Genomic DNA, 53,523 nt, shown 5'->3' with positions numbered 1-53,523 from the left:
GCCGAAAAAACTTGCGTAGTCAACTCAAGTTATCGGCGGGCGCCAGCGATCTTCGATCTGCAGTCTGCGCGTTCGCCTGGGCAATAAAGGGGCATGGATCATGGGATTTTCGATGACGTTTCGCGTTTTTTTGACCGTCGCTTTGTTCGGCGCCGGCCTCGTTGCAGGCTCTGCGGCGGCGGCGGACAAGGGTAATCCGGACGCCAAGCGCATCGTCTCGATCGGCGGCACGGTCACCGAAATCCTATATGCTCTCGGTGCGGAAGATCGCATCGTGGCCCGCGACTCCACCAGTTTCTACCCGGATGCCGCCAATGCCAAGCCGGATGTCGGTTACATGCGGGCGCTTTCGGCAGAAGGCATTCTCGGCCAGAAGCCGGATCTCATCCTGATGGAAGAGGGTTCCGGTCCGCCGCCGGTGCTGGAAATCCTCAAGGCCAGCGAAGTGCCGATGGTCGTCGTGCCGACGCCGCCTGATGCCACCAAGATCGGCCAGAAGATCCGCGATGTCGGCGCGGCTGTTGGCCTTTCCGACAAGGCAGCGGCGTTGGCCGCCAAGACGGACGATGACTTGAAAAAGCTTGCGGCCGATGTGGCGAAAATTCCGGGGCCGAAGAAGAAGGTTCTGTTCGTCCTGTCGCTGTCCAACAACCGTGTCATGGCCGGCGGTGCCGGAACCGAAGCAGGCGCGGTGATCGAGATGGCGGGCGGCATCAATGCTGCGCCGACGATCAACGGTTACAAGCCACTTTCGGATGAGGCGGTGATCGCGGCACAGCCGGATGTCGTGCTGTCGATGTCGCGCGGCGATCATTCCATCACGCCGGAACAGGCCTTTGCATTGCCGTCGATGCAGACGACGCCGGCTGCTGCCAACAAGGCGCTGATTTCCATGGATGGCCTGCTGCTGCTCGGTTTTGGCCCGCGCACGCCGGAGGCTGCCCGCTCGCTCGCCGCGCAGATCTATCCTGGGGCGGTCAACTGATGATGAAGGCGCTGGCCATGCCTTTCCGCGCCTCGGACGATGGGGACCGGACGCGCCAAGGCGCGGCAACGCTCGTGCTGCTGGCAGTGCTGCTCTTCATCGCTTGCCTGATCTCGCTGGGCGTCGGGCCGACGGGCGTGGGTCTGAAGGACCTCTGGGCCTATGCGACGGGTCACAGCGCCAGCCTTACGACGCAGGAGCGGGTGATCCTCGAAGCGGTGCGGCTGCCGCGCACCGCGCTCGGCCTGCTGGTCGGTGCGGGGCTTGCCGTATCAGGCGCTATGATGCAGGGGCTTTTCCGCAATCCGCTGGCCGATCCCGGCATCGTCGGCGTGACCTCGGGCGCCAGTCTTGCCGCGGTGACCGCTATCGTTCTCGGAGGAACCGTGCTGTCGCCGATGGCGCTGTTTTTCGGGAATTATTTCCTGCCGCTGATGGCGTTTTTCGGTGGCCTGCTCAACACATGGCTGCTCTACATGATCGCCATGCGTGCCGGGCGCACATCCACCACGGCGCTGATCCTTTCCGGCATCGCCATCGGCGCGCTGACGGCCGCCATGACCGGATTGCTGATCTTCATGGCCGATGACCGGCAGCTGCGCGATATCACCTTCTGGAGCTTGGGATCACTCGGCGGCGCGACCTTCGGGCGCGTCAGCTCGATCCTGCCTTTCGTCCTGGTCGTGCTTGCCATCATGCCCTTCGTGGCGCGCGGGTTGGATGCGCTGATCCTTGGCGATGCGGCAGCCTTCCACATGGGCATTCCGGTGCAGCGCCTGAAAAAGATCGTCATCGTCGCCGTGGCTGCGGCCTGCGGCGCGTCGGTTGCTGTCGCCGGTTCGATCGGCTTTGTCGGCATCGTCGTGCCGCATCTGCTGCGGCTGACCATGGGTCCGTCGCATCGTTTCCTGTTGCCGGGCTCGGCGCTGGGAGGCGGGGCATTGCTATTGATCGCTGACAGCGTGGCCCGAACGGTGGCGGCACCGGCCGAATTGCCGATCGGCGTCATCACCGCGCTGTTCGGCGCGCCGATTTTCCTCCTCCTGCTGCTCGGCAGGAACGGAATCGGCATGAGGGATGTGCAATGAGCGATGCGATGATCTCCGCTACGCATATCACTGTCGTGCGTTCTGGCCGTAAGCTCCTCGACAATGTCGGTGTCGATCTGGAGCCCGGCAAGTTCACGGTGGTGATCGGCCCGAATGGCGCCGGCAAGTCGACGCTGATGAAGGTGCTGTCAGGCGAAATGACGGCGGATATCGGCCACGTTTCCTACTACGGCACGAGCGTCGATCTTTGCCAGCCGGTCGATCTCGCCAAGCGCCGGGCTGTTCTGCCACAGGCAACGCAGCTTGCCTTTCCCTTCACTGCGCTGGAAATCGCCCGAATGGGCGCGGTCGCACACGGCGCGCTCAATCCAACTGAGGAAGGGCGCAAGGCTTTGTCGCGTGTGGGTTTGCGCGGCTTCGAGAGCCGGCCCTATCCGTCATTGTCAGGCGGCGAACAGCAGCGGGTGCAGTTTGCCCGCGCGCTGGCGCAGGTGCCGCAGCCCGTCGCGGACGGTCTGCCGCGGGCTCTGTTCCTGGACGAGCCGACGGCAAGCCTCGATCTTGGCCATCAGATTTCTGTGCTGGAGATTGCCCGGGATTTTGCATCCGCCGGCGGCATCGTGCTCGCCATTCTGCACGACCTCAATCTCGCAGCCGAATTCGCCGACCATCTCGTCGTGCTGAACCACGGACGGGTGGTAGCGGAAGGTCCATGCGCCGATACCGTCAATGACGACATCATCTCTGCCGTCTATGGCATTGCCGGTACCGTTGGCCGCTTGCCGGCCGCGCATATCCCGTATGTTCTGCCGCAATCGCGGCATCGCTGATCAGGCGCCGGGCTCCGGCCGTGTGACAACGAAGATCGCCGGGCCGATCATCAATGCCGCAACCAGCACCGCCCTCCAGAAGGGCGGCGAGGTGCCTAACCAGAAGATCGCATAGCTGATCGACATCATCACTACCGCGGCGATCTTGGCGCGGCGCGGAATGGCGCCGTGTTTGCGCCAGTTCTGCAGCGTTGGCCCGAATTTCGGATGGTTCATCAGCCAGGATTCGAGCTTCGGCGACGAACGCGCGAAACAGGCGACGGCGAGCAACAGAAAAGGGGTTGTCGGCAGTACCGGCAAAAACGCTCCAACGATGCCGAGCGCGACGAAAAACCAGCCGAGACAAAGGAAAAGCAGACGCATGAAAGGCCCATCAAATACCTGAGCATGATAGACAGGTTCGAAGAAAACGTCTTCGAAAAATATCAGGCTGCGGCTATTAACTCCATCTGAAGCCCGGTCTTCCCATTTGCCTTTCGACGGCTATATTGCCGCCCAAGTCAACGGCCTCCAGGAGATACCGTGTCGAAGAAGAAAGTGCTTGTCGTCGGCGGGGCCGGCTATATCGGGTCCCATACATCTCTGGTGCTGGCGGAAAGGGGCTATGAGCCCATCGTCTTCGACAATCTTTCCAATGGTCATGCGGAGTTCGTTCGATGGGGCGAGCTGGAGCAGGGAGATATCCGCGATCGCGCACGGCTCGATGAAGTGTTCGCCAAGCACAAGCCGGATGCGGTTCTGCATTTCGCAGCGCTGATCGAAGTGGGTGAATCGGTCAAGAACCCGGTCAGCTTCTACGACAACAATGTCATCGGCGCGCTGACGCTGCTGTCGGCAGCGATCGATGCCGGCGTAAAGGCTTTCGTGTTTTCGTCCACCTGCGCGACCTATGGTCTGCCGGACCGGGTACCGATGGACGAGACGCATAAGCAGGCGCCGATCAATCCCTACGGCCGCACCAAGTTCATCATCGAGCAGGCGCTGAAGGATTATGGCACCTACAAAGACCTGAAGTCGGTGATGCTGCGCTATTTCAACGCCGCCGGTGCCGATTTCGAGGGCCGGATCGGTGAGTGGCATACGCCGGAAACGCACGCGATTCCGCTGGCGATCGAAGCCGCTCTCGGCCGTCGCCAGGGTTTCAAGGTTTTCGGTGACGATTACGACACCCGCGACGGCACCTGCGTGCGCGACTATATCCATGTGCTCGACTTGGCCGATGCGCATGTGCGGGCGGTCGATTATTTGCTGGCCGGCGGCGAGACGGTCGAGCTCAATCTGGGTACGGGAACCGGCACGACAGTGAAGGAATTGCTGGCGGCGATTTCCGACGTTTCGGGCAAGCCGTTTCCGGTTGAATATGTCGGCCGGCGCGAGGGCGATTCCACCTCGCTGGTCGCCAATAACGACAAGGCGCGGGAAGTGCTTGGCTGGGAGCCGCAATATTCGCTCTCCGACATTATCCGCTCGGCCTGGGACTGGCACTCGCGTTCCAACCACGTGCTGCAATAGGGAATAGATATGGCCAAGCTGGTCCATTCGATGATCCGCGTGCTGGAAGAGGCGCGCTCGGTCGAGTTCTACGACAAGGCATTTGGCCTGAAGGTGGCCGATCGCGTGCCGTTCGACGGATTCACGCTGATCTATCTTGCTAATCCGGAAACCGGTTTCGAGCTGGAATTCACGGTGAATACCAGCCGCACCGAACCTTACGATCTCGGCAACGGCTATGGCCACCTGGCAGTCACGGTCGAGGATATTGAAGCGGAATACCAGCGCTTTACCGCTCTTGGCTTTACCGTCGGCAAGCTGGTCGAGATGCCGCATGAAGGCAAGCCGTTCGCGCGGTTCTTCTTCGTGACCGACCCGGATGGTTATAAGACGGAAGTGATCCAGCGCGGCGGGCGTTTTAAGTAAAGGAAAGAAGCCATGGCGGAAGGCGATATCAAGCTCGAGGAAAGCTGGAAGTTCGCGCTCGAGGCGGAGTTTTCCGATCCTTACATGGCGGAGCTGAAGCGGTTTCTCGTCGCCGAGAAACAGGCCGGCAAGCACATCTTCCCCAAGGGTTCGGAATATTTCCGGGCGCTCGACCTGACGCCGCTCGACGAGGTGAAGGTGGTGATCCTCGGCCAGGATCCGTATCACGGTCAGGGCCAGGCGCATGGGCTTTGCTTTTCGGTCAAGCCCGGCGTGCGCATCCCGCCGTCACTGGTCAATATCTACAAGGAAATGCAGAGCGATCTCGGCATTCCGCCCGCCAATCACGGGTTTCTGGAGCATTGGGCGGAGCAGGGTGTGCTGTTGCTCAACAGCGTGCTGACGGTAGAAGAGGGCAAGGCCGCCGCACATCAAGGCAAGGGCTGGGAGCGCTTTACCGATGCGGTAATCCGCACCGTCAACGACGAATGCGACGGCGTCGTGTTCATCCTATGGGGTTCTTATGCCCAAAAGAAAGCAGCCTTCGTTGATACGGAACGGCATCTGGTCATCAAGTCGGCGCACCCGTCGCCCCTGTCTGCCCATAACGGCTTCCTGGGGTCGCGGCCGTTCTCCAAGGCCAACGAATACCTGCAGTCGATCGGCAAGGACCCGGTCGATTGGCAACTTCCGGATCGTGTCTGATCGGTGAACGATCGGTCATCGTTCGTCAACAATAAGCGAACAATGCGTTCGGATGTGATCGTCTATCCAATTCGACCCTGATCGACCAAATATCACTCCAGAACAACGGGCCGCCGGTGCGGCTCTTGAGAAGGAGTTTAAAATGCTCGACCAGATCAAAGGCCTCCACCACGTCACTTCGATGGCTGGCAATGCCGGTACCAACAACAAGTTCTTCACGGATACGCTCGGCCTGCGCCGGGTCAAGAAGACCGTCAATTTCGACGCTCCGGATGTCTACCATCTCTATTACGGCGACGAAACCGGCACGCCCGGCTCGGTGATGACCTACTTCCCTTTCCCGCACATCGCCCGTGGTCGTCCCGGCACCGGCGAAGTCGGTACGACGCTGTTTTCGGTGCCGGAAGGCACGCTCGGTTACTGGACCGACCGGCTGACCAAAGCCGGCGTTGACGGTCTGAAGGCCGACAGCGCCTTCGGTGAAAACCGTCTGCAGTTTGCGGGTCCGGATGGCGATGGTTTTGCCCTCGTCGAAGTGAAGGACGACAAGCGTGCTCCCTGGACCGGCAATGGTGTCGGCGAAAGCGAAGCGATCCGTGGTTTCCACTCCGCTTCGTTCCGTCTTCGCGATGATGGCGCCACCAGCGAGCTGTTGAAGTTCATGGGTTACGAACAGATCGATGCCAGGGATGGCGTGACCCGCTTCGGCATGCCGGGCGGTAACGGCGCAGATTTCATCGATGTCGAAACCATGCCGAATATCAGCGGTGCTCGGCTCGGCGCCGGTTCGGTCCATCACATCGCCTTTGCGGTCGACAACCGTGAAAAGCAGCTCGAAGTCCGCAAGGCGCTGATGGATACCGGCTACCAGGTCACGCCGGTCATCGACCGCGATTACTTCTGGGCGATCTATTTCCGCACGCCGGGCGGCGTGCTGTTCGAAATCGCCACCAACGAGCCCGGCTTCGACCGCGACGAGGATACCGCCCATCTCGGCGAGGCTCTGAAGCTGCCCTCGCAGCACGAGCACCTGAGAAGCGAACTTGAAAAGGATCTCGAGCCGATCGCTTAAAGGCTTCGAGTTCAAGGAGATCAAGATGAGTTACGACAGCTATGTGCACCGGGCACGGCCCGGTGCACCGGGTGCGCCGATCCTGTTCGTCTTCCACGGCACCGGCGGCGACGAGAACCAGTTCTTCGACTTCGGCTCCCGACTTCTGCCGGGCGCCACGGTGATATCGCCACGCGGCGATGTTTCAGAACACGGTGCGGCCCGCTTCTTCCGGCGCAAGGCGGAGGGCGTCTACGATTGCGACGATCTTGCCCGGGCGACCGAGCGGATGGGCGAGTTCGTGACCGCCAATCGTGAGCGCTACGAGTCCTCGACCGTGCTTGGCCTCGGTTTCTCGAATGGCGCGAATATTCTCGCCAATATTATGATCGAGAAGCCGGGCCTGTTCGAGGCAGGCGTGCTGATGCACCCGCTGATCCCGTTCCAGCCGGGCGACCGGAAGAACGAAGAAAAAGCGCATGTGCTGATCACCGCCGGCCAGCACGATCCCATCTCGCCGGTGCCGCTGACTACCGAGCTGGCCGATTACTACAAGCGGCAGGGCGACGCGGTCACGCTGGAATGGCATTCGGGCGGTCATGAAATCCGGCCGAACGAGATCGAAGCGGCCAAGACGTTTTTCCGACCCTATGGTGCCTGAAACCAAAAACACCCGGCTTGACCCAAGCCGGGTGTTTTCGTCTGCCATGCGGCGGTGGATTTATTTGCGCGGCGTTGCCGTGCCAATGATATTTTTCGAGATTGTTGGCTTGGTGCTGCTCTCTTCTTCGTCACTCTCATTGCTGGCGCTTTCGCTGTTGTCGCCGCTTTCCTCCTCGCGGAAATATTTGGCGACGGTCTGCGTGTGATATTGCATCAACTCGTAGCAATAGGTGACTTCGCGTTCGTCGGCTGACCAATAGGCGTTCGGCTCGCCGCATTCGGCGGCCGTCAGCTTGATGCCGTCCTTCAGCACGTAGAGGCTGGAAAGCAGCTCGCTGAGAAGATCGAGCACCTTCGCTTCCTTGACGAGGTCTACATAGTCCTTGAGATCCTTGGTCTTGGCGGGCTTGTAGGTGATCGTGAACTTGCTCTTCTTGTCGCCGGTGCGCAGATGCGGCTTCAACACGCCGAACCAGCTGTCATGCGCTTTCTGGAATTCGCCGGCGCATTCCTGGCGGCGGTTCTGCGGCATCTCGACATCGTCGGCGGACTGCTTGAACTTCTTCGGGTCCTTGCCGACCATCAGGCAGACCATGTTGAAGGCGCGTTGGCGGTCGAGCCCATGGGCGTCCCACAGCGCCTGTTCCTCTTCGGCCGCTTCGCTGGCATCGGCGGAAAAGGTCCAGCCATCGACCGAGTCGATCAGGGCCGTATCGAAAACATCGTCATCAGCTTCGAGAAGCAGCAGGGTGGAAAGCGTATCCACCGCATCCTCTTCACGGCCGAGAACCGGCAGGCCGAATTCCGACACCAGCAGATGGCCAGCCTCGTGGAACATGAAGAACAGCGCATTGCCGAAGGCGAATTCGACGCTGTCTTCGATCTGTTTTTCGGAAAGATCCTTCAGGTCCTGCTGAAGCGTATCGGCGTGGGCGGCGGAAGCGGACATTGCCAGCAGGCCGGCAAGAGCGCCGGCGCGGGCATAATTCAGGAAACTGCGTCGCATCGAACATTCTGCCTTTCGTGAACGTTGGCCCGCACGTGACCGCGAGCGCTGCGGGATGTTGCCTGCCGCCTTGCATTCTCTACTGACACAGAGAGCTTAATTCTCGATAAATTCTTGGTATATAAGCATAAACTGCTATTTCGAAACGCTTTTCCAAGCTTCGTTTCGATTGTCCTGCCTGCGATGGTTAGGAAATTCCTAAATCCTGTCGCCGCTCGCCGAATTGCTTCTTTAGAGTGAGGAGTTTTACTTTGGTCCAAAGCCTGGTCGCAACTTTTCGGAAAGCATGTGAAGCATAACGGATTCACGCGCTGCACGAAAGTGTGAAGGCGCTGGTAACAGGTTGTCGCAGCTGCACCGATTGTTAATGGCTCGAAGAATATATACATGCTTATCATCAGCAAGCTAGTTTTCCGCCATGCCCAACAATGCCCCGACCCTCGGCTTTCTCCTGAATGACGTTGCGCGCCTGTTTCGCAAGCGCTTCGAGCAACGGGCGAAGGATGTCGGCCTGACAAGGGCACAGTGGCAGACGATCGCCTATCTCGCCCGTTGCGAGGGCATCCATCAGAAGGCACTGGCGGAACTGCTTGAGATTTCGCCGATCTCGCTGATGCGGGTGCTCGACAATCTCGCCGAACGCGGCTTGGTCGAGCGTCGTCCGCATGAAACCGACCGGCGGATCACGCTGCTTTATACGACCGAAAGCTCGCGCGCTTTGCTCGACGACGGCCGCGCGCTCGGCGAGGCGACCCGCCAGGACGCTCTGCAAGGCATCTCGGACGCCGACCGTGCCCGACTTTACGAAATTCTAGAACAGATGAAATCCAACCTCGTCACGGCCTGCCGCATGCCGGCCGACAAAGCTTGAAGACGTTCTCCCATGACCGACAATTCCGCACGTTCGCCCGAAGCTGGTTCCGAAACCAGCAATATCACCGTCCTTGAAACCGCCAGCCAGCCGCTGCCGGAAGTGCCGAAGCCGAAGAAGCGCCGCAGCCTCAAGCGCCCGCTGCTGTTTGCGCTTCTGCCCGTTGCGCTCGTGGTGGGCGGTTATTATTACGTCGAGGGCGGGCAGATCATGTCCACAGACAACGCCTATCTGCAGGCCGATATCGTCGGCGTCTCGACGGATGTCGCTGGCACCGTCGCTTCGGTCAACGTGCATGAGAACGAAGAGGTGAAGCAGGGCCAGACCCTCTTCACCCTGAAGCCGGACAGTTTCAGGATCGCGCTTGCTGGCGCGCAGGCGAAGCTCGGTGCCGCCCGCAACCAGCTTCTGAACCTGCAGGCTTCCTACAAGGAATCTCTGACCCAGATCGCCCAGGCGCAGGCCGATATTCCCTATTACCAGACCGTGCTGGAACGCCAGCAGCGGCTGATCTCGGGTGCTGCCGCCACGCAGGGCGCCTATGACGATGCTAAGCACAATCTCGATGCAGCCAAGCAGAAAGTGGATGTCGCGCAGGCGCAGGCCCAGTCGACGCTTGCCCAGCTCGGCGGCAATGCCGATCAGCCGATCGAGCAGAATCCGATCTATCTGCAAGCCCAGTCGGCGGTTGACGATGCGCAGCGGCAGCTGGACGACACGGTTGTCAAAGCGCCGTTCGACGGCATCGTCACCAATGTCAGCGCATTGCAGATCGGCAGCTATCTGGACGCCGCGCAGCAGGGTTTTTCGCTGGTTTCGACCAGGGACATGTGGATCAACGCCAATCCGAAGGAGACCGAGCTGACCTATGTGAAGCCCGGCCAACCGGTGACGATCACCGTCGACAGCTATCCGGGCGTCGAGTGGAAGGGCCAGGTCGCCAGCGTCAGCCCGGCTTCCGGCGCAAGCTTTGCGCTGCTTCCGGCGCAAAACACCTCCGGCAACTGGGTGAAGGTCGTGCAGCGCATTCCGATGCGGGTGACGATCGATACGGCAAGCGCTGACTGCAAGCCGCCGCTGCGCGCCGGCATGAGCACGGTGGTGGACGTAGATACGGGCCACAAGCGCGGCCTGCCGGAATTTGCCCAGAAGCTGGTCGATATGTCGAAGGCCTACGCACATGAGTAACACGGCTTCACCAGCGGCATCCGCCGTGGTGGCCAATCGCGGCGCTATCACGGCCTGCGTCATTCTCGCCGTTATCATGCAGGCCCTCGACACGACCATCGCCAACGTGGCGCTGCCGTATATCCAGGGCAGCGTGGCGGCCTCCGCCGACCAGATCAACTGGGTGCTCACTTCTTATATCGTCGCCGCGGCGATCATGACGCCTCCGTCCGGCTTCCTTGCCGCCAAGTTTGGCCGCAAGCGGGTTCTGCTCGGGGCGATCACCGGTTTCGTCGCCGCTTCCATCCTATGCGGGCTTGCCCAGTCACTGCCGCAGATCGTCGGGTTCCGCCTGATGCAGGGCCTGTTCGGCGCGGCTCTCGTGCCGCTGTCGCAGGGCATCATGCTCGATATCTATTCCGTGGAAGAGCGTGGCTCGGCGATGGCGCTGTTCGGCGTCTCGGTCATGGTTGGTCCGGTGCTCGGGCCTGTGATCGGCGGCTGGCTCACCGACAATATCAGCTGGCGCTGGGTGTTCTACATCAACGTGCCGATCGGCGCGCTCGCCTTCTTCGGAATTACCGCATTCGTGACCGAAACGAAGATCGATGCGCAGGCGAAACTCGACTGGTTCGGTTTCGGCATGCTGTCGATCGCGATTGCCTCGCTGCAGCTCTTCCTCGATCGCGGCCAGCAGCTCGACTGGTTTTCGTCGAGCGAGATCATCGTCGAGGCGCTCGTCTGCGCCAGCGCCTTTTATCTGTTGCTCGTCCACACGTTCACGACGGAAAAGTCGTTCATCAATCCGCGGCTTTTCCTCGACCAGAATTTTGCCGTCAGCATGCTGTTCATCTTCGTGATCGGCGTCACCTATCTCGCCTCGCTGGCGCTGATGACGCCGTATCTGCAGTCGTTGATGGGGTATCCGGTCATCACTGCCGGCATCGTCATGGGACCACGCGGGCTCGGCACGATGGCCTGCATGTTCCTGGTCGGCCGGCTGGTCGGCAAGGTGGATACGCGCATCCTGCTGTTCCTCGGCTTCTCGATTACCGCCTGGGCGATGTACGACATGATGGGCTGGACGCCGGATGTCTCGCAATGGACGATCATCTATGTCGGCTTCATCCAGGGCGCCGGTCTTGGCTTCCTGTTCGTGCCGCTGACGACGATCGCCTTTGCGACGCTGCCCGCCCATATGCGCGGCGACGGCACCGGCCTTTACAACCTGTCGCGCAATATCGGCTCCAGCGTCGGCATTGCCGTGGTTTCGGCGCTGCTGGTCGAGAATGTGCAGCGCAATCATGCGGACATGGCGAGCTACATCACGCCGTTCAATCCGATGCTTCACACTAAGGCTGCCGCAGGGCTTGACCCGATGACGGCCACAGGTGCTGCCTCGCTCGACAATCTCATCACGCTGCAATCGACGATCATCGCCTATATGGACGATTTCAAGCTGCTGATGATCATGTCGCTTGTGGTCATGCCGCTGATCCTGGTGCTCAGGAAGCCGGCAAGGCCACCGGTGGTGGATCATAGTGCGGCGATGGAATAGTTCGTCTAACGTATCCGCACCAAAATTGCCCCTCACCCTAACCCTCTCCCCGCATGCGGGGAGAGGGGACGTGCCTAGCTCGACGTTGGAGAGGGACGGATAGGTTGCCGCGATTGTCCTTCTCCCCGTCAGAACGGGGAGAAGGTGCCGGCAGGCGGATGAGGGGCAAATGCCCTCACTTTTATACTTCCGGGCTTGCCGCGGAAATTGTGATCGCCGATAGTGCCTCACCATTTCCGCGTCGCATTCCGGGAGGTCGACCATGAGCAACCATCTGAAATTCTTCATTGACGGCGCCTGGGTCGAACCCGCTATCCCCGTGGCGCTCGATGTCATCGATCCGTCGACCGAAGAGGCCTATACGCAGATCGCCCTGGGTTCCAAGGCGGATGTCGACAAGGCGGTGGCGGCCGCCAAGGCTGCTTTTACCGCCTTTTCCCAGTGGTCGCATGCGGAACGGCTGGCGCTCCTGAAGCGCATCCTTGCCGAATATGAAAACCGCTACGAGGATATCGCCAAGGCGGTTTCGCAGGAGATGGGCGCACCACTTGCCTTCGCCCGCGATGCGCAGGCGGCTGCCGGTCACGGCCACCTCAAGGCGACGATCGAGGCCTTCGAGAAATACGAATTCACCGAACAGCGCGGCAGCACGCTGGTCGTCAAGGAGCCGATCGGCGTCTGCGCGCTAATCACGCCGTGGAACTGGCCACTCAACCAGATCACCTGCAAGGTCGGCCCGGCAATTGCCGCCGGCTGTACGATGGTGCTGAAACCTTCCGAGATCGCGCCGATCTCCGGCATCATCTTTGCCGAAGTGATGGAAGCCGCCGGCACGCCGAAGGGCGTCTTCAATCTCGTCAACGGCACCGGCCCGGATGTGGGCCAGGTAATGGCCGGCCACCCGGATGTCGACATGGTTTCCTTTACCGGCTCGACACGGGCCGGTATCATCGTCGCGAAGACCGCTGCCGATACCGTGAAACGTGTGGCGCAGGAGCTTGGAGGCAAATCGCCGAACATCGTCTTGCCGGATGCGGATTTCGAAAAGGCAGTGACGGACGGCGTGACCACTTGCTTCGGCAATTCCGGCCAATCCTGCGACGCGCCGACCCGCATGCTGGTGCCGGCCGCACGTCACGAAGAGGCGCTCGGCATCGCCAAGGCTGCGGCTGAGAAGCTGACAACCGGCGATCCGCGCACGGAGGGCGTCGATCTCGGGCCTGTCGTCAGCCAAATCCAGTTTGACAAGATTCAGCGGCTAATCGAGGCCGGCATCGCCGAAGGCGCGACACTCGTCACCGGCGGTCCGGGCCGGCCGGAAAACCTCAACCGCGGCTATTACATCCGTCCGACCGTGTTCGGTAACGTCACCAACGACATGACGATCGCGCGGGAGGAAATCTTCGGGCCGGTGCTGTCCATCCTGCCTTACGAGAGCGAGGAGCAGGCGATCGAGATCGCCAACGACACGCCCTATGGGTTGGCGGCTTATATCCAGGGTGAGCTTGGCCATGCCCGCAAGGTCGCGGCGCGGCTGCGTGCCGGCTCGGTCTATATCAACGGGCCGGACTGGGATCTGTTTGCGCCATTCGGCGGCTACAAGCAGTCCGGCAACGGGCGCGAATATGCTGATTGGGGCATTCATGACTTCCTCGAAATCAAGGGTATTGTCGGCCATGGCGCCTGATCCGAAACGGACCTTCAATCCGCCTTCTGTGCGAAAGCCGTTCGGCGGATACAATCACGGCCTGCTGGTGCCGCCCGGCGCCAGCCTGCTGGTGACCTCAGGCCAGCTTGGCATTTCGACCGAGGACAAGATCCCGCCTGGTGTCGCGGCTCAGGCCGAACTCTGCTTCCAGGCGATCGGCGCGATACTCGACGAGGCGGGCATGACCTATGCGGACGTCATCCGCATTGCCGGCTTCGTCACGACCCGTGAGGATTTCCCCGCCTATATGGCGGTGCGCGACCGCTATACGCTCGATCCGAAACCTGTCTCGACGCTGATCGTGGTCGGCGGTTTCACTCGGGCGGAATTCCTTGTCGAGGTGGAGGTTACGGCGGCGAAAGTCTTTTAGTTCGGCCGTAACAATTGACGCTATGATTATCAGCCGCATTTCAATGATTGTGAGCGAGATTCATTTTTTATTGATCACGCGATCGTTTTTACTGATTTTAAAAGTTCCATACTTGTGATTTGCCAGAAATCGGCACCTGCCCTTAAGTATTCTTTGAGCTGAAAGGGGTATCAGCTTGTTACAGGGGCAAAGAGTGGGGGTTTCAATGCGCAAGTTCTTAGGTGCAGCCGCAGCGCTTGTCTGCGCGCAGTTTCTCGCGCCTTCGGCGTTTTCCGCAAGTCTCGTCGCCAGCGTTAGTCTGGACACGCAGACGATGACGGTCAGCCAGGATGGCATCGTCACGCACGAATGGAAGGTCTCGACCGCGCGGCCGGGTTATTCGACACCGGTCGGCGTCTGGAGCGCCAAATGGCTGTCGCGCGATCATCGTTCGCGCAAGTATGACGATGCACCGATGCCGTTCGCGGTTTTCTACAATGGCGGTTATGCCGTGCATGCGACCTTCGAGACCAAACGTCTCGGCCGTCCGGCTTCGCATGGTTGCATTCGCCTGCATCCGCAAAACGCCGCCACCTTTTTCTCGCTCGCCAGCCAGTATGGCCTGTCGAACACGCGGATCGTCGTCAGCCGTTAGTTTTGACCTGTCGAGCGGTTCAGCTTGCTGCCAACGCCATGAATGGGCGTTGGCAAACCTGTGTCGCTATATCAATAACCGCAGCCTCTGAGCTGCTGTTCATATTGCCGTGCCATGTTGGCTGATTTCTGGGCGGCGCCGCGAATGCCGCTGGTGAACTGACCGCGTTCGTAACCCGCATGGCCGGCATAATAGGCGAGGTAGAGGTTATATCCGTCAGTCAGCGGAATGCCGTTCTTCTGGCTGCTGCGATGATGATACCAGCCGACAAAATGGATGGCGTCGCCGAAATCGCTGCGGCTGGCGCTCCAATGGCCGGTATCGGCCTTGTAGGTGGCCCATGTGCCGTCCAGCGCCTGCGCATAACCATAGGCCGATGAAATGCGGCCCCAGGGAATGAAGCCGAGAATGTATTTCCGCTGCGGTTTGGCATAGGGCTGGAAACCGGACTCGACGTAGATCGTCGCCATCAGGATCGGCACCGGCACGCCGAATTCGCGCTCGACACGCTTGGCCTGCCGCGACCAGTTGTTGAAAAGACCATCCCGCTGCTCAAAGATCGCGCAGGCATTGTTGATCCGGCTCGGCGCAGAGGCGCAAGCGGACAAGGTGATGGCCATGAGGGCGATGAAAAACGCAATACGCATCGCACTATCTCTCTGTGTTCCGAGAGATTAATGACAGGTAAAATTTAAAGAAAAGTTTAACGGGTTTGCGAGGGGTATAGCGAGGTGGCGAATGACGTCAATACTGGAGACGGAAAGGCTTCAGCTCAGAGAGGTCATCCAAGCTGATTTGCCGGTACTGCACCAGATTTTCAGCGACCCCGAAAGCATGCGCTACTATCCGAGTGCTAAAAGCTTCGAGGAGACCGTTACATGGTTCGAGAAGCTTGCCTTCCGTAGTTATCGCGAGCATGGGTTCGGCCTCTGGGCCATCGTGGAAAAGACAAGCGGTGAGGTGATTGGCGATTGCGGAATCACCATTCAGCCCACTTCCCGTGGCTTGGAACCGGAGATCGGCTATCATTTGCGGCGGGAATATCTCGGTCGCGGTTATGCTTACGAGGCGGCGTCTGCCTGCCTAGATCATGGTTTTGGGACATTGGCTCTTGACCGCATCGTCTCGATCGTCAGCCCGGAAAATAAGCCTTCACAGCGGGTCGCAGCGCGAGTGCATCAACGATGGGAAATATATCAGACGACTACCAAAGCAGGACTTGAGGTAGATAGGCTGTTGTTCATCAGCGAAAAGGGAAGGGACAAATCATCAGGTTCGTGCCCAAATGCTGAAACGCGCATAGCGATGGTGGAGCCCGATGTCTTAGCCTTGATGCGCCAAGGCCAAACGTAAACCTAAAATCGCTCCATTTCCCGCTTCACCTTGCCCAGAAACGCAGCTCGCGTTTCCGGCGTGCAATTGTTCATGTTGTAATGCGCCAGGAACTTCACCGCCCGAGCCGGATTGGTCTGGACCCTCAGCACCCGTTTCGCCAGTTTGCGCGGCGGGTCGCCGGCCAGGAAGGCGCGCCAGCGGGTGGCGCCGTAGGTGGTGATGACTGCGACCTTTTCGATATGGAGCTTGCGGGTCAGCACGCCGTCCTTCAGTTCGAAGGTGATGCCGGGGAGCCAGACTCGGTCGAAATAGCCTTTCAGCATGGCCGGCCAGCCGAAATTCCAGACGGGGGTGACGATGACGAGGCCTTCCGCTTTCTGCAGGCGGTCGACATAGGGTTTCACCAGCCCCAGATTGTCCGGGTAGGTGTGGTAGATCATCCGGTCATGGCGGGACATGACCGGATCGAAGTTTTCGGCATAAAGATTGCAGTCATCCACCTCATGCCCGGCCTTCTGCAGGCTTTCGCGAGCCTGCCGGTAAAGGGCATTGCTAAAACTTTCCTCGACCGGATGAGAGTGGATGAGCAGGACCCGCATCAGCCGTCTGCCACTGCGAGGCCGGGGAAGAGGTAGTTCTTGCCGGCGGAGAAATCGAAATCGGGATTGTCCCAGGCGATCATTTTGCCGGGGTTCAGCAGGCCCTTCGGATCGGTTTCCTTCTTAAAGGCGAGCTGCACGACGTCGGTCTGTTTCATGCCGCCTTCTTCCAGCGTGTAACGGTGCGGGTTGAAGATCGGGCAGCCGTGGTCGCGGTGGATCTGCATGATCTCCTCCAGCCGCTCTTTCGTCGTGTAACGGACGAGCGGCAGACCGGAGCACTGTATGCGGCCGTCGAATTTTATGAATTCCAGGTGGCCGGGCACTTCGTCGCCGAAGATTTCCGTCATCTTCTGCACCTTGGCGACATGGTCCGGACCCGGATACTGGACCTGCAGATAGGTGAAACCGGGATCGACCTTCAGGGCGCGCAGCGTCGTATGGTTCCAGGCGAGTTCATAGGCATGCGGGATGCCCTTCATGCTCTCCACCTTGTCGGAGCGGAACAGGATTTCGCCCTTCTGACGCTCGGTAAAGGCGGTAAACGCATCCATGGAATGCGGCGCGACCATCAGCACGCAGATCGACTGGCCGCGATGGCGGATGAACGGCTTGTGGCGTGGGAAATAGTCGTAGGGGATCGGAGCGGCGATCGGGGCGATTTCCTTGACGAGGATGCCGTTCTTATGGCCGATCGCATCGCCGAAGCGCACCGCGTCCATGAAATCGTCGTAACCGACCAGCACATCCACCCAATCGTAAGCCGGTGCGAGCGGCATCTCGACCTCGACGATGATGCCGTTGGTGCCGTAGGCATGGGTGACCTTCTGCAGGTCCCAGGCGGTAAGATCGAGCACGCGCGGCTCTGCTTCCATGGTGACGACGCGCAGGCGCAGGATATTGCCGAGATCGCGCAGGCCGCCCCAATGGATCGAGCCGACGCCGCCGGAGCCGCCAGCGATGAAGCCGCCGATCGTCGCCGTCTGGGCGGTCGAAGGGTGGAAGCGCAGTTCCTGGCCGGAATGGGCCTTGGTCTGGCGGTCGAGTTCGGCGATCACGATGCCCGGCTCGGCAATAACCCGGCCGGGATGAATTTCCTTGACCTTGTTCATGTTGATGAGGTTCAGCACGATGCCGCCGGAGAGCGGCATGGCCTGGCCGTAATTGCCGGTGCCGGCACCGCGCGGGGTGACGGGCACGCCATGCGCGAAGGCGACCTTCAGGACCTGGATGACCTCTTCCTCGGTCTTCGGCGACACGACGATATCAGCCGTTACGCCATCGAGTTCTTCCTTGAGCAGGGGGGAATACCAGTAGAAGTCGCGGCTCTTCTGGCGGACGAGGGCTGGGTTGTCCTCGATCGCGATGCCTGCGAGTTCCTGTTTGATCTTGGCATAATCCGGCATGTTATTTTTCCTTTTGGACCACGCGCTTGGCCGAAAACCGGCTTCCGCTTTTCGGGTGCATGGTCACTTGTCCAAAATGGGGTCCAGGTCACGATAATCCGGCAGGCGACGGTCGATGCCCTTGCCATTCCGCATCACGATGCGGTCGGCCTGCGGACGGGAAAGGAATTCGCTCCAGCGGCGGGCGCTGAAGAGGACGAGGTCGGCGGGCGAGCCTTCGGCGATGACGCCGATATCCGGCCGACCTAGGATTTCTGCCGGCGTCGAGGTGACGACACGGGCGGAGGTGTCAAGCGGGTGGTCGAGATGCAGGATGCGCACGGCCTCGCGAAAGACTTCGACCGGGTCCATGTCGCCATAGGCGTAGAAAGGATCGCGGGTATTGTCGGAGGAGACGGCGGTCTTGACGCCGGCGGCGGTCAGTTCGTGAAACAGCGTGACGCCGCGCCAGCGGGGGGTGCGGCCCGCATGGCGGTCCTGCAGGTACATGTTGCACATGGGCAGAGAGACGACGGAAAGGCCGGCTTCGGCGACCTTGTCGACGACGCGCTTGGCAACTTCATCGTCCTGCCTTGCCAGCGAACAGCAATGGCCGACGGTCACCGAGCCTTCGAAACGGTTGCGGATCTTCGCCTCGGCTACCTTTTCCAGCGCCAGAACCTGTTTGTCTTCGGTTTCGTCGACATGCAGGTCAATATCGAGGCCGTTGTCTGCAGCCGTGCGCATCAGCAGGTCGAGGCGGGCGTCGAGGTCCGGCCACATCTGCGGCACGCCCCCGAGCAGGCCGCCGTGTTCGGCGACGACCGAGACGAGATCGGCGAAGAATGCCTCGTCCCAGATATTGTCCATCGGGAAGAGGGCTACGGCCTGTAGCTCAATGCGGCCTTTCCATTCGACCCGCATTTCCGAGAAGACAGGGAAGGAAATGCGCGGCTGGGGAGGCAGGCTGTCGAGATGGGTGCGGATCAGCTTGGTGCCGTGCGCATAGGCCGTCTTCAGCGAGAATTCCATGCGGGCGCGCACGTCATCGGCCGACCAGTTCGCCTCGCGGTCGGCTCGGACATTATTGAGTGCGCCGATAAAGGAGCCGTCGGGGTTGCTGCGGCGGTCCCAGATATGGCCCTTGTCGAGATGGGTATGCATATCGGCGAAGCAGGGCCAGACCATGCCGCCCAGCATCTCGGCTTTCGGCAGATCGGCGGGGGCAGTGCCGGCGGGCAGGATCTTTTCGATCCTGCCATCGGCGATAATGATATCCGCATAGATCAAGCCTTCGCGGTCGCGGGCGGCAAAACCCTTGACCAACACCGCCGGTAAGGTTGCATCGGTCAGTACGAAACGTGGGGCATCCGGAAGTGTCATGAAACCAGTCATCAGTTTTCTCTCTTCAGGCTGCTTTCATGCCAGCGATGCAGGCTAAGCCAGGAAATGAAGGACGTGATGGCGAAGATCACCACGCCGAGCAGCGAGAGCAATACCAGGGCCGCAAAAAGCCTTGGAATATTGAGACGGTATTGCGATTCCAGCAGGCGGAAGGCGAGGCCGGAGCCTGCACCTGCAGAGCCTGCCGCAAATTCGGCGACGACGGCGGCGATCAGTGCGAGGCCGCCGCCGATCCTGAGGCCCGTCATGAAATAGGGGAGCGAGGAGGGCAGTTTCAGGTAAAGCAGCGTCTGCCAGCGCGAGGCACCGTAGAGATCGAAGAGGTTGAGCAGGTTGTGGTCGACGCTCTTCAGTCCCTGCACCATGTTGGACAGGATCGGGAAGAAGGCGACAAGGAAGGCGCAGATCAGCAGCGCGACCTGGGTGGTCGGCGCGTAGATCAGGATCAGCGGCGCGATTGCCACGATCGGGGTGACCTGCAGGATGACGGTGATCGGGTAGAAGGCCGTCTCGATCCATTTCGACTGGACAAGGAAGATGGCGATGCCGACACCGCCGATCAGCGCCAGCGTCAGCGCCTGCATGGTGATCTGCGTCGTGACCCAAAGCGCCGGCCAGAGCGTGCCCCAGTCGTTGTAGAGCGAAGTGGCGACAGCGAGTGGGCCGGGCAGGATATATTGCGGGATGCCATTGGCTGTGATGATCAGCTGCCAGAGCAGGATCAGCGCGACGACCACACAGATGGGGATGATCGTCCGCAGGATCGTTTCGCGATTGCGTCCGAAAAAGCCGGGTTTAGGCGGGGCGAGGGGCTGTGCTTCGCTCATCAATGTTCCTCCCCGCCGATCGCCTCGAGCAGCATGTTGGAGACTTTTTCGCAGGCCTGCCGATAGTCTTCCGAGGTGCGGTAATGGGCGTCGCGGCTCATGCTGGTGACGAGCGGGAAATCCGCATGCACCCGGCCGGGTCGCGCCTTCATCACCACGATGCGGTTGGAAAGATAGGCGGATTCGAAGACGGAATGGGTGACGAAAATGACGGTGATGCCGGTTTCTCGCCAGAGCCGCAGCACATCGTCGTTCAGCTTCTGGCGGGTGATTTCGTCGAGCGCCGCGAAGGGTTCGTCCATCAACAGCAGCTTCGGCTTGGTGACGAGCGCGCGGGCGATCGAGACGCGCATCTTCATGCCGCCGGAGAGTTCACGCGGATAGGCCTCGGCAAAATCCTGGAGGCCGACGGTGGCGAGTGTCTTCATGATCTCGTCGCGGGCGGCCGCTTTCGAGACGCCGCGCAGCTTCAGCGGCAGATAGACATTGCCGAACACCGTCTGCCACGGCATCAGCGTCGGCTCCTGAAATACGAAGGAAATATCGCCTTCCGGCAGACCTTTGGAGTTGATGCGCGAGCTTGGCCAGTCGATCGAGCCGGTCGAGACGTCGCCAAGCCCGGCGATGATGCGCAGCGCCGTCGACTTGCCGCAGCCGGAGGGGCCGAGCAGGCTGACGAATTCGCCACCCTCGACGGTGAGCGACATGCCGGAGAGTGCGAGCGTGCCGCTCGAAAACATCTTTGAGACGCTGCGCATCACGACCAGCGGGCGTTTGCGGGCATCTCCGGGTGCTGGCATCAGCGGGGCTTGAGGTGTGGTCATGCTTCACTCGATCAAGGGAGCGCTTCACCTTTCCCGCCAGGAAAGGTCCTCGGCGCAGGTAAGCACCTCCCCCTTGTGGGGAGGGGTTGGGGAGGGGACATCACTTGGAGTGAAAACCCCTCCCGCCTGCCGGCTACCCTCCCCACAAGGGGAGGGTTAAGTTTGCCGCACCGCCTATGCCTACTTCTTCAACGCCATTCCGACGCCCTTACAGACGAACTTGGTGGAATAAGCCTTCTTGTAATCCAGATCGGCTGGCTCGACGTTGATTGACACCATGCTATCGAAGAATTTCTTGTAGCGCTCGTCGGTCATGCAGCCGATACCCTTGGTTTCGGCATCGCCGGAAACCACGATGCCATATTCCTTCATCTTGGCGATGGAATAGGCGATCTGGCCATCTGTCATTTCCGGATTGTCCTTCTTAATCAGGTCGTTGGCGGCTTTGTTGTCGCCATAGAGATAGCTATACCAGCCCTCGATCGAGGCATCGACGAAACGCTGCACGACGTCGGGTTTCTTGTCGATCATCGGCTGCGTGGTGGTGATCATCGTCGAATAGGGGCCGTAGCCGGCATCGGCGATCAGGAAGACTTTCGGCTTCCAGCCGGCCTGTTTTTCGATCTCGTAGGGCTCCGAGGTCAGATAACCCTGCTGGGCGGATTTCTTGTCGGCGATGAAGGGGGCCGGGTTGAACGTGTAGGGCTTGAACTGCGCGTCGCTGAAGCCTTTGAAGTTCTTCTTCATCCACTCGAAATAGGTAACGTAGCCGTCCTTGCCCATGAAGATCGAGCCGGCCTTGGCGAGGTCCTCGAACTTGTCGATGCCGACATCCGGATGGGCCATCAGCACCTGCGGGTCCTTCTGGAAGATCGAGGCGACGCTGACCATCGGGATGCCCTGCTTGACGGCATCCATGTCACCCAGCGGGCCGCCCATGTAGAAATCGACCTTGCCGGCAATCAGCAATGCGCGGTTGGCCGCGTTCGGACCGCCCTGGACGATCTTCACCTTCAGGCCATGCTTCTCATAGGTGCCGTCGGCGACGGCCTGATAGAAGCCGCCATGCTCGGCCTGGGCAAGCCAGTTGGTGCCGTAGGAAACCTCATCGAGCGCGGCCGCGGGCTGAGCGGCGAATGCCGCCGCACTCAAGCCGAGCGCGGCCAGAAAACTCTTCATCGTCAATGTATTGGACATGGTGAGCTGTTCCCCTGTTAAACCGTGCGGCATCGTGAGAGCCCTTGTTTTCTTGCATTTGTACGGTTGCGTTGCTCTTTGAAAAGCATCAAATTTCGTGCGCATTGATGCCTTTATGGCATCGCTTCAATTTTGATCTGCCAAATTGTGCGGCATGATCAAAAAATATGCAACGAGGTTCGGTTCAAAATGCTGCACTCGCGAAAGCTTCAATATATCGACGAGATCGCCCGCTGCGGTTCGATCCGCAAGGCGGCAGCGCGGCTGAACGTCGCCTCCTCGGCGATCAACCGGCAGATCCTGGCTCTGGAAGAGGAGTTGGGTGCGCCGATCTTCGAGCGCATGCCGCGTGGGTTGAAGCTGACGGCGGCGGGCGAGCTCTGCATCGAGCATATCCGTGAGGTGCTGAAGGCCTATGAGCGCACCGAGGCGCGCATCCGCGGACTGAAGATGCCGCAGGCGGGCAAGGTGTCGCTGGTCGCGACGGTCGGGCTCGCGTCCGGGCCACTTCCGGAGGTCATCGCCAATTTCGTCAGGCAGCATCCACGGGTGCGGGTACATCTGCGAAATGACGGGCCGTCCAACACGCTGCAGCCGGTACTGGCCGGCGAGGTGGATCTCGGCATCGGCTTCAATATCGCAGCGACGCCCGGAATCCGGACGCTCGCCAATTTCGACATCCCCATTGGCGCGGTACTGCCGCCGGGGCATCGCTTGGCGAAGGAGGAGGGGCCGGTCGATCTGGTCGAGGTGGCGCAGGAGCCGCTGGTGCTGGCGCAGCCCGGCACCAGTCTGCGCAATATCATCGATCTCGCCTTCTCACCGCTGTCGGTGCCGGTCGAGCCTGTGGTGGAAAGCAATGCTTCGGACATGCTGAAGAAGCTCGTAAAGTCCGGCATCGGGCTGACGCTGCTCAATCCGCTCGATGTTTTGCCGGAATGCCGGCGCGGGGAGTTGGTGTTCCGGCCGCTTGCCAATTCGCATGCCCGTCATCAGCCGATGAAGCTGTTTGCCCGGTCGCGCACCGCGCTGGACACGGCCACCAGCCTGTTTCTCGAATTCCTGCTGTCGGAGCTTGGTGCAATGGTCGCGGAACTACAGGCCAAGGGGCATGTGCCGCCGCAGCCGCGCGATATTCAGCGCGAATAGAGTTCGGAGAGGTCGAATTCCTCGAATTCGCGCAGCATCTCAATGAAGCCCGCGACCTGATGGCGGCAGATGGTTGCGCCCTTTTCCGCCGTGCCCTTGGAAGCATCGCCAACAACGCCGTTCGGGTTCAGGTCATGCGCAAGCCAGGAGAGAACATGCGGCGGGGCGGGCTGCATGAATTTCGAGCGGGTTTCGGCAATCGAGACGAAGTTCTGCGTCTTCTCCATCCGCACCAGTTCTGGCCGAAAATGCAGCATCAGCGAGGTTTCGACTTCGCCGCCATGGATGCCGTATTTCTGCTCGTGGTCGCTGATCAGGCCCGGCGGATTGCCGAAGCGGCCCCATTGCGTGCCGATCACCGCCATCTGGTGGCGAACGCGTAGCTCGCGGCCGACAATGCTCATGATATCGACATTGCCGCCATGCGAGTTGACGAAGACCAGTTTGCGAATGCCGGCTTCCGCCACCTTGGCGCCGATCGCTGTCCACATGGGTATGAGCAGTTCCGGGCCGAAGGACAGCGTGCCAGGCCCGTAGACATGCTCGTTGGCCTTGCCGATTTCCTGGGTGGGCAGGACGAGGATGTCGAGCTCTTCCGGGCGCTGCGCCTTTAGCTCGGCAATCATGCCGTTGCCGATCGCCACGTCGGTTGCGATCGGCAGGTGCGGGCCGTGCTGTTCGGTTGAGGCGATCGGCAGGATGGCGATCGTCTTTTCAGGCGAAAGATGTGCGAAATCGTAGGTGGTGAGTTCGTTCCAGTAAAACGGCTTGCCCATGCTCTCCGCACCCTTCTGTCCATATCGGCACAGGGTTAGGAGATCGGCCGCGTCTCGAAAAGCATCATTTTCCGCCCAGGGCGGTGCCTTTTTGCGTGCGCCTCGATTGCCGTCTGTGCCAAGCCGGGAAAAAATTCGATTTCAATAAAATTGCACCTTTCTGCTTAAGCGGGCCGAAAACCATCCTGCGTATGTTTGGGTCATGAAGAAACGAGGCGGCGAAAAAGTCGTCCATTTTGAAGCAGGGTGCAGTTCCATGATCAAGAAGCTTGTCATTTCGGCGGTCGTCCTGGCTGCCCTGATTTCCGCCAAGGAATCCCACGCGGCCGGCGTTGCCGGTTTCGCCCGCGGCCTGTCGTCGATGATGACGGCACAGATTCACACGTCGGATGTCCCGACGGCAAAGCCGCATGACGCGGCGAACGAAGGCGTCCTGACACTCGATTTCACCAAGCGTCGCGAACTCATGAACGTCAATGCCAATGTCAACGGCACGATGGCCGAGCTTGACGGTTATCTCGACAGCATGGCCGGCGGTTTCTCGTTGGCTCAGGCCAATGGCTGCACCGATTGCGCCGATCTGAAGCGTGACCAGCTGATCTCGCTTGGCTGGTCGGACAAGGCGATGCGCGTTGCCTATGCGGTCAACGGCGAAGGCGTCGTCGAGCGCGTCCTGGTCATCAATACCGACCGCGGCGACGTGGTCCTCGGCTCCGCTATCGAAATGCCGGCCGAACGTCTTCCGGCTGCGGCTCAAAAGAGCGCGGCACCGGCCAAGCCTGCCTTTCTCGACCTTTAAATCCCTGCGCGACTGCCCTGCGCTGGACCTGCCTCCATCGGGGCAGGCTTTGACCCGCCTTCGTTAATGGAGGCGGGCTTTTTTCGCTTTCTATTTAACTGCCGGCTTGCCCCATTCGGCGATCGCGATGCCGCCGAGCGCCAGGACCAGGGCGATCACGTGGAAGAGCTGCAGTGCCTCGCCGATGATGGCGACCGAAAGCAGGGTGCCGAAGACCGGTACGAGGTTGATGAACAGGCCCGCCCGGTTGGCGCCGATCTTTTCGACGCCGACGATATAGAGGACCTGGGCCACCAGCGAGGCGAAGAGGGCGGTGTAGATCGCCACCGTCCAGCCCGTCTGGTCCGGCCAGATCAGCCGGCCGGTCGAATATTCCCAGATGACGAGTGGAATGGAGAAGATCAGTGCGACGAGAGCAGGGATGGCCATCATCGTGCGCCAGTTGATAACCGGACGCCAGCGCAGCGCCACGGTGTAGATCGCGTATCCAACGATGGCGATCATCATGATCGCGTCGCCGATATTGACGGTCAGCGTCATCAGCGTCCGGAAATCGCCATGCACGGCTGTGAGCAGCCCACCGATGAAGGTCAGCGTGAAGCCAAGGATTTGCGCCCAAGAGACCTGCATTCTGAACAGAACAAAATTCATCACGAAGATCAGCATCGGGATGAGTACCTGCTCGACCGTGACGTTGATTGCCGTCGTATAGTTCACCGCTGTATAGAGCGCGGCATTGAAGACGACATAGCCCATGACGCCGAGGAAGACGAGGATAGGCAGGTTCTTGCGGACGACCGGCCAGTCCTTTTTGATCTGCGGCAGCGAGATCGCGAAGATGATGGCGACTGCGATGAACCAGCGCCAGAAGGTCAGCATCATCGGGCTGATATGGCCGACGGCAAGCTTGCCCGCCACCGCGTTGCCACCCCAGCAGAGAGTCGCGATGATAAGGGAAAGATAGGCTTTCTGGTGCAAGGGAAGGCCTCCGGCGCCGGCTGACAAAGCGGCGCTATGAGCTGCAGGTAGGGCGGACGGCGTCGGAAATAGCCCGCTGCTCACGCTTTTGTCACGTAAAAAGCTCCGCCAAGTCACAAACAGGTCGCTTTCCTTTGCCCAAGGCATTATAGATGCGGCCGTTTGCAGTAGGGCATTCAGCGTGTGATAGGCCCCATTGCTGAAATCGGAGTAGCGTAGCGACCGTATGTCAGATCGATATACGGGCGGTGCGCGTATGGTCGCGTGGGGCATTTGCCCACAATACAGGCCCGTAAAACAGGGATTGGATATGACGAACGTAGTCGTGGTTGGTTCGCAATGGGGTGACGAAGGCAAGGGCAAGATTGTCGACTGGCTTTCCGAACGCGCCGATGTCATCGTGCGCTATCAGGGCGGACACAATGCCGGCCATACGCTCGTCATCGACGGCGTCAGCTACAAGCTGGCACTTCTGCCCTCCGGCCTGGTGCGCGGCAAGCTCAGCGTCATCGGCAACGGCGTCGTGGTTGATCCGCACCACTTCGTCGCCGAATTGGAAAAGCTGCGTGCCCAGGGTGTTACCGTAACGCCGGAAATCCTGCGCATCGCCGACAACGCGCCGTTGATCCTGTCCCTGCACCGTGATCTCGATGGCTTCCGCGAAGACGCAGCGTCCAACAGCGGTACCAAGATCGGCACGACCCGCCGCGGCATCGGCCCGGCTTATGAAGACAAGGTTGGTCGCCGCGCGATCCGCGCCATCGATCTGGCCGATCCAGAAACCCTGCCGGCCAAGGTCGACCGTCTGCTGACCCACCACAATGCGCTGCGCCGTGGCCTCGGTCTGCCGGAAATCTCGGTCGATTCGCTGGTTGAGGAACTGACCTCCGTCGCTGACCAGATCCTCCCCTATGTCGATCAGGTCTGGCGCATTCTCGACGACCAGCGCAAGGCCGGCGCCCGCATCCTGTTCGAAGGTGCGCAGGGCGCGCTTCTCGACAACGACCACGGAACCTATCCGTTCGTCACCTCGTCCAACACGGTTGCCGGTCAGGCGGCTGCCGGTTCGGGCCTCGGCCCGACGGCAATCGGTTACGTGCTCGGCATTACCAAGGCTTACACGACCCGCGTCGGCGAAGGTCCGTTCCCGTGCGAGCTGCATGACGAGATCGGCAAGCACCTTTCGACGGTCGGCCGCGAGGTCGGCGTCAACACGGGCCGCCCGCGCCGTTGCGGCTGGTTCGATTCGGTTCTCGTGCGCCAGACGGTCAAAACCTCGGGAATTACGGGAATCGCGCTCACCAAGCTCGACGTGCTCGATGGCCTCGACGAGCTGAAAATCTGCATTGGCTACAAGCTCGACGGCAAGGAGATCGATTACCTACCGGCCAGCCAGAGCGCCCAGGCCCGCATCGAGCCGATCTACATCACGCTCGAAGGCTGGAAGGAATCGACGGTCGGCGCCCGCAAATGGGCGGATCTGCCGGCCCAGGCGATCAAATACGTTCGCCAGGTCGAGGAATTGATTGGCGCGCCTGTCGCCCTACTTTCCACAAGCCCCGAGCGGGAAGACACCATACTTGTGACCGATCCGTTTGAAGATTAAGGTTCACAATTGATTACCTATCCGGCCGGCCGTAAAAAGCCGGCCATCATGAGAAAGTGCTGATGGCTGATTTTGTTGCGGTGATCCGACGCGCGGTCGATGGTTTGTCTAACAACACGCCGGAGATGCGCGCGAAGGTTTATGACAAGGCTCGGGGTGCCGTACAGCGGCAACTCGAGAACATGAAGCCGCGCCCGCCGGAAGACATGCTCCGCCGGCAGATGGAAAAGCTCGAACAGGCCATTCTGGACGTCGAAGGCGAACATGCGGAAGCATTGCCTGCCGAAGAGGATGATGCAGCCGCTGCACAGCCTGTCGCCGAAGCCCCAGTAGACGAACCTGCTGCGGCAGCAGAGCATGATGCCCAGCCTGTCGAGGCGAGCGCACCGGAGCCCGTCGAGGCTGCGGCCGAAGAACAGCCTGTCGCCCAGCCAGAACATGTCGAGCCCGAATCCGTTCCTGCCCCGGTTGCGACCGATGCGCCGCAGGCTCCGGTGTTTCGTGAGGACGATTACCAGGAGCCGGCCAAACCTGCCGAGGCGGTTGCCGAACACTATCCCGAGACCCATGACACGGCTCCCGTTGAGGAGCCGGTGGTTTCTCACGAGGAGCAACCGGTAGAGCCTGAAGCTCCCGTTGCCGAAGACGTTGACGCCGCGCCGCAGCAATATGGCGACTGGCGCGACGACGTGCCGGAGGAAGAGCCGGTATCGGAGCCCGCCGCCGAATATCGTGAGCCAGAGCCGGAGGTTCGGCCTGAAGAGACGACGTTCCAAGCGGCCGAAGATTATCAGCAGCATGTCGAGCCGGCTCCCGCTTTTGAGCCGCAGCCCGCGCCGGTCGAAGACGATTTCCCTTATCCGACACGTGGCGAACAGGTCGCCGAGCCGGCCGCACCTGCAGCGCCGGGCGGCTGGTTCGATCTGCCGACGCCGGGCGGGGCACCGCAGCCTGTCGAACCCGCCAAGCCGGTGGAAGAGCAGCTGTACGACGCACCTGCAAGGCCGATCCAGACCAGACCGGTCGAAGCAAAGCCTGTCGAAGATTGGGGCTGGGATACGCCGGCCGTAGCTCCGGCCCAACAGGCGCATGCCGCAGCCGTGTGGGACGACGTACCGGAACTGGTTCCGACCGGCCCGGTCGAACCTGTCCATCACGGCGCCAAGGCCGAAGGCATCGATGCGCATTTCGACACGGAAACCCATGTCAGCGCCGATGCGGTGCGCATGCCCGCCGTTTCCGAGCTGCCCGATCTCCCGCCAACGACCCCTGCTGCTGCCGCTGCGGTCGTTGCCGTAGACCCGTTTGCGGATCTGCTCGATCAGCACACGGTGGTATCAGCGGAGCGCAAGCAGGTTGATGATATCCTGTCGCCCGCTGCCGCTCCTGAAAAGAAGGCGCCGGCCGACGACAATCCCTGGGGTGACCTCGAGGAGCTGATCGGTTTCAACAAGGATGGTCAGGCCGCCGGTGGCGCGCGTAGCGCATTGCATACCGATGCGGATGCCGACGATCTGATGCATGCACCGGCCAAACCCTACCGGGTCACACCTGTGCGCAAGCGCAATTATGCGGGGATCATTCTGGCGGTTGTCGGCCTCGCCGTGCTTGGCGGTGGCGGTTATGCCGTTTGGCTGAACCGCGATTCGCTGAACGACATGGTCGACGGGCTGATCGAATCGAGCCTGTCCGCCGGCAGCCAGACGGCGCAGCAGGCTCCGGCGCCGGCAAATCCGCGTCCGAACACTCCGGCCCCGGCCGCCAATACGCCTTCGACGCCGGCAACGCCTACGAATCCGGCCACCCCTCCGCGCAACAATACGGCGAGCAACACGCCTGCGCCTGCCTCCGGCGGGCCACGCCCGGCAGATGGCGCGACCGCGAACACCAAGTTCACGCAGCGGCTGATGGCGGACGGCAGCGAAACCGACAGCGGCCCGGGCTCGGCCGGCAATCTGGCGCAGAACGCGGAAGGCCAGTCGGTCGCACAGCTCAATTCTCCGCCCGGAACGCCACAGGCTCAGCCGGCTGCACCTGCTACGCCCGCACCGGGCGCCACGGCCCCGGTAACGCCTGCTCCGACCACACCTGCTCCGGCAACACCCGCTCCGGGTGCGGCCAATACGCCTGCACCGTCTCAGACGCCGGCCACGACGCCTGCCGTCGCGGGCGAAAAGATGTTTCTCTACGAAGAGCGCATCGGCCAGACTGCGCCGACGGCGATCGACGGTTCAGTGTCCTGGTCGCTGCAGCGCGAGCAGGCCGCCAATGGCAAGCAGGAACCGGTCATCCAAGGCCGCATCACCATTCCGGGCCGCGGCCTGACGGCACTGGTGACGGTGAAGCGCAACAGCGATCCCTCGCTGCCGGCGAGCCATCTGATCGAGATCGTTTTCGCCGTTCCGCCGGATTTCGAAGGCGGCGCCATCGATAGCGTGCAGCGCATTGCGATGAAATCAACCGAACAGGATCGCGGCACCGCACTGATCGCCGTGCCGGCAAAGATCACCGATGATTTCCACATGATCGCGCTTAACGACTTCCCGGATGCACGCGCGACCAATCTGGATCTTTTGCGTACCCGCAGCTGGATGGATATTCCGGTTGCGTATCGCAATGGTCGCCGAGCGCTCCTGACCCTTCAAAAGGGGACTGAGGGCGAACGGGTGTTCAATGACGCGATCCGCGAATGGGGCACGCTCGGCCCGACTGCCAGCGGCCAGTAAATCTCCTGGATCTTTCCGATCTTGAAATCCGCCGTCGAATTCGCCGGCGGATTTTTTGTGTGTTTCGCGCTGTCTTCCCGGGGCCGGCCAGAATGTCGCGTTGACACTTCCCGCACCGGACGCGAATGAGGGACATGCGCTTTTTCCGGCAGATCATTGCGGACATGACGAGCGGCGGCCTGCTTGCCGCCGTGATCGCCGTCATGCTGCTTTTGCAGGGCGCGATCGGCGGTTATGCGCAGGCAGCGACGGCGGCCGACGATCCCGGTGTCATCTGCTCCTTGCATGGGACGGAGACCGGGTCGCATAAGCAGACGGATGGCAGTGAAAGGCGCGATTGCTGCCTGACCGCGTGCCGGATCGCTGCGGCATTCACGGCGACGCTGCCGGCTAAGAGCCCGGCCATCGTTTCCCGTCTGCCGGTCGTTTCTGACGTTCTCGGCATTCCGCCCGGCGACTTCGTCTCGCCGCATCGGCTGGGGCTGGCGCGAGATGCGCGTGGCCCACCACCCGTTTCCCTCTGACACGTTTTTCAGACCGGCCTCACGCCGGCTCAATCCTGTCATTGCGGAGATCTCCATGACCGTTTCCAGCGGCACGGCAAAACCGTCGCCAGTTTCCACCGACGCATCCTCATTCCGGTTGCTGATCACCAGGCTGCATTTTTATGTCGGCCTGTTCATCGGCCCCTTCATCTTTGTCGCCGCTTTGAGCGGCACGCTTTATGTGCTGACGCCGCAGATCGAAAGCTGGCTCTATCGGGAGCAGCTGCAGGCCAGGACTACGGGCGAGGCCCGGCCGCTTGCCGACCAGCTTGATGCCGCACGAGCGTTTATCGGCTCCGGTCCGAAATTCTTCGCCATCCGCCCGGCTCCCGAAGAGGGGCGTACGACGATGGTGATGTTCAGCCAGGCGGGCCTGAAGGAATCGGAGAGCCGCGCCATTTTCGTTGATCCTGCCTCACTGGCGATCCAGGGCGATCTGATTGCCTATGGCACGAGCGGTATCCTGCCGTTCCGCACGATGCTGGACTATCTGCATCGCAACCTGCTGCTCGGCAATATCGGCCGGAACTATAGCGAGCTCGCGGCCTCGTGGCTGTGGGTCGCGGTTCTGGGCGGGGTGGCCCTGTGGTTCTGGCAGCGGCGCTTGGTGCGTCCGGCAAAAACGAAGCAGGCGGCGGCGAAGCGGCTGCATAGCCTGATCGGACTGTGGATCGGGCTTGGCCTGCTCTTTCTCTCGGCAACGGGACTGACGTGGTCGCGTTTTGCCGGGGATCATATCGACCGGTTCCGCAGCGAGGTCGGCTGGGTGACGCCGTCCGTTTCATTGTCGCTTGGTCCGGCACCGGATACGGCGCCGATGGGCGAACATGCAGAGCATCAGGCAGGTGCGGAACATGGCGGCATGGTGATGCAGATGCCGGAGCCGGAGATATTCGCAAAAGCCGATGCCGTTCTTGCCAGCGCCCGCGCCGGTGGCATCGATTCCGGCATGGTCGAGGTGCGACCGCCAAAGGCAGCCGGTCAGGCCTGGACGGTGCGCGAATACGACCGGCAATGGCCGACGCAGGTGGATACGGTGGCGGTCGATCCGGGCACGATGGCAATCACCAGCCGGGCGGATTTCGAAACCTTCCCGATTATCGCCAAGCTGATCCGCTGGGGCATCGATGCGCATATGGGTATTCTGTTCGGCGTGGTGAACCAGATCGTCATGGCGGGGCTCGGCATTTCGCTGATGGCGATGATCGCCTATGGCTACCGGCTCTGGTGGCTGCGCCGCCCGGCGCCGGGCAGCGCGCCGAGATCGCTGATCCGGGCCTGGTCCTATCTTTCACCGCGCGGCAAGACGGTTTCCGTCATCATTGCCGCGGTTTTCGGGCTTTTGCTGCCGCTGATGGGCGTCAGCCTGATCGCTTTCGTGCTGGCCGATCTGGTTCGCTGGGGGCTTTCCGGCCTGATGGACAGTGGGCAGGCAAAACCCGCCCGCTGACGGTCTCAGATCAGCGTATGGCCCGCGGCGGCGAGCAGTTCGTCGGCGCGGGCCTTGTCCGCCGTCTTCACCAGCAGATAGTCGGTATCGAAGGTCGAAACCGCGAAGATGCCGATCTCGTTTTCCGATAGCGGCCGGATGACGGAAAGCAGGATGCCCGTCTCGTCGAAGGCGAAAGGCCCCTGGAATTTGTAGCAGGTCCAGCCACCGTCATGCTTGACGTCGGCGGGTATGCGTTCCGCCCGGCAAACGACCGAAAGCTCTTCGTCGCTGCGGCTGATACTGACGAAGCCTGCGCCATCCGCCCAGACGGGAATGGCGGCATCATGGGCCATTCGGGCAATGGCGTAATTGCCCTCGAGTTGCTTAATGGTGACGTGTGCTGCCATTGGCTTTCCCCTGTTCTAGCCCTGTCAGATAAAGAAAAGGGGCCGCCAAGGCAGCCCCTTTCGATCATTTCATTCGAGCCGATTATGCATCGACGACGCGCAGTGCCTTCGCCTGGGCCAGCGCTTCGTTCTGCACGGCTTCCTGCACCTTTTCGAAGGCGCGGACTTCGATCTGGCGGACGCGCTCGCGGCTGATGTCGAATTCCGACGAAAGTTCTTCCAGCGTCACCGGCTCGTCCGAGAGGCGGCGGGCTTCGAAGATGCGGCGTTCGCGCTCGTTCAAGACGCTCAGCGCCTTGGAGAGCATGCGGCGGCGGGTATCCAGTTCGTCCTGCTCGATCAGCACGTCTTCCTGGCTGTCGTGGTCGTCCACCAGCCAATCCTGCCACTGGCCGGATTCGCCTTCGGTGGCGCGGATCGGCGCGTTCAGCGAAGCGTCGCCCGACAGGCGGCGGTTCATGGAAACCACTTCCTCCTCGGAGACGTTCAGCTTGGTGGCGATTTCCGTCACCTGATCCGGCTTCAGATCACCTTCGTCGATCGCCTGGATCTTGCCCTTGAGGCGGCGCAGGTTGAAGAAGAGGCGCTTCTGGTTGGCCGTCGTGCCCATCTTCACCAGTGACCACGACCGCAGGATATATTCCTGGATCGAGGCCTTGATCCACCACATGGCGTATGTTGCCAAGCGGAAGCCGCGTTCGGCATCGAATTTCTTGACGGCCTGCATCAGGCCGACGTTACCTTCAGAGACGACTTCGCCGATCGGCAGGCCATAACCGCGATAACCCATGGCGATCTTCGCCACGAGACGCAGATGGCTCGTTACCAGCTTATGGGCAGCGTCGCGGTCACCATGCTCGGCATAACGCTTTGCGAGCATGTATTCCTGCTGCGGCTCCAGCATCGGGAACTTGCGGATCTCGTCGAGATAACGATTGAGGCCGGCTTCGCCGGCAGTAATGGAAGGCAGATTGTTGCGGGCCATAAAGCACCCCTTTCCGAACGTTGTCGGCTCCCTCTGGTATCAGCTTTTACAGGCTTAAGGCGAACCGTGCTGGCGCGGATCATTTCCGATCCCGCACCGAGCCATGTGACAGATAAGTACGGCAGAACAGTGATTCAAGGGATCACAGGTTTGTTATACCATTACGTATCTGTAATATTCGGCCTGCCTTGAAATCAACGATAGACGCGTTCCGAAAAGGCCCGCATGCCCGACCGCACCATCAGCTCATAGACCATGCGCCGGCTGATCGGATTGTGCAATCGCGCCACTTTCGAGCCAAGGAATTCGGTTTCCACATGGTCGAAAGCCATGAGGTCCGGAGCCTCGGCGATCGCCCGGTAATAGAAGTCGTGGAATTCCCGGCGGCAGACATAGGTCTTGTATTTCGTCATGCAGAAAGTGGCAAACGTATCCTTCCGTTCGCGCAGGAAATCCGAGACGCCGACGGTGACTTCCGGCCAGGCGGGATTGAACGTGTCGTCGAAGGCGATGATGCCGTGGTCGGCCAGCGTATCGGTCGCCAGCGCGCCGTCTGAGATGACGTGATGCAGCATGTGGCCGCCATCAATGCTGAAAAAGCGGGTACGGCCGATCTTGTCGGTGATCGCATTGGGCAAAAGCCTTGTGCTGTCGCCCTTGATGATCAGTTCCTCATCGACAGGCAGACCGAGGCGCCGGCCGTTCTCGAGGAAGCTCTCATACTGGTCCGGCGCATCGTCCGGCTTGTCGTCCATATCGAACAGATCGATCGCCAATACCTTGTCTTGGCCGTTGCAGACTTTCTTGAACAGGAAGTATGAGCGTCCATAGAACACTCCGATCTCAGCCACGCCTCCAGCCAATCCGTTTTCCTGCTGCGCTTGCAGAAGGGACAAAAAGACCAGCGCATCGGGCGGGTCGATATAACCTTCGACAGTCTGCAGATCTTGAAAAATGAATTTGCGGAAATTTGAATTCATATCCTGCGCTTCCTCAGTGCTTGCTTCGAAAGAAATGGGCTTCCATTCGAAATGAGTGGGCGGAACGGGATCAAGAAAAAAACGATCCCCAGCCGGTCTGAACTTCGTTCATGGGTGTTTCATTTTGCATTGCAGCAAGTAAGACAAATCGAGCAAAAGTTTGGCGGCCGCCTAAACTGTCCGATTTCACGGAAATTCTGACTTTCGATCGGATTCAACTTAACCTCGTCTCGGTGGGTTGGTTCCCGAATTTGTCAGAGGCATTTCCGTTCAAGACCATGCGAGGCGTTAAGGCGATGCTGGCTGTGATCTGCGTAAGCCTGGCTTCGCGAAACGCCGATGTCCTTCAACTGATCGTCGCTAAGCTCCAGCAGCGCATTGCGGTTGCTGCGCTGGCGCAGTTTTCTCAGCAACAATAGGGCGATGCGGCCGAAGATAGAGCGTGGCACGACCGGCACCAAGACCTTGTTTTCACGAGCCTTGATGGTCGGGGCAAGCGGCAGCTCGATGGCAAAGTCGCAGCGTTCCGAAGTACGGTCGAAGACCGCCCGGTTCTCATTCTTCATTGGAATATCTCCTTGGATGATGCCTGCCGATCAACATGTCGGCGGCTGAGGGCAGGGCGGGCGGCGATGCGCCCGCCCTGCTGGTGTCACTCGATTACCGAGCGCTCAATTGCCGATGGGCTGGGAGCGGGTGGCCGATTCGGCCTCACGCAGCTTCTCGGCGCATTCCTCGCAGCAGACTTCGACGGTCTTGCCGCCGATCGTTACTTCGATGCGGTTTTCGTCGAGTTCGTAATCGCAGGCGGCGCAGGTATTCTCTTTCATGATGTCATCTCCCGTGTTGAGGTTACGAGGAGAGAGAACCACGGAGGCGGCCTGCACCGCTGTCAGAATCTTTAGCGACTTTCGAGGGGAGCTATCTCAAACCCGCAAAACGCTGAAATTCCGCCGGCGTGCGGCCATAGGCCTGCCGGAAGGCGGAGGAGAAATGGCTGTGGCTGGAAAAGCCGAGTTCGAGGCCAAGCTGGGTGAGGTCGTCATAGCTGCCGAGCAAATCGAGCGCGCGGGCGAGGCGCAGGCGCAGCTGGTAACGATAAAGCGGCGTGCCTTCGACCTGCTGGAAGACCTGGGTGAGATAGACCGGCGAAACGCCGGCCTCCTTGGCGATCTCCGCAAGCGTCCAGCGGCGGGCGAGATCGGAAGACAGCGCGAGCTTGGCGCGATCGACAAGCTTCTGACGACCGGCGCTGGCGGTCGCGGCGCGCGCCGTCCTTATGCCGACGGAACGGCGGACCAGCATCATCGCCAGCGTCTCGGCTTCCAGGGGTTCTGCCGCTCCACGCATCAGGCCATGGCGGATGAGCGCGACAAGTGCCTGAGCGCGGGCGTCGATCAAAAGCCGCTGTTTGTTGAAGACGAAGCGCGAGCCTTTCGGGTTGCGGTGTTCATTTGGAACGAGCTCTTCCAGCATGGCATCGGGCACATCGATGCTGAGGCAGGAATCGCCGCCTTCGACGGGGTGGCTGATCTGGTAGCCCTGGTCGCTGTTGAAGAAGACGACCTGATTGGCTTCGGCCACCGTGTCGTCGCTGCCGACATGACGCATGAACACGCCGCGATAGGGAAAGACGAGGCTCGTTGCATGCGAACATTCCTCGCCGCTGCGATGCCGGCAGGCGCCGTCGCAGACGACGTCACGCACCTGGATCAGGTCGGTGTCGAGCAATGTCTGGCAGGTGAACTGGCTCATGCGGGCCTCGTCGGTTGCGATCCTCTATAGCCCATAGGACGATCGTTCACTAGATGTTCCGACATGCCGGAATCGATTTCTTCAATGCGAAGTCGCAAAGCGCGGGTCGTCGAAGAGGGCGCGGGATACCCGCCAGGATTTGCGCAACGGAGCGCTCTCGCCCTTGAACGTGCTGTCGAGCGGTTCGCAGGCTTCTATACGGTCATGACGGAAATGGCGAAAGTCCTGGCGCAATTCGCAGAAGGTCGCCAGCAGGACGCCTTCGATATAATAGATAACCGCGATCGGCCGGACGATGCGCGTAGTGCTGATGCCTTCTCCGTTGCGATAGGAGAGTTTCAGCTTGCGCTCCTCGCGGATGGCGCGGCGGAGCACGCGAAGGTCGACGGTCGCGTCCGGGATCGCGTGCCACGGCGAGACGAGGAGGTGGGTTTCGTCGATCGGCGGCTCATGGGCGGGGCGGATCGCACCGATCTTGGCCATGACGGTGCCGCCTGCCTCTCGCAAACTTGTGTCTCCAGTCCGGGCAATCAGCGACAGGCCGACGGTGATGGCTTCGATCTCTTCTGGCGTGAACATCAGTGGTGGCAGGTCAAAGCCGCTGCGCATCACATAACCGATGCCGGCTGCGCCTTCGATCGGTACGCGGGCGGACTGAAGCGCGGCTATATCCCGGTAGACGGTGCGCTTCGTCACCTCCAGCCGGGCGGCGATATGGTCGGCCGTCAGCGGTGCGTGGGCGGCGCGCAAAAGCTGGACGATTTCGAACATTCGGCCGGAATTCGGCATGTCGCAGGCCTCCAATTGCGCCCCAACTCAACACTGTTGACAGGATGTTGTCAGCAGCAATCTGATAGGTCCTGTTTCTAAACATCCTGTTCCGCGAGAATCCCATGAAGCTGTCGCCCTATGTCACCGGCCTCGCGCTGGTCCTTGTCTCCACGATCATTCTCAGCACGGCCGGGCTGATGGCGCGCATGGTTTCACTCGACAGCGCAACGATCGTCGTATGGCGCGGGCTGGCGGGCGGTGTGGCACTGTTTTTCGTGCTGTTTGCATCCTCGTCCCGGCGCAGCCTGACGGCGCTTGCCAATCTTGGTCTGCCGGGACTGGCTGTGGCGGTCCTGACCGCGATCGGTATGACCTTCTTCATCATCGCCTTGCAGACGACGAGCGTGGCGCATGTCTCGATCATCTTCGCCACCTGTCCGTTCGTCGCGGCGGGGCTGGGGTTGCTGATGCTGGGAGAGCGGCCGCATCGCGGCGCCGTCATCACCAGCATCGTTGCTCTGGCCGGCGTAGTGGTCATGGTTGGCATCGGCGAGGCCGGCGGTCTGTTCGGTGATCTGATGGCGCTGCTGATGACATTCTGCATCGCGCTGACCACCGTGTTGGTGCGGCGTTATCCGGAACAGCCGGTGCTGATTTCCGCCGGGCTGGCGGCGTTTCTCAGTGCGATGGTTGCGCTGCCCTTTGCCTCGCCCTTCACCGCCTCCGGGCATGATATCGCTATCGTCACCTCTTTCGGGGTGGCGGGCTTTGCGCTCGGCATCGGCCTGCTGCTGCATGGGGCAAAGCTTTTGCCGCCCGTGGAGACGGCATTGATCGGCGCGCTCGATGCGCCGCTCGCACCCCTCTGGGTCTGGCTGCTCCTCGGCGAACGGCTGGACAGGGCAACGGTGATCGGCGGCACGGTCGTCATGGCCGCTGTGGTCTTCCACGTGCTGGCGGATCTCAGGCGGCGCGATGCCGTCGCGAGGGCTGCGCGAAGTTAAGCGCGCAGCGCCTCGATCAGCTTTTCCAGATCTTCCGGCATTTCGGCTTCGAACTCCATCACCTCACCGGTGCGGGGATGTTCGAAGGCGAGGAGGAAGGCATGCAGCGCCTGCCTTGAGAAGCGGTTGACGACCCTTTTTGCCTCTTCGGGCAGGCGGTTGGCCTTGGTCTTGAAGCCCGCCGAATAATCCGGATCGCCGATCAGAGGATTGCCGACATGAGCCATGTGGACGCGGATCTGGTGCGTGCGGCCGGTTTCCAGGCGGCATTCGATCAGCGAGGCGAGTGACGTGGCATCGGGCGCCTCGTGGAAACGCTCCAGCACCTCGTAATGGGTGATGGCCTCGCGGGCATCTTCGCTGTTCTCACGCTTCACGGTGCGCTTGGTGCGATCGGCGCCGGAGCGGCCGAGCGGTGCGTCGATCGTGCCGCGCAGCGTGCTCGGGCGGCCCCAGACGACGGCCTGGTAGGCGCGTTCCAGCGGGCCGGTGCGGCCATGGTCGGCGAACTGGTCGGCGAGGTGGCGGTGAGCGATGTCGTTCTTGGCGACGACCATCACACCGCTCGTTTCCTTGTCGAGCCGATGGACGATGCCCGGTCGCTTGACGCCGCCGATGCCGGAGAGGCTGTCACCGCAATGGTAGATCAGAGCGTTGACCAGTGTGCCGTGCCAGTTGCCGGCGGCCGGATGCACGACGAGGCCCGCAGGCTTGGCGACGACGATGAGATCGCTGTCTTCGTAAAGCACTTCGAGCGGGATGTTTTCACCCTTCGGCTGCGGGTCTTCCGGTTCGGGAAGGTCGAGCTCGATCCTGTCGCCGACATTAACCTTTTTCTTCGGCTCGATCATCACCTTGCCGTTCAGCGTCAGGGCACCCTGTTCGATAAGCGCCTTGATGCGACTGCGCGAAAATTCGCCGTCGAAAACCGAGGTGATCCACGCGTCGATCCGGCCTTCGGCGTCTTCGCCGGCGGTCAGGACTTTCCTCTCGCGCTCGTTCTCGTTAAAGGGTTCGTTCATTCAATCATTCCGATAGCAATCCGAAAAACCAAGGACGCCCCCATGCCCCAACCCGAAGTCGAGGAAAAGGAAGAGCCGCTTGATCCGGCAATGGAGAGAATCCGCCGGAAAATGGTGCTTCTGCAGCTCGTTTCGGGCGGTATCTTGTTCGTCTGCTTTATGGCTGTCCTCGCAGCGGTTGTCTACAAGGTCTCGCTGCGGCCTTCCGAACCGGCCGCGACGATTGCCACGAATGGCGGCTTTGCCGTCCCGTCCGGCCAGCCGCTTGCGGTAACGGCCCAGCTGCCGGCCGGCTTTACCGTGCAGTTCGTTTCCACTTCGGGCGGCCAGATCACCTTCTTCGGCCAGCTGAACGGCGGTCAAAAAGTGCTGGTATTCGATATCGCCGCCGGCCGCATCGTTGCCGACGTCACGGTCGCGATCCCGAAATAATGGCACCGGTCCGCATCAACGACGCGGACGACCCGCGGATCGCCGAGTTCCGGTCGATCCGCGAGCGCGACCTGACCGGCCGGGAAGGCCGGTTCATCGCCGAAGGAACCGTGGTGCTGCGCATGCTCGCCGCAGCACATCGGCGGGGCGGGGGTTTCGTGGCGGAAAAGCTGCTGCTGCTCGAGAACCGGGTGGCGGGGCTTTCCGAAATCCTTTCAGAATTCTCCGAAGATATCCCGGTCTATGTCGCTTCCAGTTCTGTTCTCGACGAGATCGCCGGCTTCCATTTGCATCGCGGCGTATTGGCCGTTGGCCAGCGCCGTCGGGAGCGGACGGCGGTCGAGCTTATTGCTGATCTGCCGCTTAAGGCGCTGGTGGTCGCTGCCTTCGGCATTTCCAACCACGACAATATAGGCTCGATCTTTCGCAATGCTGCGGCCTTCGGTGCCGATGCCGTGCTGCTCGACCAGTCCTGTTGCGATCCACTCTACCGCAAAGCACTGCGCGTCTCCGTCGGATCGGTGCTTTCCGTTCCCTATGTGCGAAACGGATCGACTGCGGAGATCCTTTCGGGGCTGACGGAAGCAGGTTTTTCGATCTGGGGGCTGTCTCCGGCAGGGGCGGTGGAAATCCGCAACGTGCCGGCGTCCGACCGCATGGTCCTGATCACCGGAACGGAAGGCGAGGGATTGCCGGCGGATATCCTTGCCCGGATCCAGACCGCACGCATTGCGCAGGCGCCCGGTCTCGACAGCCTTAATGCGGCGACTGCGACGGGGATCGCGCTTTATGAGATAGCGATGGCGCAGGGACGTCTTTAGACGCCCGTCGGATTTAAGCGCTGTAGTTTATCGGACGCTTTCCTGCGCTTCAGCCAACGTTTTCTTGGATTTCGCAGCGAGGCTTTCGCGCTTGCCGCTTGCCGATTTGCCGGAGAGAATTTTGTGGATCGGTGAGGACTTGCCTTCGAGAGACGCCGTCATCGCCACCATGTTGGCCGCAATTGCCGCCATTTCCTGGCGGATGGCGTCGTCGTTGCCGCTTTCGCCGGCAAGCAGTTGCTCGGACAGGGCAGCCGCGCGGGCATGCGCATCGTCGGCAAGCATAGTGACCTGCGGCCCTGCATCCGGGAGACCGGCAAGACGTGGCGGCGGTGACGCTTCCGGCTGAATTGGCAGTTCGCGCAGGTTGATATCCTCGGGCGTGATCTTCTTGCGGGAGATACTCTTCATGCCAGGCCGGGCAAGCGTCGTATCCCGCAGCACCCGGCTTGCATCCCGCGCTTCGGCATTGGCAGTTTTCAGCTTGTCGCGCAAGCGGGCGATTTCCTGCAGACGGCGCTCCAGGGTGGTCTCGCGGTCCGCCCGGTCGGCGATTTCACGCGACAGCTTGTCTTCCAGACGATGCAGGCGGTTTTCTTCCTGCTGCAGGCGAACCTCGGCATCCTTGGCGCGGGCGGTCAGCAACCGCACGTCGTTACGCAGCGTGTCACGCTCATCGCGCAAGGCCGAAATGCGGAATTTCAGGTTCTCGGCCTCGGTGCCGTGGGTGGAGAGGTCGATGCGGAAATTGTCCGCTTCCGACATCATCAGCATCTGCCGTTTCTGCAGGCCGTCGATCTCCATTTCCTTGGAGGCGATGTTCTCTTCCGTCTGTTCCAGCGCTGCCTTGAGCTGCTGGATGTATCCGTCTTCCTGCCTGAGACGCGAGCGGGATTCAGCCGCCTCGGTATCCATCGTGTCGATCTGCGCCTGCAGATCGGTGTTTTCGCTCTGCAGCCGCCGCGCTTCTTCGGCGAGCGCGTCGTTCTTGAGCTGAAGGGAGACGGCCTTGTCCTTCTCCTGCACCAGCTCCTGTTTGGTGCGGGCGTTCTCGGCGGCATAGACGGCGCGGGCCATGTCGCGCTGGGCGCGTACTTCCTGCGGGCTGATCGGCAGCGTCGCTTTGATGCGGTTTTCGGTATAACGAACGACGCGATGATGGATCGCCGGCGCGACGAGCATCGCGAACAGAGCGGCGCTCAGGAAACCCAGGCCGAACAGGAGAGCAAATTCGATCACGACGACGCCGTTTCACTGGGATGGGAATATGTCTGCTTTTTAAGCATGAGCGCATGCAAGCGGCAAGCGCCGCATGGCGAAATGACAGTTAAGTCGCGCGATATGGTAAAATGCATCGGGTCCCCTCCGTTGCCCGGAGAGGATAATGTCCGATCTCAGAAAGGGTTCCAGGTGGGTGACTGGGTGAGCTTCAGGTAGCCCACATTGATGCCGAGGCGCGCACCGAGGCCGGTGCGGATCGGCACAAGGATGACGTTGTTGTTGCGCAGCACGGTCATGCCGACGCCGGCGACCACGAAAGCCGAGCCCGAGACGCCGCCGAAACGGGCATAGAGGCTGTTTACCGAGGGGAGGTCGTAGACCAGCATCATGGCGCGGGTGCCCTGGCCGCCGTAATCGATGCCGAGCGAAGGACCCTGCCAGAAGACCGGATGCTGGCCGGCATTCTTCGTATAAAGCTCGCCCTCGCCATAGGTGAGGCCGGCGATGAATGCGCCCGAACCCTCCTGTCCCAGGATATAACCGTTCGGCAGGCCGTATTTCGAAAATGCGTTCTCGACGACCTTGGCGAGCCCACCGCTGGTCGAGCCGAAGAATCCGTGACCGGCATCGACGATTTCCTGCGCCGAATACTGGTTCGCACCCTGTTGGGCTGCGGCAGGAGCGGCGAAGAAGGTCGCGGTTGCGATCACTGCAAACATCGTCGCGCAGAAGCGTGCGAAGGCGGAATACGTGTGGATGCGCATAGTCAGACCCATCGATTGTATCATCCAGAACCATGCCTTTCGCATCATGCTTAAGGCTCCCTCATTTTGCGGGTATGGTCTTAACAATCGGTTTACCAAATATGGTGTCATTATGGCCGCGGATGTTCCACCATCTCCACGCAATGTTAGCGTGGTATGCGAAATCAGGCGCTATTCGCGAAACAGGAGACATGAATGCCGAAGAACCCGAACCTTACCCTTGCCGGGCCGGATCTCGCGGCGCTTCTGTGCAGCAGGGTCTGCCATGACGTGATCTCCCCGGTCGGTGCGATCAACAACGGTCTCGAGCTCCTCGACGAGGGCGCTGCCGACAGCGATGCACTCGACCTGATTCGCACTTCGGCGCTCAATGCTTCGGTCCGCCTCAAGTTCGCCCGGCTTGCTTTCGGGGCCTCCGGCTCGGTCGGCGCCTCAATCGATACCGGCGAGGCCGAAAAAGCCGCCATGGACTTTGCCGCTGCGGAGAAGAAGACCGAAGTGACCTGGAGCGGTCCGCGGGCGATCATCCCGAAAAACCGCGTCAAGCTGCTGCTCAATCTCTTCCTCGTCGCTTATGCCGGCATTCCGCGTGGCGGCTCCGTCGAAGTGGTGCTGGAAAATCCGGAATACGACGCGAAGTTCACGCTTACCGTGAAGGGCCGGATGATGCGCGTACCGGCCAAGTTCGTCGAGATCGCCAACGGCACGCTGGAAGAGCCGATCGATGCCCATTCGATCCAGCCCTACTATACGGTTCTCCTGGCCGAAGAATGCGGCATGGACCTGAAACATGTTGTGTCCGAAGACAAGATCGTCTTCATTGCGGAAACGGTCGCCGCCTGATCTTTGGTGATATCTTGAAGTTGGCCTCGGAACACCGAGGCCTGCTTTGTTTAGGTAACCATTCATTAGCGCACTCCCCCTAATGTGAAATTCCTGGTCCCGAGAGGGGCGGCTGGCATCAAGGGGGAACGCGATGCAGCGGTTGATGATCGCCGACGGTTCGGATGTCGTTCGAAAAGTGGGCAAGCGTATTCTGTCGGAACTGGGTTTCGTGGTCGTGGAGGCCGCAAGCGCGCAGGAAGCTGTATCACGCTGCCGCGCCGAAATTCCCGGACTGCTGATCGTCGACGCCGCTCTCGAGGGTGCTCTCGACCTGATCGCCCAGGTGCGCGCCATGCCGAACGGCAAGGGCGTGCGGATTTTCTACTGCGTGATCGAGGCCGATCTGAAGAAGATGATGGTCGGTAAGCGCGCCGGTGCCGACGATTTTCTGCTGAAGCCGTTCGACCGCAAGATCCTGACTTCCGTTTTTGCCGGACTTGCACAGGCGGCTTGAACCCCAATCACCGGACGGATTGACTGCGGCAGCATCGGCTGCCGTTTTTTATTGAGCCCTATATTTTGCGCAAAACAAAACGCCCGCCGGGATGACCAGACGGGCGTTTTTGATAAGGGGAGGGCGGCAGATCAGGCGGTTTCGGCGAGCTCGGCGCCATCCGGCTCGCGCAGCACGTAGCCACGGCCCCAGACGGTTTCGATGTAGTTGGCGCCGCCGGCAGCATTTGCGAGCTTCTTGCGCAGCTTGCAGATGAAAACGTCGATAATCTTCAGTTCTGGCTCGTCCATGCCACCGTAAAGGTGGTTCAGGAACATCTCCTTGGTAAGGGTCGTACCCTTGCGGAGCGAGAGGAGCTCCAGCATCTGGTATTCCTTGCCCGTCAGGTGGACCCGCTGGCCGCCGACTTCGACGGTCTTGGCGTCGAGGTTAACGATCAGTTCGCCGGTGACGATGATCGACTGGGCATGGCCCTTCGAACGACGCACGATGGCGTGGATACGGGCAACCAGTTCGTCCTTGTGGAACGGCTTGGTCATGTAGTCGTCGGCGCCAAAGCCGAGACCACGGACCTTGTCTTCGATGCCGGCCATACCCGAGAGGATAAGGATCGGCGTCTTGACCTTCGAAAGTCTCAGAGTGCGGAGCACTTCATAACCCGACATGTCGGGGAGATTGAGGTCGAGAAGAATGATATCGTAGTCGTACAGTTTACCAAGATCGACGCCTTCCTCACCGAGATCGGTGGTGTAGACGTTGAAGCTTTCCGATTTCAGCATCAGCTCGATGGACTGGGCCGTCGCGCTGTCATCTTCGATGAGTAGAACCCGCATATTTTTCCCCTTTACCGCCGCGTAAGGTTTTTTTGCCCCCTTACTCGATACGGATCCAGACTGTGCCTGATTTGGAAGCTGCCACTAAATGGTTAACAAATTATGAGCAAGCCTGACAAGGTGCATCATTTCGTTAAGCAAAATTAGTATCAACCTGTTTTCTTTTGAGGATTGGCCATCACCAAGAATGAATCAGCAGATGAGGAAAACCTGCTAAGTGATTCATTCGACTCAGACATTGTCGAGGCCAAATCGGCCCTGGCATTTACCTACCCTTAAACGATCGGGCTTATCATTAATGATGCCCGTAAACGAAAGGTTAACGCGGAGGCCAAATTATTAACGCCGCGGAAATATTTTCGGTCCAGAGTGTAACAATCTGGATACAGGGCCATGGGTCTCGCTATCCACGGAGTATTGCGTATGAAGTCGCGTGACAGCCTGGTTCGCCTGAAATCATTTCAGGTTAACGAAAAGCGTCGTCAGCTGCAGCAATTGCAGATGATGATGGCCGAATTCGAGCGAATGGCTAAAGAGCTCGAGCACCAGATCACTCTGGAAGAGAAAAAGTCCGGCATTACGGACCCGAATCACTTTGCTTATCCGACCTTTGCAAAGGCGGCACGCCAGCGCGCGGACAATTTGCAGGTGTCGATTCGCGAATTGAGAGTTCAGCAGGAAGCCGCCGAGCTTTCTCTGGAGGAAGCCGAAGCGGAATTCGCTAAAGCCTCTGCTCTCGAAGAACGTGATGGCGGAATGCGCGCCCGCGCTTAAAAACGGAGCGGGCCGCACGATACGGAAGAAAAATGCGGGGCGGCGCCTAGGCGCCTGCGCCCCATTTCCGTTTTTAATTTTCCCGTTAACGTTTCCCGGCTGATTGCCGGGCCGAACGGGTCGTCATTTCAGGATATCCTGCCATTCCGGATGGCGCTGCACCTGTGCCTTGAAGAACGGGCAGAGCGGAATGACCTTCCATCCACCTTTTCGAGCTTCCTGCACGGCGTGTTCGGCGAGCGCCTGGCCGACACCCTTGCCGCGAAGAGCATCCGGGACGCCTGTGTGATCGATGATGATCAGTTCCGGAGAGGCGCGCGAATAGGTCATTTCACCGACATGACCATCGACTTCCGCCACATAACGTCCGCCCGATTTGGTTTCTTCATCCGTGATGTTCATTCCAGCCTCGCTTTCATCTCTTTATCGATGATGTAATACGGGACGGGCCGAACGGAAATAGTCGCGGGCGAAGGTACGGGGTGACGGAGCGTCAATGAAGAGAATGAAGATCTGGCTTGGGCCGGTGCTTTTCCTGACCGCCGCGGTCTGCCTCGTTCTCGGGCTTTTCCTGCCGATCATCCGGTTCGACACGCTCTATTTCTTTGAAGAAACGCCGTCGCTGATCGAACTCGTGGATGCACTCTTCCGGGATGGCGACATTGCCCTGTCGCTGGTGGTCGGTTTGTTCTCTATCGCTTTCCCGGTCGTCAAGCTGGCCGGAATCGGTCTTCAGCTTTGGGGGCGAGGAGGGGAGAATGGGTTTCTCCGCCGCGTGATGCCGCATCTTTCCAAGTGGTCTATGATGGATGTGATGCTGGTGGCGATCGTGGTCTTCGCGGCGAAAAGCAGTGGTCTGGCAAGCGCGGTTTCGCAGCCCGGGCTTTGGTTTTATGCGGCTTCCACCCTGATCGCAGGCCTGTTGCCTGCGCTGGTTTCCGCCCCTGCCGAAGAACCTCCGGCTGCATAATACCACAGGCAAACTGAAAAGTGCCGTTGCATCTCTCTGCAGCGGCACTTTTGAATTTCCCCGGGCATTCCGGACGGGGAGATCTCTCCCCGCGAATTCGACGCTAATGGCGATATTGCTGGATGCGTGTGGTGCGCAAGCCAGCAAGGCCATGATCGTTGATGGAGGCCTGCCAGGACAGGAATTCTTCGACGGTGAGCGTATAACGCTCGCAGGCTTCTTCCAAGCTCAACAGGCCACCTCGAACCGCGGCTACCACTTCTGCCTTCCGGCGGATAACCCAGCGGCGCGTATTGGCCGGCGGAAGATCCGCAATCGTCAGCGGGCTGCCATCGGGGCCGATGACATATTTAACTCGGGGACGTATCATTTCGGTCATTGGACTCTCTACACAACACAAGACCACGTCGTAGAGCCTAGCGTCCCAGTTTTAACATTTGACTAAACAGGTCGCGGCATTTGTCGAGACTGTGACGATAATCGCATTGCGTGTCCCAGCTTGGGGCAATACGGCCTGGATTTCAGGCCCTGAAACGCAAGCGGGCCGCACGAAGGCGGCCCGGTCAAAACGGAAAAATGCAGTGATCAGAAGCCCTTGCCACCGCGAACTTCGGCAAGGACGGTGCCGAACATGATGCGCAGGTCGAGCAGGACCGAAAAGTTGTCGATGTAGTGGAGGTCGGAGGCTATGCGGGCGCGCGCCTTGCCGGGACGGTCGGTCGGGCCGCGCAGGCCGCGCATCTGTGCCAAACCGGTCATGCCCGGCTTCACCGAATGGCGGCGATGATAGTTCGGAACGAGATCCTCGTAGGGAATTCCGGCGGCGAGCATGCCGATCGCATGGCAACGGGGGCCGACGAGCGACATGTCGCCCTTCAGGACGTTCAGGAGCTGCGGCAGTTCGTCGATATTGGTCTTGCGGATGATCGCGCCGATGCGGGTGATGCGCGGATCGTTCTTCACCGTCTGGGCGACACCTGTGGAATCGCCAAGGTCGGTGCGCATGGAGCGGAACTTATAAACGCGGATTTTGCGGCAGTCCTTGCCCCAGCGCACCTGGGTGAACAGGGCAGGGCCGGGGCTGTCGAACCGGATCAGAAGCGCCACGAGCAGCAGAACCGGCGACAACACGAGGATTGCCGTCAGAGATATGCCGATATCGATCATACGCTTCATGGCAGCCTGTAGCGGAAAATCACGGCTGACGGGCAATGCTGCGACCGCGGCTTCACGAATTTCCACTGGCCTCGGCAACTGCAGTTCCCTGCTGCTGGAAGGCATATAGACGGTATTGTTGTGCAGATCAGAAACGCTCAAACCAGTCACCCGCATGATACCTTTCCAGCCCCCGCCGGCAAGCAATGACCCTTAATATAACACCTTATCACGCGAGTCATCAGCAAAGTTAATGACTGGTTAACGCTGAAGATAGTCTTTTTCGCGCTGCGGTATCAAAGCATCGCTAAAGATAACTCCGTACGCGAACCACCAATCAGGAGCTGTGCGGTACCAGCATGCCCGAGAGTGAGGTAATCGCCCGCAGAAAGGGAGAAAATCCCCATTGAGGACTGCATCTGTGGTCCGCCGCTAACGCAATCCAAAGAAAAAAGCGTCTGCGAGCCGTTCAGTAAAAGTGTGGTAGTGTGACCGGAAGAGCTCAATACTGCGGCATTTAGTGCCACCAGATAGAGGCCGGCGACCGGGATGACCACGCGATTTCCCCCGCCGGCTGCCGCCGCGCCGAGGGTAAAGCCACCCTGTTGCAGCGCGAATGTCGTGAAGCCGCTTTGCTGGCCGGCGGTCGGCGAAAAGCTGGTTCCGGTGCGGTAGGCGCGAACCGCAGGTTGGTTCGGCCGGCTGACATGGCCGGCGGCGGAGATCGAAAGGCCGGTCTTCCAGGTAGTGCCGTCGCTGACCTTGATGGCGAAATCGTTGCTGCCGGCAAGGCCCATTTCGGCGCGTCCGGTCCAATTGGTCTGGAAGAGGAGGGACGCGGTATCGCCGGTGGCGGCCTTGTTCACCTTGATCTGATGGCCATTGCCAGCATGGGTGAAGAGGCTTGCCGGGGAGGCGATTGCCAAGCGGTTGGTGGCGTCGGGCGTCGTGCCGATGCCGAGGCGGTCGACATTGCCTTCGGAAGGCAGGGGGATGTCGCGCCAGCCAGGATCGGAAAATACCTTGAGCTTCTCGAGCGATTCAAACCAGGCGCGCCAGCCGCGGTGAGGTTCGGCAAGGCTCCAGTGTCCGTCCTGCCAGGAGGCGATCCGGCCGGCCTTGCCGGTCCATATGCCGGTCGGGGTTGCTGAGATCAGGTAGCTGCTGCCTTCCGCCGGCGCGGAGGGCGGAGCGGACAGTTCGTCGACGATGGTCAGATGCACGAGCGCGTCGAGCTTCAACAGCGCTTCATTGTGAGTCACGTGCTTCTGAGCCTGCGAAGGCAGGATGAAGGGGATCGCGAGATTGTTGGTCGTGTCGGCCATCGTCTTTCTCCATTGCGGGTGGCCGGAGTCTAGGGGCAGCGGATGGGGCGGGGACGTTGCGCCAAGCAAGTGCTTGATATGGTTTGTACGGGGGCGGCAATCTTGCCCCATTATTGCCATGCGGGGCTGGTCGTGATTGCACTTGTCCTTTATCCCGCTTATGCGCTTAGACTCGCATGTTCCAATGCGGGCACCTTGAAGACGCTCAGTGATTGACGGGATCGAGAATGCGATATTCGGCCTATTCCATCTTCAAGCAGGCGCTATCCGGCAATCGACTCTGGCAGCCGGCCTGGCGCGAGCCGCAGCCGAAGCCGCATTATGATGTGATCATCGTCGGTGGCGGCGGGCACGGTCTTTCGACGGCCTATTATCTTGCCAAGGAATTCGGCATCACCAATGTCGCGGTGCTGGAGAAGGGCTATATCGGCTCAGGCAATGTCGGCCGCAACACGACGATCATCCGCTCCAACTATCTGCTCGAAGGCAACAACCCTTTCTACGAGTTCTCGTTGAAACTCTGGGAAGGGCTGGAAAGCGACTTCAACTATAATGCCATGGTCTCGCAGCGCGGCATGCTGAACCTTTTCCATTCCGATGGACAGCGCGACGAATATGCGCGCAAGGGCAACGGAATGCGCATGCATGGCGTCGATTCGGAACTGCTCGACCGGGAACAGGTACGAAAGCTGGCGCCCTACCTTAACTTCGACCATGCGCGGTTCCCCATCATGGGGGCGCTTCACCAGAAACGGGCCGGCACCGTGCGGCACGATGCGGTCGCCTGGGGATATGCGCGAGGCGCCGATCAGCGCGGCGTCGATATCATCCAGCATTGCGAAGTAACCGGCATCCGCCGCGAAAACGGCGTGGTCGTCGGCGTCGAGACCACCAAGGGCTTTATCGGCTGCAACAAGCTGGCGCTGGCGGCGGCCGGCAATACGACGACGGTCGGGCGCATGGCGGATCTGGAACTGCCGATCGAGACGCATGTGCTGCAGGCCTTCGTCTCCGAAGGTCTGAAGCCGGTGGTCGATCACGTCATTACGTATGGCGCGGGACACTTCTATATATCGCAGTCAGACAAGGGCGGGCTCGTGTTCGGCGCCGAGATCGATTTCTATTCGTCCTATGCCCAGCGCGGCAACCTGCAGACCGTCGAGCATACGATGGAAGAGGGCGTGTCGCTGATACCGGGCCTGTCGCGCGCCAAGGTGCTGCGCAGCTGGGGCGGCGTCATGGACATGTCGATGGACGGTTCGCCGATCATCGACCGAACCAGTATCGACAATCTCTACCTGAACTGCGGCTGGTGCTACGGCGGTTTCAAGGCGACGCCGGCCTCCGGGTTTTGCTTCGCCCACCTGATTGCTAAAAACGAGACGCATCACGTCTCGCGCTTCATGCGGCTCGATCGCTTCGAGCGCGGTTATACGATCGACGAGGCGGGCCGTGGTCCGCAACCTAACCTTCACTAAGATGCCAAACCTTCATTGAGAGCTTCTCCCCATGGCAAGCCTGATCACCTGTCCGCATTGCGGCACCAGACCCAAGGAAGAGTTTTCGATCCGCGGCGCGGCCGGGCCTGAGCGTCCGTCACCGACCGCGAGGGACGAGGACTGGCATCGTTATGTCTATGTCCGAGACAATCCCAAGGGTCGTTACCAGGAACACTGGCACCATGTCGCCGGCTGTCGCCGCTGGTTGGTGGTCGATCGTGACAACCTTTCCCATGAGGTGTTCGGCGTGACCGATGCGGCGGAATTCGAGCGGGCAAGGGTGGCGAAATGACATCCTTTCGTCTCACCGCCGGCGGCGCGGTCGATCGCGATCACGCGCTGAATTTCACCTTCGATGGCAAGGCCTATAAGGGCTTTGCAGGCGATACGCTTGCTTCGGCGCTGCTTGCCAACGACCAGATGCTGATGGCGCGCAGCTTCAAATATCACCGACCGCGTGGCGTAGTGACGGCAGGTTCGGCCGAGCCGAATGCGCTGATGACGTTAGGCATCGGCGGGCGAACGGAGCCGAACGCCCGCGCGACGGTGACCGAGCTGTACGATGGGCTGACGGCGAAAAGCCAGAACCGCTGGCCTTCGTTGAAACACGATTTCGGCGCGTTCAATAGCGCGCTGTCGCCCTTTCTCGGCGCGGGTTTCTACTACAAGACCTTCATGTGGCCGGGGCTGTTCTGGGAAAAGTTATACGAACCGCTGATCCGCCGCGCCGCCGGGCTCGGCAAGGCGGTCATGCAGGCCGATCCGGATCGCTACGAGAAATCCTGGGCGCATTGCGACCTGCTGGTGATCGGTGCCGGTCCGACCGGCCTGATGGCGGCGCTTGCAGCCGGCCGTGCCGGAGCGCGAGTGATCCTGGCTGACGAAGGGTTCCGTTTCGGCGGCTCGCTTCTGTCCGAAGGCGCATCAATCGACGGGCGTCCGGCTGCGGAATTTGCAGCTTCGATCGTCGGCGAACTTTCGGCGCTGCCGAATGTCACGCTGATGCCGCGTACCACCGTATTCGGCTGGTATGACGACATGGTGTTCGGCGCCGTCGAGCGGGTGCAGAAGCATGTCGCGGCGCCATCTCCCGATCTGCCGATGGAGCGGATGTGGCGCATCATTGCCAAACAGGCGATCCTGGCCACCGGTGCGGAAGAGCGGCCGCTGGTCTTCGGCGGCAATGACAGGCCGGGGGTGATGACTGCCGGCGCGGTGCGGACCTATCTCAACCGCTTCGGCGTTGCGGCCGGCAAGCGGGTCGCGATCTTCACCAATGGCGGCTCCGGTTATCGAACGGCTGCCGATCTTCTGGCGCAGGGCATCGAGGTGGCGGCGATCGTCGATGCGCGGGCGCAGTCAAACGACGCCGCGCCACAGGATGTGCGGGTGATGCGTGGCGGCTCAGTCATCGCGACCAAGGGCCGGCTGCGAATCGACGGGTTGATTGCGGAGCGCTCCGGTCTGGACGAGGTGATCGCCTGCGATGCGCTTGCCATGTCCGGCGGCTGGTCGCCGATCGTGCATCTGATGTGCCAGCGTGGCGCCAAGCCGGTCTGGTCCGAGGATAAGCAGGCGTTCATGGCGCCGGACGTCGGCGGCACGTTCGCCGCGGCCGGTTCCGCGGCCGGTTTCGACACGATCTCCGTCTGTCTAAGGGATGGTGCGGCCAAGGCGCGTGCGGCGCTCAAGGCGCTCGGCAGGCTGGTCGGGCCGCTGGATATTCCGGATGTGGAGGGCGAATACGATCCGTCCTTCGCGCCGCTCTGGTATGTGCCGGGGGCGAAGGGCAAGGCCTTCGTCGATTTCCAGAACGACGTGCATGTCGGCGATCTCGGCCTCGCGCAGCGCGAAGGCTTTCGCCATATCGAGCATACCAAGCGTTACACGACCGCCGGCATGGCGACCGATCAGGGCAAGCTCGGCAACGTCAATACCGTCGGCATCGTTGCCGGCATGCGCGGCGTCTCGCCGGCCGAGATCGGCACGACGACGTTTCGGCCTTTCTATACGCCGGTTTCGTTCGGCGCGATGGCAGGTACTGCGCGGGCCGAACACGCGGCTCCCTTCCGCACCTCGCCGCTGCACGGCTGGGCGCGCAAGAACGGCGCCGTCTTCGTCGAATCAGGCCTCTGGCACCGTTCCGCCTGGTTCCCTCAGGAGGGTGAAAAGACCTGGCGCGAAAGCGTTGATCGTGAAGTGCTGAACGTCCGGGCCAATGCCGGGCTCTGCGACGTCTCGACGCTCGGCAAGATCGAGGTTTTAGGACGAGGCGCGGCGGAATTTCTCGACCGCATCTATTCCAACGGCGTGTTGAAACTGCCGGTCAGCAGGGCGCGTTACGGGCTGATGCTGCGTGAGGACGGGATCGTCTTCGACGACGGCACCGTGAGCCGTCTTGCTGAAAACCGCTATGTGATCACCACGACAACCGGGTCCGCGTCCGAGGTGCTTTCGCATATGGAATTTGCGGCGCAGACCTTCTGGCCGGAGCTCGACGTCCGGTGCGTTTCCGTCACGGATCAATGGGCGCAGATGTCGCTTGCCGGTCCCAAGGCACGGATCATCATGGGACGGGTCGTGCAGGACGATATTTCCGACACGTCCTTCCCGTTCATGAGTGCGAAAGAAGTGACATTACGTGGAGGTCTGAAGGGTCGGCTCTTTCGCATCTCCTTCTCCGGCGAACTGGCTTACGAGCTCGCCGTGCCGGCAGGTTACGGCGAGGCGGTGGCGGATGCTATCATGGAGGCAGGCCGCGAGGAGGGCATATGTGCCTATGGCGTCGAGGCTCTGAATGTGCTGCGCATCGAAAAAGGCCATGTGACGCATAGCGAACTCGAAGGCCGCACCACGGCGGATGATGTCGGCCTTGGCCGGATGATGGCGATGCAGAAGCCGGATTTCATCGGCAAGCGGCTTTCTACCCGTTTTGGGCTGACCGCAGCCGACCGTCTGCAACTGGTCGGCCTGAAGCCGATCGAAGCGGATAAGGAAATCAAGGCCGGCGCGCATCTCCTGAAAGATCAGGCCAAGCCGTCGCTGGCGAACGACCAGGGCTTCGTTTCATCGGCCTGCTTCTCGCCGGTGCTCGGTCATTTCATCGCGCTGGCGCTCCTGAAATCCGGTCGCGAGCGTTATGGTGAAAAGATCGTCGTGTGGGATGGGCTGCGCGGCACGGAAGTGGCCGCAGAAGTTTGTTCCGCCGTCTTCGTCGATCCCGAAAATCTCAAACTGCATCTTTGAGGACCCGCCGATGTCGTTTCATGATCTCTATCGGCATGTTCTCGAAGACCTCGTGACCGGCTTTTCGACGGACCGAAATGCCAACCATCTTGCTGTCGCGCGCCGGCCGGCGATCCTTTCCGTG

57 protein-coding genes and 1 pseudogene (1 of these 58 cut by a window edge) are annotated in these 53,523 nt (G+C 60.7%); 32 read left to right on the top strand and 26 right to left on the bottom strand.

Annotation, left to right across the window (positions count from 1 at the left end; translation table 11 throughout):
• The first annotated feature begins 112 nt into the window (after positions 1-112).
• From KX729_RS08335 to KX729_RS08325, 3 genes are read left to right on the top strand one after another with little or no spacing between them, the layout of a single operon-like run.
• Complete coding sequence (locus tag KX729_RS08335) at positions 113-985, top strand: heme/hemin ABC transporter substrate-binding protein (protein WP_246617484.1); 873 nt, start codon at positions 113-115, stop codon at positions 983-985.
• Positions 985-2,073, top strand: coding sequence for a FecCD family ABC transporter permease (locus KX729_RS08330; RefSeq protein ID WP_219741980.1), 1,089 nt, complete (start codon positions 985-987; stop codon positions 2,071-2,073). The genes KX729_RS08335 and KX729_RS08330 overlap by 1 nt, the downstream gene beginning before the upstream one ends.
• A gap of 8 nt (positions 2,074-2,081) precedes the next feature.
• On the top strand, positions 2,082-2,864 hold the full coding sequence (locus KX729_RS08325; RefSeq protein WP_219742516.1) for a heme ABC transporter ATP-binding protein: 783 nt from the start codon (positions 2,082-2,084) through the stop codon (positions 2,862-2,864).
• Here the strand turns inward: KX729_RS08325 and KX729_RS08320 are convergent, their stop codons facing one another.
• The gene (locus tag KX729_RS08320) at positions 2,865-3,227 is read right to left on the bottom strand and encodes a YbaN family protein (RefSeq protein WP_219741979.1); all 363 of its coding nucleotides are present in this window, start codon (positions 3,225-3,227) and stop codon (positions 2,865-2,867) included.
• 159 nt (positions 3,228-3,386) lie between these two features.
• Here KX729_RS08320 and galE point away from each other — a divergent pair, with 159 nt between their 5' ends.
• The 5 genes from galE (at position 3,387) to KX729_RS08295 (ending at position 7,198) form a co-directional block, all read left to right on the top strand.
• Positions 3,387-4,376, top strand: coding sequence for a UDP-glucose 4-epimerase GalE (galE, locus tag KX729_RS08315; RefSeq protein WP_219741978.1), 990 nt, complete (start codon positions 3,387-3,389; stop codon positions 4,374-4,376).
• Between the two features lie 9 nt (positions 4,377-4,385).
• A complete protein-coding gene (locus KX729_RS08310) occupies positions 4,386-4,781 on the top strand; it encodes a VOC family protein (RefSeq protein ID WP_219741977.1) in 396 nt (131 codons plus the stop codon).
• A 12-nt stretch (positions 4,782-4,793) separates the two neighbouring features.
• The gene (ung, locus tag KX729_RS08305) at positions 4,794-5,486 is read left to right on the top strand and encodes a uracil-DNA glycosylase (protein WP_219741976.1); all 693 of its coding nucleotides are present in this window, start codon (positions 4,794-4,796) and stop codon (positions 5,484-5,486) included.
• Positions 5,487-5,628: 142 nt separating this feature from the next.
• Positions 5,629-6,558, top strand: a complete 930-nt coding sequence (locus KX729_RS08300) for a VOC family protein (RefSeq protein WP_219741975.1) — start codon at positions 5,629-5,631, stop codon at positions 6,556-6,558.
• A 25-nt stretch (positions 6,559-6,583) separates the two neighbouring features.
• On the top strand, positions 6,584-7,198 hold the full coding sequence (locus KX729_RS08295; protein ID WP_219741974.1) for an alpha/beta hydrolase: 615 nt from the start codon (positions 6,584-6,586) through the stop codon (positions 7,196-7,198).
• Positions 7,199-7,258: 60 nt separating this feature from the next.
• On the opposite strand, the gene KX729_RS08290 is transcribed toward KX729_RS08295, so the two are convergent.
• A complete protein-coding gene (locus KX729_RS08290; protein ID WP_219741973.1) occupies positions 7,259-8,206 on the bottom strand; it encodes a DUF4344 domain-containing metallopeptidase in 948 nt (315 codons plus the stop codon).
• A 418-nt stretch (positions 8,207-8,624) separates the two neighbouring features.
• On the opposite strand from KX729_RS08290, the gene KX729_RS08285 reads away from it, so the two are divergent.
• The 6 genes from KX729_RS08285 to KX729_RS08260 all read left to right on the top strand — a co-directional run bounded on the left by KX729_RS08285 (position 8,625) and on the right by KX729_RS08260 (position 14,514).
• Positions 8,625-9,077: a MarR family winged helix-turn-helix transcriptional regulator gene (locus tag KX729_RS08285; RefSeq protein ID WP_219741972.1), complete on the top strand. Its 453-nt coding sequence runs from the start codon at positions 8,625-8,627 to the stop codon at positions 9,075-9,077.
• A 12-nt stretch (positions 9,078-9,089) separates the two neighbouring features.
• Positions 9,090-10,265 carry an HlyD family secretion protein gene (locus tag KX729_RS08280; RefSeq protein ID WP_219741971.1) on the top strand — a complete coding sequence of 392 codons (1,176 nt, stop codon included), beginning with the start codon at positions 9,090-9,092 and terminating at the stop codon, positions 10,263-10,265.
• Positions 10,258-11,802, top strand: coding sequence for a DHA2 family efflux MFS transporter permease subunit (locus KX729_RS08275; protein ID WP_219741970.1), 1,545 nt, complete (start codon positions 10,258-10,260; stop codon positions 11,800-11,802). Before KX729_RS08280 ends, KX729_RS08275 begins: the two co-directional genes overlap by 8 nt.
• Before the next feature lie 262 nt (positions 11,803-12,064).
• Positions 12,065-13,489 carry an aldehyde dehydrogenase family protein gene (locus tag KX729_RS08270; RefSeq protein ID WP_219741969.1) on the top strand — a complete coding sequence of 475 codons (1,425 nt, stop codon included), beginning with the start codon at positions 12,065-12,067 and terminating at the stop codon, positions 13,487-13,489.
• Positions 13,479-13,880: a RidA family protein gene (locus KX729_RS08265; protein ID WP_219741968.1), complete on the top strand. Its 402-nt coding sequence runs from the start codon at positions 13,479-13,481 to the stop codon at positions 13,878-13,880. The genes KX729_RS08270 and KX729_RS08265 overlap by 11 nt, the downstream gene beginning before the upstream one ends.
• Before the next feature lie 205 nt (positions 13,881-14,085).
• On the top strand, positions 14,086-14,514 hold the full coding sequence (locus tag KX729_RS08260; RefSeq protein ID WP_025603042.1) for a L,D-transpeptidase: 429 nt from the start codon (positions 14,086-14,088) through the stop codon (positions 14,512-14,514).
• Between the two features lie 71 nt (positions 14,515-14,585).
• On the opposite strand, the gene KX729_RS08255 is transcribed toward KX729_RS08260, so the two are convergent.
• The gene (locus KX729_RS08255) at positions 14,586-15,161 is read right to left on the bottom strand and encodes a transglycosylase SLT domain-containing protein (RefSeq protein WP_025603040.1); all 576 of its coding nucleotides are present in this window, start codon (positions 15,159-15,161) and stop codon (positions 14,586-14,588) included.
• Positions 15,162-15,252: 91 nt separating this feature from the next.
• Between KX729_RS08255 and KX729_RS08250 the strand changes: the two genes are divergently transcribed.
• Complete coding sequence (locus KX729_RS08250) at positions 15,253-15,867, top strand: GNAT family N-acetyltransferase (protein ID WP_219741967.1); 615 nt, start codon at positions 15,253-15,255, stop codon at positions 15,865-15,867.
• A gap of 2 nt (positions 15,868-15,869) precedes the next feature.
• Here KX729_RS08250 and KX729_RS08245 read toward each other — a convergent pair whose 3' ends face one another.
• From KX729_RS08245 to KX729_RS08220, 6 genes are all read right to left on the bottom strand, one after another.
• Entirely contained in the window at positions 15,870-16,448 is a 579-nt protein-coding gene (locus KX729_RS08245; RefSeq protein WP_219741966.1) for an NAD(P)H-dependent oxidoreductase, read from the bottom strand.
• Complete coding sequence (locus KX729_RS08240; protein ID WP_219741965.1) at positions 16,448-17,854, bottom strand: FAD-binding oxidoreductase; 1,407 nt, start codon at positions 17,852-17,854, stop codon at positions 16,448-16,450. The genes KX729_RS08245 and KX729_RS08240 overlap by 1 nt, the downstream gene beginning before the upstream one ends.
• A 63-nt stretch (positions 17,855-17,917) precedes the next feature.
• Positions 17,918-19,228 carry a cytosine deaminase gene (locus KX729_RS08235; RefSeq protein WP_376775941.1) on the bottom strand — a complete coding sequence of 437 codons (1,311 nt, stop codon included), beginning with the start codon at positions 19,226-19,228 and terminating at the stop codon, positions 17,918-17,920.
• Positions 19,228-20,064 carry an ABC transporter permease gene (locus KX729_RS08230; protein ID WP_025603028.1) on the bottom strand — a complete coding sequence of 279 codons (837 nt, stop codon included), beginning with the start codon at positions 20,062-20,064 and terminating at the stop codon, positions 19,228-19,230. The genes KX729_RS08235 and KX729_RS08230 overlap by 1 nt, the downstream gene beginning before the upstream one ends.
• The gene (locus tag KX729_RS08225; RefSeq protein WP_219741964.1) at positions 20,064-20,888 is read right to left on the bottom strand and encodes an ABC transporter ATP-binding protein; all 825 of its coding nucleotides are present in this window, start codon (positions 20,886-20,888) and stop codon (positions 20,064-20,066) included. The genes KX729_RS08230 and KX729_RS08225 overlap by 1 nt, the downstream gene beginning before the upstream one ends.
• 180 nt (positions 20,889-21,068) lie before the next feature.
• Complete coding sequence (locus KX729_RS08220; RefSeq protein ID WP_219741963.1) at positions 21,069-22,085, bottom strand: ABC transporter substrate-binding protein; 1,017 nt, start codon at positions 22,083-22,085, stop codon at positions 21,069-21,071.
• Positions 22,086-22,274: 189 nt separating this feature from the next.
• Between KX729_RS08220 and KX729_RS08215 the strand changes: the two genes are divergently transcribed.
• The gene (locus KX729_RS08215; RefSeq protein ID WP_025603024.1) at positions 22,275-23,234 is read left to right on the top strand and encodes a LysR family transcriptional regulator; all 960 of its coding nucleotides are present in this window, start codon (positions 22,275-22,277) and stop codon (positions 23,232-23,234) included.
• On the opposite strand, the gene KX729_RS08210 is transcribed toward KX729_RS08215, so the two are convergent.
• Complete coding sequence (locus tag KX729_RS08210) at positions 23,222-24,010, bottom strand: creatininase family protein (protein WP_219741962.1); 789 nt, start codon at positions 24,008-24,010, stop codon at positions 23,222-23,224. The two genes, KX729_RS08215 and KX729_RS08210, sit on opposite strands and share 13 nt — an antisense overlap.
• 256 nt (positions 24,011-24,266) lie before the next feature.
• On the opposite strand from KX729_RS08210, the gene KX729_RS08205 reads away from it, so the two are divergent.
• Positions 24,267-24,809, top strand: a complete 543-nt coding sequence (locus KX729_RS08205) for a transglutaminase-like cysteine peptidase (RefSeq protein WP_219741961.1) — start codon at positions 24,267-24,269, stop codon at positions 24,807-24,809.
• Positions 24,810-24,899: 90 nt separating this feature from the next.
• Here KX729_RS08205 and KX729_RS08200 read toward each other — a convergent pair whose 3' ends face one another.
• Positions 24,900-25,787, bottom strand: coding sequence for a DMT family transporter (locus tag KX729_RS08200; protein ID WP_219741960.1), 888 nt, complete (start codon positions 25,785-25,787; stop codon positions 24,900-24,902).
• Between the two features lie 310 nt (positions 25,788-26,097).
• Here KX729_RS08200 and KX729_RS08195 point away from each other — a divergent pair, with 310 nt between their 5' ends.
• The 4 genes from KX729_RS08195 to KX729_RS08180 all read left to right on the top strand — a co-directional run bounded on the left by KX729_RS08195 (position 26,098) and on the right by KX729_RS08180 (position 32,114).
• On the top strand, positions 26,098-27,393 hold the full coding sequence (locus KX729_RS08195) for an adenylosuccinate synthase (protein ID WP_219741959.1): 1,296 nt from the start codon (positions 26,098-26,100) through the stop codon (positions 27,391-27,393).
• A gap of 62 nt (positions 27,394-27,455) precedes the next feature.
• Positions 27,456-30,119, top strand: coding sequence for a hypothetical protein (locus tag KX729_RS08190; RefSeq protein WP_219741958.1), 2,664 nt, complete (start codon positions 27,456-27,458; stop codon positions 30,117-30,119).
• A 134-nt stretch (positions 30,120-30,253) separates the two neighbouring features.
• Positions 30,254-30,643 carry a DUF2946 family protein gene (locus KX729_RS08185; RefSeq protein WP_219741957.1) on the top strand — a complete coding sequence of 130 codons (390 nt, stop codon included), beginning with the start codon at positions 30,254-30,256 and terminating at the stop codon, positions 30,641-30,643.
• Positions 30,644-30,698: 55 nt separating this feature from the next.
• A complete protein-coding gene (locus KX729_RS08180; protein WP_219741956.1) occupies positions 30,699-32,114 on the top strand; it encodes a PepSY-associated TM helix domain-containing protein in 1,416 nt (471 codons plus the stop codon).
• A gap of 5 nt (positions 32,115-32,119) precedes the next feature.
• On the opposite strand, the gene KX729_RS08175 is transcribed toward KX729_RS08180, so the two are convergent.
• The 7 genes from KX729_RS08175 to KX729_RS08145 form a co-directional block, all read right to left on the bottom strand.
• Complete coding sequence (locus KX729_RS08175) at positions 32,120-32,503, bottom strand: ACT domain-containing protein (RefSeq protein WP_219741955.1); 384 nt, start codon at positions 32,501-32,503, stop codon at positions 32,120-32,122.
• Between the two features lie 82 nt (positions 32,504-32,585).
• On the bottom strand, positions 32,586-33,488 hold the full coding sequence (gene rpoH / locus KX729_RS08170; RefSeq protein ID WP_219741954.1) for an RNA polymerase sigma factor RpoH: 903 nt from the start codon (positions 33,486-33,488) through the stop codon (positions 32,586-32,588).
• Between the two features lie 194 nt (positions 33,489-33,682).
• Complete coding sequence (locus tag KX729_RS08165; RefSeq protein WP_219741953.1) at positions 33,683-34,468, bottom strand: class I SAM-dependent methyltransferase; 786 nt, start codon at positions 34,466-34,468, stop codon at positions 33,683-33,685.
• A gap of 254 nt (positions 34,469-34,722) precedes the next feature.
• Complete coding sequence (locus KX729_RS08160; protein ID WP_219741952.1) at positions 34,723-35,034, bottom strand: DUF1127 domain-containing protein; 312 nt, start codon at positions 35,032-35,034, stop codon at positions 34,723-34,725.
• A 105-nt stretch (positions 35,035-35,139) separates the two neighbouring features.
• A complete protein-coding gene (locus KX729_RS08155; protein WP_219741951.1) occupies positions 35,140-35,298 on the bottom strand; it encodes a hypothetical protein in 159 nt (52 codons plus the stop codon).
• Positions 35,299-35,389: 91 nt separating this feature from the next.
• Entirely contained in the window at positions 35,390-36,223 is an 834-nt protein-coding gene (locus tag KX729_RS08150; RefSeq protein WP_219741950.1) for a helix-turn-helix domain-containing protein, read from the bottom strand.
• 81 nt (positions 36,224-36,304) lie between these two features.
• Complete coding sequence (locus tag KX729_RS08145; RefSeq protein WP_219741949.1) at positions 36,305-37,012, bottom strand: helix-turn-helix transcriptional regulator; 708 nt, start codon at positions 37,010-37,012, stop codon at positions 36,305-36,307.
• Between the two features lie 104 nt (positions 37,013-37,116).
• Here KX729_RS08145 and KX729_RS08140 point away from each other — a divergent pair, with 104 nt between their 5' ends.
• Complete coding sequence (locus KX729_RS08140; protein WP_219741948.1) at positions 37,117-37,998, top strand: DMT family transporter; 882 nt, start codon at positions 37,117-37,119, stop codon at positions 37,996-37,998.
• Here the strand turns inward: KX729_RS08140 and KX729_RS08135 are convergent.
• Entirely contained in the window at positions 37,995-39,020 is a 1,026-nt protein-coding gene (locus tag KX729_RS08135) for an RluA family pseudouridine synthase (RefSeq protein ID WP_219741947.1), read from the bottom strand. The two genes, KX729_RS08140 and KX729_RS08135, sit on opposite strands and share 4 nt — an antisense overlap.
• 42 nt (positions 39,021-39,062) lie before the next feature.
• On the opposite strand from KX729_RS08135, the gene KX729_RS08130 reads away from it, so the two are divergent.
• Together KX729_RS08130 and KX729_RS08125 are read left to right on the top strand one after the other, a co-directional pair.
• Positions 39,063-39,452: a hypothetical protein gene (locus KX729_RS08130; RefSeq protein ID WP_219741946.1), complete on the top strand. Its 390-nt coding sequence runs from the start codon at positions 39,063-39,065 to the stop codon at positions 39,450-39,452.
• On the top strand, positions 39,452-40,273 hold the full coding sequence (locus KX729_RS08125; protein WP_219741945.1) for a TrmH family RNA methyltransferase: 822 nt from the start codon (positions 39,452-39,454) through the stop codon (positions 40,271-40,273). Before KX729_RS08130 ends, KX729_RS08125 begins: the two co-directional genes overlap by 1 nt.
• A 27-nt stretch (positions 40,274-40,300) precedes the next feature.
• Here the strand turns inward: KX729_RS08125 and KX729_RS08120 are convergent, their stop codons facing one another.
• Both KX729_RS08120 and KX729_RS08115 read right to left on the bottom strand, forming a co-directional pair.
• Positions 40,301-41,512 (bottom strand): coiled-coil domain-containing protein, encoded by a 1,212-nt coding sequence (locus KX729_RS08120; RefSeq protein WP_219741944.1) that lies wholly within the window; start codon positions 41,510-41,512, stop codon positions 40,301-40,303.
• 155 nt (positions 41,513-41,667) lie between these two features.
• Positions 41,668-42,180 (bottom strand): annotated as a pseudogene (locus KX729_RS08115) (DUF1134 domain-containing protein); the annotation flags it as partial.
• 273 nt (positions 42,181-42,453) lie between these two features.
• Here KX729_RS08115 and chpT point away from each other — a divergent pair.
• Both chpT and KX729_RS08105 read left to right on the top strand, forming a co-directional pair.
• Positions 42,454-43,101, top strand: a complete 648-nt coding sequence (chpT, locus tag KX729_RS08110; protein ID WP_219741943.1) for a histidine phosphotransferase ChpT — start codon at positions 42,454-42,456, stop codon at positions 43,099-43,101.
• A gap of 133 nt (positions 43,102-43,234) precedes the next feature.
• On the top strand, positions 43,235-43,597 hold the full coding sequence (locus KX729_RS08105; protein ID WP_219741942.1) for a response regulator: 363 nt from the start codon (positions 43,235-43,237) through the stop codon (positions 43,595-43,597).
• Between the two features lie 131 nt (positions 43,598-43,728).
• Here the strand turns inward: KX729_RS08105 and ctrA are convergent, their stop codons facing one another.
• Positions 43,729-44,430, bottom strand: a complete 702-nt coding sequence (gene ctrA, locus KX729_RS08100; protein ID WP_219741941.1) for a response regulator transcription factor CtrA — start codon at positions 44,428-44,430, stop codon at positions 43,729-43,731.
• A gap of 423 nt (positions 44,431-44,853) precedes the next feature.
• Between ctrA and KX729_RS08095 the strand changes: the two genes are divergently transcribed.
• Positions 44,854-45,204: a flagellar export protein FliJ gene (locus KX729_RS08095; protein ID WP_219742513.1), complete on the top strand. Its 351-nt coding sequence runs from the start codon at positions 44,854-44,856 to the stop codon at positions 45,202-45,204.
• Positions 45,205-45,327: 123 nt separating this feature from the next.
• Here the strand turns inward: KX729_RS08095 and KX729_RS08090 are convergent, their stop codons facing one another.
• The gene (locus KX729_RS08090) at positions 45,328-45,606 is read right to left on the bottom strand and encodes a GNAT family N-acetyltransferase (RefSeq protein ID WP_219741940.1); all 279 of its coding nucleotides are present in this window, start codon (positions 45,604-45,606) and stop codon (positions 45,328-45,330) included.
• 94 nt (positions 45,607-45,700) lie between these two features.
• On the opposite strand from KX729_RS08090, the gene KX729_RS08085 reads away from it, so the two are divergent.
• Positions 45,701-46,174 (top strand): paraquat-inducible protein A, encoded by a 474-nt coding sequence (locus KX729_RS08085; RefSeq protein WP_219741939.1) that lies wholly within the window; start codon positions 45,701-45,703, stop codon positions 46,172-46,174.
• A 103-nt stretch (positions 46,175-46,277) separates the two neighbouring features.
• Here the strand turns inward: KX729_RS08085 and sciP are convergent, their stop codons facing one another.
• From sciP to KX729_RS08070, 3 genes are all read right to left on the bottom strand, one after another.
• Entirely contained in the window at positions 46,278-46,553 is a 276-nt protein-coding gene (gene sciP / locus KX729_RS08080; RefSeq protein ID WP_062455190.1) for a CtrA inhibitor SciP, read from the bottom strand.
• A gap of 206 nt (positions 46,554-46,759) precedes the next feature.
• A complete protein-coding gene (locus KX729_RS08075; protein ID WP_312990608.1) occupies positions 46,760-47,491 on the bottom strand; it encodes a sugar transferase in 732 nt (243 codons plus the stop codon).
• A gap of 134 nt (positions 47,492-47,625) precedes the next feature.
• The gene (locus KX729_RS08070; RefSeq protein WP_219741938.1) at positions 47,626-48,654 is read right to left on the bottom strand and encodes a DUF2793 domain-containing protein; all 1,029 of its coding nucleotides are present in this window, start codon (positions 48,652-48,654) and stop codon (positions 47,626-47,628) included.
• A 227-nt stretch (positions 48,655-48,881) separates the two neighbouring features.
• Here KX729_RS08070 and KX729_RS08065 point away from each other — a divergent pair, with 227 nt between their 5' ends.
• The 4 genes in view from KX729_RS08065 to KX729_RS08050 are tightly spaced (at most 52 nt apart) and all read left to right on the top strand, a layout consistent with a single transcriptional unit that may run on beyond the window.
• Complete coding sequence (locus KX729_RS08065) at positions 48,882-50,132, top strand: sarcosine oxidase subunit beta family protein (RefSeq protein ID WP_219741937.1); 1,251 nt, start codon at positions 48,882-48,884, stop codon at positions 50,130-50,132.
• 31 nt (positions 50,133-50,163) lie between these two features.
• Entirely contained in the window at positions 50,164-50,445 is a 282-nt protein-coding gene (locus tag KX729_RS08060) for a sarcosine oxidase subunit delta (RefSeq protein ID WP_219741936.1), read from the top strand.
• The gene (locus tag KX729_RS08055) at positions 50,442-53,399 is read left to right on the top strand and encodes a sarcosine oxidase subunit alpha family protein (protein WP_219741935.1); all 2,958 of its coding nucleotides are present in this window, start codon (positions 50,442-50,444) and stop codon (positions 53,397-53,399) included. Before KX729_RS08060 ends, KX729_RS08055 begins: the two co-directional genes overlap by 4 nt.
• Positions 53,400-53,451: 52 nt before the next feature.
• Positions 53,452-53,523, top strand: the beginning of a protein-coding gene (locus KX729_RS08050; protein WP_312990603.1) for a sarcosine oxidase subunit gamma. The gene runs 435 nt beyond the window's last position; the window shows 72 of its 507 coding nt (coding positions 1-72); it begins with the start codon at positions 53,452-53,454; the stop codon falls past the right edge of the window.

The organism is Neorhizobium populisoli, from assembly GCF_019430945.1.
Lineage (GTDB): Bacteria > Pseudomonadota > Alphaproteobacteria > Rhizobiales > Rhizobiaceae > Neorhizobium > Neorhizobium populisoli.
Note: the sequence above shows the minus strand (reverse complement) of the source record. Positions and strands in the feature narration are given on the sequence as shown.

What these genes read in the sequence shown, in the direction of transcription:
- KX729_RS08275 (WP_219741970.1), top strand. Translation starts at nt 10,258, where the DNA reads ATGAGTAACACGGCTTCACCAGCGGCATCCGCCGTGGTGGCCAATCGC.
- KX729_RS08270 (WP_219741969.1), top strand. Translation starts at nt 12,065, where the DNA reads ATGAGCAACCATCTGAAATTCTTCATTGACGGCGCCTGGGTCGAACCC.
- KX729_RS08265 (WP_219741968.1), top strand. Translation starts at nt 13,479, where the DNA reads ATGGCGCCTGATCCGAAACGGACCTTCAATCCGCCTTCTGTGCGAAAG.
- KX729_RS08195 (WP_219741959.1), top strand. Translation starts at nt 26,098, where the DNA reads ATGACGAACGTAGTCGTGGTTGGTTCGCAATGGGGTGACGAAGGCAAG.
- KX729_RS08245 (WP_219741966.1), bottom strand. Translation starts at nt 16,448, where the DNA reads ATGCGGGTCCTGCTCATCCACTCTCATCCGGTCGAGGAAAGTTTTAGC.
- KX729_RS08240 (WP_219741965.1), bottom strand. Translation starts at nt 17,854, where the DNA reads ATGCCGGATTATGCCAAGATCAAACAGGAACTCGCAGGCATCGCGATC.
- KX729_RS08135 (WP_219741947.1), bottom strand. Translation starts at nt 39,020, where the DNA reads ATGAACGAACCCTTTAACGAGAACGAGCGCGAGAGGAAAGTCCTGACC.
- KX729_RS08205 (WP_219741961.1), top strand. Translation starts at nt 24,267, where the DNA reads ATGATCAAGAAGCTTGTCATTTCGGCGGTCGTCCTGGCTGCCCTGATT.
- KX729_RS08280 (WP_219741971.1), top strand. Translation starts at nt 9,090, where the DNA reads ATGACCGACAATTCCGCACGTTCGCCCGAAGCTGGTTCCGAAACCAGC.
- ctrA (WP_219741941.1), bottom strand. Translation starts at nt 44,430, where the DNA reads ATGCGGGTTCTACTCATCGAAGATGACAGCGCGACGGCCCAGTCCATC.
- rpoH (WP_219741954.1), bottom strand. Translation starts at nt 33,488, where the DNA reads ATGGCCCGCAACAATCTGCCTTCCATTACTGCCGGCGAAGCCGGCCTC.
- KX729_RS08290 (WP_219741973.1), bottom strand. Translation starts at nt 8,206, where the DNA reads ATGCGACGCAGTTTCCTGAATTATGCCCGCGCCGGCGCTCTTGCCGGC.
- KX729_RS08250 (WP_219741967.1), top strand. Translation starts at nt 15,253, where the DNA reads ATGACGTCAATACTGGAGACGGAAAGGCTTCAGCTCAGAGAGGTCATC.
- KX729_RS08125 (WP_219741945.1), top strand. Translation starts at nt 39,452, where the DNA reads ATGGCACCGGTCCGCATCAACGACGCGGACGACCCGCGGATCGCCGAG.
- KX729_RS08320 (WP_219741979.1), bottom strand. Translation starts at nt 3,227, where the DNA reads ATGCGTCTGCTTTTCCTTTGTCTCGGCTGGTTTTTCGTCGCGCTCGGC.
- KX729_RS08300 (WP_219741975.1), top strand. Translation starts at nt 5,629, where the DNA reads ATGCTCGACCAGATCAAAGGCCTCCACCACGTCACTTCGATGGCTGGC.
- KX729_RS08085 (WP_219741939.1), top strand. Translation starts at nt 45,701, where the DNA reads ATGAAGAGAATGAAGATCTGGCTTGGGCCGGTGCTTTTCCTGACCGCC.
- KX729_RS08230 (WP_025603028.1), bottom strand. Translation starts at nt 20,064, where the DNA reads ATGAGCGAAGCACAGCCCCTCGCCCCGCCTAAACCCGGCTTTTTCGGA.
- ung (WP_219741976.1), top strand. Translation starts at nt 4,794, where the DNA reads ATGGCGGAAGGCGATATCAAGCTCGAGGAAAGCTGGAAGTTCGCGCTC.
- KX729_RS08090 (WP_219741940.1), bottom strand. Translation starts at nt 45,606, where the DNA reads ATGAACATCACGGATGAAGAAACCAAATCGGGCGGACGTTATGTGGCG.
- KX729_RS08165 (WP_219741953.1), bottom strand. Translation starts at nt 34,468, where the DNA reads ATGAATTCAAATTTCCGCAAATTCATTTTTCAAGATCTGCAGACTGTC.
- KX729_RS08055 (WP_219741935.1), top strand. Translation starts at nt 50,442, where the DNA reads ATGACATCCTTTCGTCTCACCGCCGGCGGCGCGGTCGATCGCGATCAC.
- KX729_RS08310 (WP_219741977.1), top strand. Translation starts at nt 4,386, where the DNA reads ATGGCCAAGCTGGTCCATTCGATGATCCGCGTGCTGGAAGAGGCGCGC.
- KX729_RS08255 (WP_025603040.1), bottom strand. Translation starts at nt 15,161, where the DNA reads ATGCGTATTGCGTTTTTCATCGCCCTCATGGCCATCACCTTGTCCGCT.
- KX729_RS08185 (WP_219741957.1), top strand. Translation starts at nt 30,254, where the DNA reads ATGCGCTTTTTCCGGCAGATCATTGCGGACATGACGAGCGGCGGCCTG.
- KX729_RS08145 (WP_219741949.1), bottom strand. Translation starts at nt 37,012, where the DNA reads ATGCCGAATTCCGGCCGAATGTTCGAAATCGTCCAGCTTTTGCGCGCC.
- KX729_RS08150 (WP_219741950.1), bottom strand. Translation starts at nt 36,223, where the DNA reads ATGAGCCAGTTCACCTGCCAGACATTGCTCGACACCGACCTGATCCAG.
- sciP (WP_062455190.1), bottom strand. Translation starts at nt 46,553, where the DNA reads ATGACCGAAATGATACGTCCCCGAGTTAAATATGTCATCGGCCCCGAT.
- KX729_RS08215 (WP_025603024.1), top strand. Translation starts at nt 22,275, where the DNA reads ATGCTGCACTCGCGAAAGCTTCAATATATCGACGAGATCGCCCGCTGC.
- chpT (WP_219741943.1), top strand. Translation starts at nt 42,454, where the DNA reads ATGCCGAAGAACCCGAACCTTACCCTTGCCGGGCCGGATCTCGCGGCG.
- KX729_RS08235 (WP_376775941.1), bottom strand. Translation starts at nt 19,228, where the DNA reads ATGACTGGTTTCATGACACTTCCGGATGCCCCACGTTTCGTACTGACC.
- KX729_RS08060 (WP_219741936.1), top strand. Translation starts at nt 50,164, where the DNA reads ATGGCAAGCCTGATCACCTGTCCGCATTGCGGCACCAGACCCAAGGAA.
- KX729_RS08210 (WP_219741962.1), bottom strand. Translation starts at nt 24,010, where the DNA reads ATGGGCAAGCCGTTTTACTGGAACGAACTCACCACCTACGATTTCGCA.
- KX729_RS08160 (WP_219741952.1), bottom strand. Translation starts at nt 35,034, where the DNA reads ATGAAGAATGAGAACCGGGCGGTCTTCGACCGTACTTCGGAACGCTGC.
- KX729_RS08335 (WP_246617484.1), top strand. Translation starts at nt 113, where the DNA reads ATGACGTTTCGCGTTTTTTTGACCGTCGCTTTGTTCGGCGCCGGCCTC.
- KX729_RS08140 (WP_219741948.1), top strand. Translation starts at nt 37,117, where the DNA reads ATGAAGCTGTCGCCCTATGTCACCGGCCTCGCGCTGGTCCTTGTCTCC.
- KX729_RS08175 (WP_219741955.1), bottom strand. Translation starts at nt 32,503, where the DNA reads ATGGCAGCACACGTCACCATTAAGCAACTCGAGGGCAATTACGCCATT.
- KX729_RS08330 (WP_219741980.1), top strand. Translation starts at nt 985, where the DNA reads ATGATGAAGGCGCTGGCCATGCCTTTCCGCGCCTCGGACGATGGGGAC.
- KX729_RS08070 (WP_219741938.1), bottom strand. Translation starts at nt 48,654, where the DNA reads ATGGCCGACACGACCAACAATCTCGCGATCCCCTTCATCCTGCCTTCG.
- KX729_RS08065 (WP_219741937.1), top strand. Translation starts at nt 48,882, where the DNA reads ATGCGATATTCGGCCTATTCCATCTTCAAGCAGGCGCTATCCGGCAAT.
- KX729_RS08105 (WP_219741942.1), top strand. Translation starts at nt 43,235, where the DNA reads ATGCAGCGGTTGATGATCGCCGACGGTTCGGATGTCGTTCGAAAAGTG.
- KX729_RS08295 (WP_219741974.1), top strand. Translation starts at nt 6,584, where the DNA reads ATGAGTTACGACAGCTATGTGCACCGGGCACGGCCCGGTGCACCGGGT.
- KX729_RS08130 (WP_219741946.1), top strand. Translation starts at nt 39,063, where the DNA reads ATGCCCCAACCCGAAGTCGAGGAAAAGGAAGAGCCGCTTGATCCGGCA.
- KX729_RS08220 (WP_219741963.1), bottom strand. Translation starts at nt 22,085, where the DNA reads ATGTCCAATACATTGACGATGAAGAGTTTTCTGGCCGCGCTCGGCTTG.
- KX729_RS08285 (WP_219741972.1), top strand. Translation starts at nt 8,625, where the DNA reads ATGCCCAACAATGCCCCGACCCTCGGCTTTCTCCTGAATGACGTTGCG.
- KX729_RS08325 (WP_219742516.1), top strand. Translation starts at nt 2,082, where the DNA reads ATGATCTCCGCTACGCATATCACTGTCGTGCGTTCTGGCCGTAAGCTC.
- KX729_RS08095 (WP_219742513.1), top strand. Translation starts at nt 44,854, where the DNA reads ATGAAGTCGCGTGACAGCCTGGTTCGCCTGAAATCATTTCAGGTTAAC.
- KX729_RS08260 (WP_025603042.1), top strand. Translation starts at nt 14,086, where the DNA reads ATGCGCAAGTTCTTAGGTGCAGCCGCAGCGCTTGTCTGCGCGCAGTTT.
- KX729_RS08225 (WP_219741964.1), bottom strand. Translation starts at nt 20,888, where the DNA reads ATGACCACACCTCAAGCCCCGCTGATGCCAGCACCCGGAGATGCCCGC.
- KX729_RS08180 (WP_219741956.1), top strand. Translation starts at nt 30,699, where the DNA reads ATGACCGTTTCCAGCGGCACGGCAAAACCGTCGCCAGTTTCCACCGAC.
- KX729_RS08190 (WP_219741958.1), top strand. Translation starts at nt 27,456, where the DNA reads ATGGCTGATTTTGTTGCGGTGATCCGACGCGCGGTCGATGGTTTGTCT.
- KX729_RS08155 (WP_219741951.1), bottom strand. Translation starts at nt 35,298, where the DNA reads ATGAAAGAGAATACCTGCGCCGCCTGCGATTACGAACTCGACGAAAAC.